The organism is Alloalcanivorax venustensis ISO4 (assembly GCF_015356855.1).
Classification (GTDB): domain Bacteria; phylum Pseudomonadota; class Gammaproteobacteria; order Pseudomonadales; family Alcanivoracaceae; genus Alloalcanivorax; species Alloalcanivorax venustensis.
Window position 1 is genome coordinate 56693 of the sequence record NZ_ARXR01000002.1, and the last position, 57387, is coordinate 114079.

The 57387-nt window shown below is 65.6% G+C and carries 49 protein-coding genes and 1 other RNA gene (2 of these 50 only partly in view); 19 read left to right on the plus strand and 31 right to left on the minus strand.

All coding sequences use genetic code 11. The features are described 5' to 3' along the window. From carB to hrcA, 7 genes are all read right to left on the minus strand, one after another. Nucleotides 1–633 carry the start of a carbamoyl-phosphate synthase large subunit gene (gene carB, locus ISO4_RS01510; protein ID WP_194854907.1) on the minus strand. Its footprint begins 2586 nt before the window's first position, so 633 of the gene's 3219 nt are visible here — the first part of the coding sequence; its start codon is at nucleotides 631–633; the stop codon falls past the left edge of the window. Nucleotides 634–724: 91 nt separating this feature from the next. Then, nucleotides 725–1861 (minus strand): glutamine-hydrolyzing carbamoyl-phosphate synthase small subunit, encoded by a 1137-nt coding sequence (gene carA, locus ISO4_RS01515; protein WP_067612405.1) that lies wholly within the window; start codon nucleotides 1859–1861, stop codon nucleotides 725–727. A gap of 209 nt (nucleotides 1862–2070) precedes the next feature. Beyond that, nucleotides 2071–2898 carry a 4-hydroxy-tetrahydrodipicolinate reductase gene (gene dapB, locus ISO4_RS01520; RefSeq protein ID WP_228547830.1) on the minus strand — a complete coding sequence of 276 codons (828 nt, stop codon included), beginning with the start codon at nucleotides 2896–2898 and terminating at the stop codon, nucleotides 2071–2073. 40 nt (nucleotides 2899–2938) lie between these two features. After that, entirely contained in the window at nucleotides 2939–4066 is a 1128-nt protein-coding gene (gene dnaJ, locus ISO4_RS01525; protein WP_194854909.1) for a molecular chaperone DnaJ, read from the minus strand. A gap of 99 nt (nucleotides 4067–4165) precedes the next feature. After that, a complete protein-coding gene (gene dnaK / locus ISO4_RS01530) occupies nucleotides 4166–6088 on the minus strand; it encodes a molecular chaperone DnaK (protein WP_194854910.1) in 1923 nt (640 codons plus the stop codon). Between the two features lie 122 nt (nucleotides 6089–6210). Next, nucleotides 6211–6840 (minus strand): nucleotide exchange factor GrpE, encoded by a 630-nt coding sequence (gene grpE, locus ISO4_RS01535; RefSeq protein WP_194854911.1) that lies wholly within the window; start codon nucleotides 6838–6840, stop codon nucleotides 6211–6213. 252 nt (nucleotides 6841–7092) lie between these two features. Continuing rightward, nucleotides 7093–8142, minus strand: a complete 1050-nt coding sequence (gene hrcA / locus ISO4_RS01540) for a heat-inducible transcriptional repressor HrcA (RefSeq protein WP_194854912.1) — start codon at nucleotides 8140–8142, stop codon at nucleotides 7093–7095. A gap of 144 nt (nucleotides 8143–8286) precedes the next feature. On the opposite strand from hrcA, the gene recN reads away from it, so the two are divergent. Continuing rightward, on the plus strand, nucleotides 8287–9957 hold the full coding sequence (gene recN, locus ISO4_RS01545; RefSeq protein WP_194854913.1) for a DNA repair protein RecN: 1671 nt from the start codon (nucleotides 8287–8289) through the stop codon (nucleotides 9955–9957). A 21-nt stretch (nucleotides 9958–9978) separates the two neighbouring features. Here the strand turns inward: recN and fur are convergent, their stop codons facing one another. After that, a complete protein-coding gene (gene fur / locus ISO4_RS01550; RefSeq protein WP_194854914.1) occupies nucleotides 9979–10389 on the minus strand; it encodes a ferric iron uptake transcriptional regulator in 411 nt (136 codons plus the stop codon). A 109-nt stretch (nucleotides 10390–10498) separates the two neighbouring features. On the opposite strand from fur, the gene ISO4_RS01555 reads away from it, so the two are divergent. Beyond that, the gene (locus ISO4_RS01555) at nucleotides 10499–10990 is read left to right on the plus strand and encodes an outer membrane protein assembly factor BamE (RefSeq protein WP_142948293.1); all 492 of its coding nucleotides are present in this window, start codon (nucleotides 10499–10501) and stop codon (nucleotides 10988–10990) included. On the opposite strand, the gene ISO4_RS01560 is transcribed toward ISO4_RS01555, so the two are convergent. Further along, entirely contained in the window at nucleotides 10987–11286 is a 300-nt protein-coding gene (locus ISO4_RS01560; protein ID WP_194854915.1) for an RnfH family protein, read from the minus strand. The genes ISO4_RS01555 and ISO4_RS01560 overlap by 4 nt on opposite strands. Next, on the minus strand, nucleotides 11286–12758 hold the full coding sequence (locus ISO4_RS01565) for a sodium-dependent transporter (protein ID WP_194854916.1): 1473 nt from the start codon (nucleotides 12756–12758) through the stop codon (nucleotides 11286–11288). Before ISO4_RS01565 ends, ISO4_RS01560 begins: the two co-directional genes overlap by 1 nt. Before the next feature lie 151 nt (nucleotides 12759–12909). Here ISO4_RS01565 and smpB point away from each other — a divergent pair, with 151 nt between their 5' ends. Then, nucleotides 12910–13383: an SsrA-binding protein SmpB gene (gene smpB / locus ISO4_RS01570; RefSeq protein WP_067606157.1), complete on the plus strand. Its 474-nt coding sequence runs from the start codon at nucleotides 12910–12912 to the stop codon at nucleotides 13381–13383. A 28-nt stretch (nucleotides 13384–13411) separates the two neighbouring features. Here the strand turns inward: smpB and ISO4_RS01575 are convergent, their stop codons facing one another. After that, nucleotides 13412–13678, minus strand: a complete 267-nt coding sequence (locus tag ISO4_RS01575; RefSeq protein ID WP_194854917.1) for a hypothetical protein — start codon at nucleotides 13676–13678, stop codon at nucleotides 13412–13414. A 196-nt stretch (nucleotides 13679–13874) separates the two neighbouring features. Here ISO4_RS01575 and ssrA point away from each other — a divergent pair. The 5 genes from ssrA (at nucleotide 13875) to ISO4_RS01600 (ending at nucleotide 18725) form a co-directional block, all read left to right on the plus strand. After that, nucleotides 13875–14232, plus strand: a transfer-messenger RNA (tmRNA) gene (gene ssrA / locus ISO4_RS01580). Nucleotides 14233–14388: 156 nt separating this feature from the next. Beyond that, nucleotides 14389–16107, plus strand: coding sequence for a SulP family inorganic anion transporter (locus tag ISO4_RS01585; RefSeq protein ID WP_194854918.1), 1719 nt, complete (start codon nucleotides 14389–14391; stop codon nucleotides 16105–16107). A gap of 66 nt (nucleotides 16108–16173) precedes the next feature. Beyond that, nucleotides 16174–16845: a monofunctional biosynthetic peptidoglycan transglycosylase gene (gene mtgA / locus ISO4_RS01590; protein WP_142948288.1), complete on the plus strand. Its 672-nt coding sequence runs from the start codon at nucleotides 16174–16176 to the stop codon at nucleotides 16843–16845. 111 nt (nucleotides 16846–16956) lie between these two features. Beyond that, entirely contained in the window at nucleotides 16957–18033 is a 1077-nt protein-coding gene (locus ISO4_RS01595) for an META domain-containing protein (protein ID WP_194854919.1), read from the plus strand. Next, the gene (locus tag ISO4_RS01600; RefSeq protein ID WP_194854920.1) at nucleotides 18033–18725 is read left to right on the plus strand and encodes a type 1 glutamine amidotransferase; all 693 of its coding nucleotides are present in this window, start codon (nucleotides 18033–18035) and stop codon (nucleotides 18723–18725) included. Before ISO4_RS01595 ends, ISO4_RS01600 begins: the two co-directional genes overlap by 1 nt. 12 nt (nucleotides 18726–18737) lie before the next feature. Here the strand turns inward: ISO4_RS01600 and ISO4_RS01605 are convergent, their stop codons facing one another. Beyond that, entirely contained in the window at nucleotides 18738–20423 is a 1686-nt protein-coding gene (locus ISO4_RS01605) for a 2-isopropylmalate synthase (protein ID WP_142948285.1), read from the minus strand. 274 nt (nucleotides 20424–20697) lie between these two features. On the opposite strand from ISO4_RS01605, the gene ISO4_RS01610 reads away from it, so the two are divergent. From ISO4_RS01610 to ISO4_RS01620, 3 genes are all read left to right on the plus strand, one after another. Next, a complete protein-coding gene (locus ISO4_RS01610; protein WP_142948284.1) occupies nucleotides 20698–21189 on the plus strand; it encodes an Lrp/AsnC family transcriptional regulator in 492 nt (163 codons plus the stop codon). Nucleotides 21190–21220: 31 nt separating this feature from the next. Continuing rightward, nucleotides 21221–21682 carry a flavodoxin family protein gene (locus ISO4_RS01615; RefSeq protein WP_194854921.1) on the plus strand — a complete coding sequence of 154 codons (462 nt, stop codon included), beginning with the start codon at nucleotides 21221–21223 and terminating at the stop codon, nucleotides 21680–21682. Between the two features lie 101 nt (nucleotides 21683–21783). After that, the gene (locus ISO4_RS01620; RefSeq protein ID WP_228547831.1) at nucleotides 21784–22923 is read left to right on the plus strand and encodes an alpha/beta fold hydrolase; all 1140 of its coding nucleotides are present in this window, start codon (nucleotides 21784–21786) and stop codon (nucleotides 22921–22923) included. 9 nt (nucleotides 22924–22932) lie between these two features. Here the strand turns inward: ISO4_RS01620 and ISO4_RS01625 are convergent, their stop codons facing one another. Together ISO4_RS01625 and ISO4_RS01630 are read right to left on the minus strand one after the other, a co-directional pair. Beyond that, entirely contained in the window at nucleotides 22933–24999 is a 2067-nt protein-coding gene (locus ISO4_RS01625) for a metallophosphoesterase (RefSeq protein ID WP_194854922.1), read from the minus strand. Beyond that, nucleotides 24996–26744 (minus strand): alkaline phosphatase D family protein, encoded by a 1749-nt coding sequence (locus ISO4_RS01630; RefSeq protein ID WP_194854923.1) that lies wholly within the window; start codon nucleotides 26742–26744, stop codon nucleotides 24996–24998. Before ISO4_RS01630 ends, ISO4_RS01625 begins: the two co-directional genes overlap by 4 nt. A gap of 527 nt (nucleotides 26745–27271) precedes the next feature. Here ISO4_RS01630 and ISO4_RS01635 point away from each other — a divergent pair. Next, entirely contained in the window at nucleotides 27272–27892 is a 621-nt protein-coding gene (locus tag ISO4_RS01635; protein ID WP_194854924.1) for a YbhB/YbcL family Raf kinase inhibitor-like protein, read from the plus strand. A 272-nt stretch (nucleotides 27893–28164) separates the two neighbouring features. On the opposite strand, the gene bioD is transcribed toward ISO4_RS01635, so the two are convergent. The 6 genes from bioD to ISO4_RS01665 form a co-directional block, all read right to left on the minus strand. After that, on the minus strand, nucleotides 28165–28821 hold the full coding sequence (bioD, locus tag ISO4_RS01640) for a dethiobiotin synthase (protein WP_194854925.1): 657 nt from the start codon (nucleotides 28819–28821) through the stop codon (nucleotides 28165–28167). After that, nucleotides 28814–29632, minus strand: a complete 819-nt coding sequence (locus tag ISO4_RS01645; protein WP_228547832.1) for a methyltransferase domain-containing protein — start codon at nucleotides 29630–29632, stop codon at nucleotides 28814–28816. Before ISO4_RS01645 ends, bioD begins: the two co-directional genes overlap by 8 nt. After that, on the minus strand, nucleotides 29595–30413 hold the full coding sequence (bioH, locus tag ISO4_RS01650; protein ID WP_194854927.1) for a pimeloyl-ACP methyl ester esterase BioH: 819 nt from the start codon (nucleotides 30411–30413) through the stop codon (nucleotides 29595–29597). The genes ISO4_RS01645 and bioH overlap by 38 nt, the downstream gene beginning before the upstream one ends. Next, complete coding sequence (gene bioF / locus ISO4_RS01655) at nucleotides 30401–31558, minus strand: 8-amino-7-oxononanoate synthase (protein WP_194854928.1); 1158 nt, start codon at nucleotides 31556–31558, stop codon at nucleotides 30401–30403. The genes bioH and bioF overlap by 13 nt, the downstream gene beginning before the upstream one ends. A gap of 19 nt (nucleotides 31559–31577) precedes the next feature. Next, nucleotides 31578–32747, minus strand: a complete 1170-nt coding sequence (bioB, locus tag ISO4_RS01660; RefSeq protein WP_194854929.1) for a biotin synthase BioB — start codon at nucleotides 32745–32747, stop codon at nucleotides 31578–31580. Between the two features lie 109 nt (nucleotides 32748–32856). Next, nucleotides 32857–35049, minus strand: a complete 2193-nt coding sequence (locus ISO4_RS01665) for a TonB-dependent siderophore receptor (RefSeq protein ID WP_194854930.1) — start codon at nucleotides 35047–35049, stop codon at nucleotides 32857–32859. A 234-nt stretch (nucleotides 35050–35283) separates the two neighbouring features. On the opposite strand from ISO4_RS01665, the gene ISO4_RS01670 reads away from it, so the two are divergent. The 6 genes from ISO4_RS01670 to ISO4_RS01695 all read left to right on the plus strand — a co-directional run bounded on the left by ISO4_RS01670 (nucleotide 35284) and on the right by ISO4_RS01695 (nucleotide 39781). Next, nucleotides 35284–35961: a ComF family protein gene (locus ISO4_RS01670; protein WP_194854931.1), complete on the plus strand. Its 678-nt coding sequence runs from the start codon at nucleotides 35284–35286 to the stop codon at nucleotides 35959–35961. 157 nt (nucleotides 35962–36118) lie between these two features. Continuing rightward, on the plus strand, nucleotides 36119–36802 hold the full coding sequence (locus ISO4_RS01675) for a 2-phosphosulfolactate phosphatase (protein WP_194854932.1): 684 nt from the start codon (nucleotides 36119–36121) through the stop codon (nucleotides 36800–36802). Nucleotides 36803–36898: 96 nt separating this feature from the next. After that, a complete protein-coding gene (locus ISO4_RS01680) occupies nucleotides 36899–38143 on the plus strand; it encodes an acyl-CoA dehydrogenase family protein (RefSeq protein WP_194854933.1) in 1245 nt (414 codons plus the stop codon). Between the two features lie 78 nt (nucleotides 38144–38221). Then, nucleotides 38222–38566 (plus strand): 4a-hydroxytetrahydrobiopterin dehydratase, encoded by a 345-nt coding sequence (locus ISO4_RS01685; protein ID WP_194854934.1) that lies wholly within the window; start codon nucleotides 38222–38224, stop codon nucleotides 38564–38566. A gap of 6 nt (nucleotides 38567–38572) precedes the next feature. Then, a complete protein-coding gene (locus ISO4_RS01690; RefSeq protein WP_194854935.1) occupies nucleotides 38573–39223 on the plus strand; it encodes a hypothetical protein in 651 nt (216 codons plus the stop codon). A gap of 99 nt (nucleotides 39224–39322) precedes the next feature. Next, complete coding sequence (locus ISO4_RS01695) at nucleotides 39323–39781, plus strand: PaaI family thioesterase (RefSeq protein WP_194854936.1); 459 nt, start codon at nucleotides 39323–39325, stop codon at nucleotides 39779–39781. Nucleotides 39782–39962: 181 nt separating this feature from the next. Here ISO4_RS01695 and hemE read toward each other — a convergent pair whose 3' ends face one another. The 11 genes from hemE to ISO4_RS01750 form a co-directional block, all read right to left on the minus strand. Then, on the minus strand, nucleotides 39963–41027 hold the full coding sequence (gene hemE / locus ISO4_RS01700; protein ID WP_142948267.1) for a uroporphyrinogen decarboxylase: 1065 nt from the start codon (nucleotides 41025–41027) through the stop codon (nucleotides 39963–39965). A gap of 5 nt (nucleotides 41028–41032) precedes the next feature. Continuing rightward, entirely contained in the window at nucleotides 41033–42454 is a 1422-nt protein-coding gene (locus tag ISO4_RS01705) for an FAD-dependent oxidoreductase (protein ID WP_194854937.1), read from the minus strand. An 11-nt stretch (nucleotides 42455–42465) separates the two neighbouring features. Further along, nucleotides 42466–46929 (minus strand): glutamate synthase large subunit, encoded by a 4464-nt coding sequence (gene gltB, locus ISO4_RS01710; protein WP_142948265.1) that lies wholly within the window; start codon nucleotides 46927–46929, stop codon nucleotides 42466–42468. 172 nt (nucleotides 46930–47101) lie between these two features. Then, nucleotides 47102–48514, minus strand: a complete 1413-nt coding sequence (locus ISO4_RS17220; protein WP_194854938.1) for an SPOR domain-containing protein — start codon at nucleotides 48512–48514, stop codon at nucleotides 47102–47104. Next, nucleotides 48504–49583, minus strand: a complete 1080-nt coding sequence (gene aroB / locus ISO4_RS01720) for a 3-dehydroquinate synthase (RefSeq protein WP_142948263.1) — start codon at nucleotides 49581–49583, stop codon at nucleotides 48504–48506. The genes ISO4_RS17220 and aroB overlap by 11 nt, the downstream gene beginning before the upstream one ends. Before the next feature lie 33 nt (nucleotides 49584–49616). Further along, the gene (aroK, locus tag ISO4_RS01725) at nucleotides 49617–50150 is read right to left on the minus strand and encodes a shikimate kinase AroK (RefSeq protein ID WP_255442310.1); all 534 of its coding nucleotides are present in this window, start codon (nucleotides 50148–50150) and stop codon (nucleotides 49617–49619) included. Continuing rightward, nucleotides 50147–52294, minus strand: coding sequence for a type IV pilus secretin PilQ (locus ISO4_RS01730; protein WP_142948261.1), 2148 nt, complete (start codon nucleotides 52292–52294; stop codon nucleotides 50147–50149). The genes aroK and ISO4_RS01730 overlap by 4 nt, the downstream gene beginning before the upstream one ends. A gap of 21 nt (nucleotides 52295–52315) precedes the next feature. Further along, on the minus strand, nucleotides 52316–52852 hold the full coding sequence (locus tag ISO4_RS01735; RefSeq protein WP_194854939.1) for a pilus assembly protein PilP: 537 nt from the start codon (nucleotides 52850–52852) through the stop codon (nucleotides 52316–52318). Nucleotides 52853–52863: 11 nt separating this feature from the next. Further along, entirely contained in the window at nucleotides 52864–53550 is a 687-nt protein-coding gene (locus tag ISO4_RS01740; protein ID WP_142948259.1) for a type IV pilus inner membrane component PilO, read from the minus strand. After that, entirely contained in the window at nucleotides 53547–54146 is a 600-nt protein-coding gene (locus ISO4_RS01745) for a PilN domain-containing protein (RefSeq protein ID WP_142948258.1), read from the minus strand. Before ISO4_RS01745 ends, ISO4_RS01740 begins: the two co-directional genes overlap by 4 nt. Beyond that, nucleotides 54143–55210: a pilus assembly protein PilM gene (locus ISO4_RS01750; protein ID WP_142948257.1), complete on the minus strand. Its 1068-nt coding sequence runs from the start codon at nucleotides 55208–55210 to the stop codon at nucleotides 54143–54145. The genes ISO4_RS01745 and ISO4_RS01750 overlap by 4 nt, the downstream gene beginning before the upstream one ends. 197 nt (nucleotides 55211–55407) lie before the next feature. Between ISO4_RS01750 and ISO4_RS01755 the strand changes: the two genes are divergently transcribed. Beyond that, a protein-coding gene (locus ISO4_RS01755) for a penicillin-binding protein 1A (protein WP_194854940.1) crosses the window boundary here: on the plus strand, nucleotides 55408–57387 show its 5' portion. The gene runs 558 nt beyond the window's last position; only the first 1980 of its 2538 coding nucleotides appear in the window; it begins with the start codon at nucleotides 55408–55410; its stop codon lies off the right edge, out of view.

The window sequence follows — 57387 nt, forward strand, 5'->3', positions numbered from 1 at the left end:
CAGCAGCGACTCGTCGATCAGCAGTTCGTGGGTGGGCGACAGGTCGAAGCCGCGGGTACAGATTTCCTCGAACTCTTCCTTGTTGTAGGCCACCCCGCCGCCGGAGCCGCCCATCGTGAACGACGGCCGGATAATCGACGGAAAGCCCAGCTCCTGCTGGATTTCCCAGGCCTGGTCCATGGTTTTGGCGATCTTCGCCTTGGGACACTCCAGGCCGATGTTCTTCATCGCCTTGTCGAAGCGGTCGCGGTTCTCGGCCTTGTCGATGGTGTCGGCGTTGGCGCCGATCATTTCGACGTTGAACTTGGCCAGTACGCCGTGGCGCTCCAGATCCAGCGCGCAGTTCAGCGCGGTCTGGCCGCCCATGGTGGGCAGCAGCGCGTCCGGGCGCTCGCGTTCAATGATCTTGGCCACCGTTTCCCAGGTGATGGGTTCGATATAGGTGGCGTCGGCCATGGCCGGATCGGTCATGATGGTGGCCGGGTTGGAATTCACCAGAATCACCCGAAAGCCTTCCTCGCGCAGGGCCTTGCACGCCTGGGCACCGGAGTAGTCAAACTCGCAGGCCTGGCCGATCACGATCGGACCGGCGCCAATGATGAGGATGCTTTGAATATCAGTCCGTTTAGGCATGTCTGAGTAACCGTCCAGATTCGAGCGTTTCGCTTGGGTCCGACGCGCGGCCGGACGCTTCGGGCGGCCGCGCCGCCCGTGTTTCCTGTTGTCAGCCGGCGCTGCCGCGGGCCTCCATCAGTTCGATGAAATGATCGAACAGCGGCGCGCAGTCGTGCGGGCCGGGGCTGGCTTCCGGGTGACCCTGGAAGCTGAACGCCGGCACGTCGGTACGGTGAATCCCCTGCAGGGAGCCGTCGAACAACGACACATGGGTGGTCTTCACGTTGTCGGGCAGCGTGCTTTCGTCCACCGCGAAACCGTGGTTCTGGCTGGTGATCATCACGGTGCCGTCTTCCAGATTCTTAACCGGATGGTTGGCGCCGTGGTGGCCGTGCTTCATCTTCAGGGTGCGCGCGCCGCTGGCCAGGCCGAGCAGCTGATGCCCCAGGCAGATGCCGAACACCGGCAGCCCGGTCTCCACGATTTCGCGGATCGCGGTGATCGCGTAATCGCAGGGCTCCGGGTCCCCGGGGCCGTTGGCCAGGAAGACACCGTCGGGCTTCATCGCCAGCACCTCGGCGGCGGGCGTCTGCGCCGGCACCACCGTGAGCTTGCAATGACGATCCGCCAGCATGCGCAGAATATTGCGCTTGCAGCCGTAATCGTAGGCCACCACGTGGTAGCGGGTGTCACTCTGTTCACGGTGTCCTTCGACCCGGTCCCAGGTGCCCTCTTTCCACTGGTACGGCGCTTTCACGCTGACTTCCTTGGCCAGGTCCATGCCTTTGAGGCCGGGGAAGTCGCGGGCGGCGGCCAGCGCGCGGGCTTCGTCCACATCGTCGCCGGCCAGAATGCAGCCGTTCTGGGCGCCCTTGTCGCGCAGAATGCGCGTCAGCCGGCGCGTGTCGATGTCGGCGATGGCGACGATGCCCCGGGCCTTGAGGTACTCAGGCAGGGACTCCTGGGCGCGCCAGTTGCTCACGGTGAGCGTGAGATCGCGTATCACCAGGCCAGCGGCCCAGACGCGATCGGATTCATCGTCTTCCGGGTTCACCCCGGTATTGCCGATGTGTGGATAGGTCAGGGTCACGATCTGCTTGGCATAAGACGGATCGGTGAGAATTTCCTGATAGCCGGTCATGGCGGTGTTGAACACCACTTCACCCACGGTTTCACCCGTGGCGCCAATGGCGACACCCCGAAAGAGGCTTCCATCTTCCAGAGCTAGAATGGCGGGTACCGTCAACGCAACCTCCTGGCGGATAGGGACTTGGGAGATCGGTGGCGGGGGCCGTGCATTACCGCAACCGTTCGGCAGGGTTCGCAAAAAAGCGAGATGGATTGCTCCACCTCGCTTTTCAGGAAATACACATCTTCACTCGGCCACCCGCTCGCCCATCTTGGGCAGGGCCGTATTTTAGGACGTTCACGGCACGCTGTCACGCCGAGACTGCCCTAACGTTTGCCCCAACCGGCACTTTCGCCGGCCAGACCCAGTACATCCTGCATATCAAACAGGCCTTTGGGCTGCTCGGCCAGCCATACCGCGGCCCTTACGGCGCCGCGTGCGAACGACATCCGGCTGGACGCCTTATGGGTGATTTCCACCCGTTCGCCGTCGGCGGCGAACAGCACCGTGTGCTCGCCGACGATGTCACCGGCGCGGATGGTCTCGAAACCGATGGTCTGGCGGTCGCGTTCGCCGGTGCGGCCTTCGCGGCCGTAGACCGCGCACTGGTCCAGATCGCGGCCCAGCGTCTGCGCGACCACCTCGCCCATGCGCAGCGCGGTGCCCGAGGGTGCATCGATCTTGTGGCGGTGATGGGCCTCGATCACCTCAATGTCGACATCGTCGCCGAGCACTTGGGCGGCGGTCTCCAGCAGCTTGAAGCACAGGTTCACGCCGATCGAGTAATTGGGCGCGAAGCAGATGGCGATCTCCTCGGCGGCGTCGCGCAGGGCCGCTTGCTGGTCCGCGCTCAGCCCGGTGGTGCCGATCACCAGCCGGGTACCGGCGGCGCGGCAGATTTCCACGTTGCGCGCGGTGGCCTCGGGGACGGTGAAATCAATGAACACGTCGGCGTCGCCGGCGACCTGTTCCAGGTTGTCCGCCAGGGTCACGCCCAGGCGCCCCTGCCCCATCAACTCACCGGCGTCGACGCCGATCAGGCTGGAGCCGGGCACGTCCACGGCGGCGGCCAGCTCGGTGTCGGGGTTGGCCAGGGTGGCCTCCATCAGGATCCGGCCCATGCGCCCGGCGGCGCCGATAATGCCTACTTTCATCACGTTTGCCCGCTGTTCAGTTTCATCACAAGGTAGCGCCTCAGAGGCCTTCAAAGAAGCGCTTCACGCCCTCGAACCAGCTGGTGCGGCGGGGGTTGTGCCGTTCGCCGCCCTTATCCATGGAGTCCTGGAACTGGCGCAGCAGATCCTTCTGCTCGCTGGAGAGCTTGACCGGAGTCTCCACCACCACTTTGCACAGCAGGTCGCCGGGCGGGCCCCCGCGCACCGGGGTCACGCCCTTGCCGCGCAGACGGAACAGCTTGCCGGTCTGCGTTTCCGGCGGCACCTTCAATTTCACCTGGCCGTTGAGGGTCGGCACTTCCAGCTCACCGCCCAGGCTCGCGTCGACGAAGCTGACCGGCACTTCCACATGCAGGTTTTCGCCCTCGCGGGTGAAGATATTGTGCGGCCGCACCGCCACCTGCACGTACAGATCTCCGGGCGGCGCGCCCTGCATGCCCGCCTCGCCTTTGCCGGCCAGACGGATACGGTCGCCAGTATCGACACCGGCGGGGATCTTCACCGACAGGGTCTTGGTGCTCTGCACCCGGCCCTGGCCGCCGCAGTGGTCGCAGGGGTTTTCGATCACGCGGCCTTCGCCGTGACAGGTGGGGCAGGCCTGCTGGACCGTGAAGAAGCCCTGCTGCATGCGCACCTGACCCATGCCCGCGCAGGTCGGGCAGGTCACCGGCTGCTCGCCGGCCTTGGCGCCGGAGCCGTCACAGACCTCGCAGGGGTCCCAGCTGGGCACGCGGATCTTCTCCTCGCAACCGTGCACCGCCTGCTCCAGGCTCAGCTCCAGGGTGTAGCGCAGGTCCGCGCCGCGGGCCGGACCGCGACGGCCCCCACCGCCGCCGAAGATATCGCCGAAGATGTCTCCGAAGATATCGCCGAAGCCGCCACCGCCGAAGCCACCGGCCCCGGCGCCGCCACCGGCTTGGCCGTTGACGCCGGCGTGGCCGAACTGGTCGTAGGCGGCCCGCTTCTGCTCGTCGGAGAGCACTTCGTAGGCCTCTTTGGCCTCCTTGAACTTGGCCACCGCTTCCTGGTCATCCGGGTTGCGGTCCGGATGGTATTTCATCGCCAGGCGGCGGTAGGCTTTTTTCAGATCCTGCTGACTGGCGTCCTTGGAGGCCCCCAGCACTTCGTAATAATCTCGTTTGGACATAATGGGTCCGCTTTATTCAACGTCGACTTTAAGCTAAGACGCCGGACCCTGGGGCCCGGCGCTGCTGGTCCGACATCGGACGCCTGGCGTCCGACGCCCTCACTTCTTCTTATCGTCGTCCACTTCCTCGAACTCAGCGTCGACCACATCATCGCCGGACTTCTGCTGCTCGCCGGCGCCGGCCTCACCGCCTTCGGCTTGCTGCGCTTCGGCGTACATCTTCTGAGCCAGGTTGCCGGACGCTTCGGTGAGCGCCTTGGTCTTGGCGTCGATGTCGTCCTTGTCACTGCCTTTCAGCGCTTCCTCGAGCTCGCCGATGGCTTTGTTGATGGCCTCTTTTTCCTCGTCGGACGCCTTGTCACCGGCCTCTTCGAGGGTCTTGCGGGTGGCGTGCACCAGGTGGTCGCCCTGGTTACGCGCCTGCACCAGCTCCTCGAACTTCTTGTCCTCGTCGGCGTGCGCCTCGGCGTCCTTGACCATCTGATCCACTTCGTCGTCGGACAGGCCGGAAGACGCCTTGATCTGAATGGTCTGTTCCTTGCCGGTGGCCTTGTCCTTGGCGCCCACGTGCAGAATGCCGTTGGCGTCGATGTCGAAGGTCACTTCAATCTGCGGCACGCCGCGCGGGGCCGGCGGAATGTCTTCCAGGTTGAACTGGCCCAGGGACTTGTTCTGGTTGGCCTGCTTGCGCTCGCCCTGAAGCACGTGCACGGTCACCGCGGTCTGGTTGTCGTCGGCGGTGGAGAACACCTGCGACGCATTGGTCGGGATGGTGGTGTTCTTCTCGATCAGCGGCGTCATCACGCCGCCCATGGTTTCGATACCCAGGGTCAGCGGGGTCACGTCCAGCAGCAGCACGTCGGTCACGTCGCCGGCCAGTACCGCGCCCTGGATGGCGGCGCCGATGGCCACGGCTTCGTCCGGGTTAACGTCCTTACGGGCGTCCTTGCCGAAGAAGTCGGCCACTTTCTTCTGCACCATGGGCATGCGGGTCTGGCCGCCCACCAGGATCACGTCGGTGATGTCGGAGGTTTTCACGCCAGCATCCTTGATCGCGGTCTTGCACGGCTCCAGGGAGCGGGACACCAGCTGCTCCACCAGGGATTCCAGCTTCGCCCGGGTCAGTTTCACCACCAGGTGCTTGGGACCGCTCTGGTCGGCGGTGATGTAGGGCAGATTGACCTCGGTCTGCTCGGCGGAGGACAGCTCGATCTTGGCTTTCTCGGCCGCTTCCTTCAGGCGCTGCATGGCCAGGGCGTCGCCGCCCAGGTCGATGCCGGAGTCCTTCTTGAACTGGTCGGCCAGGAAATTAATGATCGCCAGGTCGAAATCCTCGCCACCCAGGAAGGTGTCACCGTTGGTGGCCAGCACTTCGAACTGGTGCTCACCGTCCACTTCCGCGATCTCGATGATGGAGATATCGAAGGTACCGCCACCCAGGTCGTAGACCGCGATGGTGCGGTCACCGCCTTTCTTGTCCAGGCCATAGGCCAGGGCCGCGGCGGTGGGCTCGTTGATGATGCGCTTGACCTCGAGACCGGCGATGCGGCCGGCGTCCTTGGTGGCCTGGCGCTGGGAATCGTTGAAGTAGGCCGGCACGGTGATCACCGCCTCAGTGACTTCTTCACCGAGATAGTCTTCCGCGGTCTTCTTCATTTTCTTGAGGACCTGCGCGGAGATCTGCGGCGGCGCCATCTTCTCGCCTTTCACTTCCACCCAGGCGTCGCCGTTGTCGGCCTTGGTGATCGTGTAGGGCACCATCTTGATGTCCTTCTGGACCACTTCGTCCTCGAAACGACGGCCGATCAGACGCTTCACCGCGTACAGGGTGTTGGTCGGGTTGGTGACCGCCTGACGCTTGGCCGCCTGGCCGACGAGGACCTCGTTGTCCTCGGTGTAGGCGATGATGGACGGCGTCGTGCGCGCGCCCTCGGCGTTCTCGATAACCTTGGTTTTGTCCCCTTCCATAACAGCGACACAGCTGTTGGTGGTACCCAGGTCAATACCGATAATCTTACCCATAACGATTCCTTCTCCTTCACACGGTCCGGGCCTCGAATGACCGCCCGGACGGCTGAAACTGTTTGACTTGCCAGCTATATGGCGGCTGGCGTGTTCTTTTCAAGAGCCCTTGGCAGGCGCTCTCAGGCCTTGCTGACCACCACCCGGGCCGGACGGATCAGACGGCCGTTGAGTTGGTAGCCTTTTTCCAGCACCTCGACCACGGAGTTGGGCTCCACATCGGGGGCCGGAATCATGGTCATGGCTTCGTGGTGCTCCGGATTGAACGGCTCGCCCTGCGGGTCGATCTGTTCCAGGTTGTACTTGGCGAACACATCGAGCAGCACCTTCAGGGTGAGCTCCAGCCCTTCGCGGGCGGGTTTCAGTGCGTCGTCCTGCGGGTCCAGGGTCGCCAGACCCCGTTCCAGGCTGTCCGCCACGGTGAGGATGTCACCGGCGAACTTTTCCAGCGCGAACTTGTGGGCGCTTTCCACGTCCCGCTCGGCGCGGCGGCGCACGTTCTGCATCTCGGCCTGGGCCCGGATATCGGCCTCGGCCAGCGCCTTCTCCACCTTGGCGAGCCGTTCCTGCGTTTGCACCAGCTCTTCCTCCACGGACGGCTGTTCCGGCTCCGAAGCCTGCTCCGCCGCGGACTCCACGTCCCCGGCCACGGGCTCCGCCTCGGGCGCGTCCTGGTGCTCCTCGCGGGCAACCTGCTCGTCCCGGGCCTCGGCCTGTTGTTCGTTCTGTTGTTGCTTGTCCTGTTCGCTCATATCCACTCCACACGTCCCGAATTCTGGGAAAGCGGGCAAAGATATGGGAACGGCAGCGCCGGATTCAAGGGAAGAAGGGGAGGCGGCGAACAGTTAACAGTGAATAGTTAATAGTGCGCGGGCGAGCGTGGTGCCTCGTAAAGGCCGTGCCCGCGCCGGCTTTTCGAGGGCACTCGGCCCTCCGACAGGCCCGCAGCCGGCGGCCCGCGGGGTTTTCGCTATTAACTGTTCACTGTTCACTCTTAACTGTTCTCAGAGTTGGGTAAGCGCGGCGGAGAGGATGCGGGCGGTGATGTCCACGGTGGGAATCACCTTCTCGTAGTCCATGCGGGTGGGGCCGACCACCGCCAGGACGCCCACCGGGCCGTTGTCGACCTTGTAGGGGGCGGAGACCAGGGAGTACTCCTCGAACGGCTGGTAGCCGGACTCGCGGCCGATGAAGATCTGCACGCCGTCCGCTTTCATGCTGCGCTCCAGCAAATGCAGGATGTCGCGCTTGCGGTTGAAGGCGTCGAACAGATCGCGGACCTTCTCGATGCTGTCCATCTGGCCGCCTTCCAGCAGGTTGGATTCCCCGGACACCACGTAATCGGAGTCCTTGCGGTCCTGACGCAGCGCCTTGCCGGCGATGTCCATGGTCGCCTGCATGAGCACGTCCATCTGCGCGCGGTCCGCGTCCATGGTGCTCAGCAGCCCCTCGCAGATATTGTCCAGGTCGCAGCCGGCGTAGGTCTTGTTGATGTAGTTGGCGGCCTGGCGCAGCTCCACCTCGTTGTAGTCCCGGCTGGTCTGGATAATGCGGTTCTGCACCTCGGAGCGGTTGACCACCAGCACCACCAGCACCCGCTGGCCGGAGAGGGGCAGAAACTCCACCTGCCGCAGGGTGGTCACATCGCGGCGCGGCACCGCCACCAGGCCCGCCATGCGGGTCAGTTCCGCCAGGCTGCGCGAGGCCTGGGAGACCAGCGCCTCGGGCGACTGGTCCGGTGCCAGCATCTGGCGCAGCTCGTCGCGCAGGCGGGCGTTATCCGGGCGCTCCATGGTGCTGGACGCCAACAGGGTGTCCACGTAAAGCCGGTAGCCGCGTTCGGTGGGCACCCGGCCGGCGGAGGTATGGGGGCTGGCCAGCAACCCCATGTCTTCCAGTTCCGCCATCAGATTACGGATGGTGGCCGGGCTGACCGCCAGGCCGCTGCCGGTGGCCAGGGTCTTGGAGCCCACCGGCTGGCCGTGGCGGATGTGCCGCTCCACCAGCGCCATCAGCAACCGTTGTTTGCGTTCGTTCAATTCCAACTTGGCCATACTTCTATTACCCGTGATGAAGCCTCAGTATAACCACGGAAGGGCCATTCTCCGCACACCGACGCACCGCCGTCCAGAAACGGGGCTTACACTGGCCGTCGGAATCGCCTAATATCGACTCACTACTGGCCAAAAGGACAGTCCATGTTCACGCACCTCAGCGTTCGCCACTTCGCCACCGTCGACCAGCTCGAGCTGGAGCCCGAGCCCGGCCTTACCGTGATCAGCGGCGAGACCGGCGCCGGCAAGTCGGTGATCATCGACGCCCTGTCGTTGACCCTGGGTGAACGGGCCGACAGCGCCGTGGTCCGCCCCGGCTGCGACCGCGCGGAAGTGCTCACCACCTTCGACGTGGCGGACAACCCGGCGGCCCGGGCCTGGCTGGGCGAGCGGGAACTGGACAACGGCAACGAGTGCCTGCTGCGCCGCACCGTGCGGGCGGACGGCCGCTCGCGGGCTTACATCAACGGCACCCCCACGCCGCTCACCGAGGTCCGCGAACTGGGCGAGATGCTGATCAGCATCCACAGCCAGCATGAGCACCAGGCCCTGCTGCGCAAGGAGACCCACCGCCAGTTACTGGACAACTTCGCCGAGGCCGGCGCCCAGGCGGAGCAGGTGCGCGACCACTGGCGCGCCTGGCAGAAGGCCCGCCGCGCTCACGACCAGGCACTGGCCGGCGCCCGCGAGCAAACCGAACGGCAGGAACTGCTGCGCTTTCAGCTCGAGGAGCTGGACGCCCTGGCGCTCACCGAAGGGGAGCTGCCGGAACTGGAACAGGAGCAGCAGCGCCTGGGCAACGCGGAAGCGCTGATACGGCTCTGCCAGCAGGCGGTCACCGCGCTTTACGACGGCGACGAAGGCACCTGCAACGACCAGCTCGGCCAGGTCAGCCACTGGGTGGAGGAGGCGCGCCGCAGCGACGACGCCCTGGCCACGGTTTTCGACACGGTGGAATCCGCCCGCCTGCAGGTGGAGGCCGCCGCCGACGACCTGCGCCATTATCTGGAAAAGCTGGATCTGGACCCGCAGCGTCTCAGCCAGGTGGAAGAACGGCTCGACCAGACCTACACGCTGGCGCGCAAACACCGCCTGCGCCCCGAGGAACTGATTGAGCACCACCGCAAGCTGGCCGAGGAAGCGAACACCCTGGAGCATTTCGACGAGCATCTGGAAGCGCTCGCCGCCGCCGAGCAGACGGCCCGCGAAACCTATATGGAAAGCGCCCGCGCCCTGGGCCGGCGCCGCCGGGAGGCCGGCACCCGCCTGACCCAGCAAATCCAGAAGCAGCTCAAGGCGCTGGGCATGAAGGCGGCGCGCCTGGAAACCGTGCTGGAAGAGAGCAAACCCGGGCCGGACGGCCTGGAAGAGGTGGAATTCCGCTTTTCCGCCAACCCGGGGCAGCCGCTACGGGCCCTGGCCAAGGTGGCCTCCGGCGGCGAGTTGTCGCGGGTGAGCCTGGCGATTCAGGTGATCTGCGCGCGCAACCTGACCGTGCCCAGCCTGGTCTTCGACGAGGTGGACGTGGGCGTCGGCGGTGGCGTGGCGGAGATCGTCGGCCGCCTGCTGCGCGAACTGGGCGAGCACGCCCAGGTGCTGTGTATCACCCACCAGCCGCAGGTCGCCGCCCAGGGCCACCAGCACTGGCAGGTGCACAAGATTCAGGGGAAAGACACCACCCACACCCGCATCCAGAGCCTGGATACCGGGGCCCGGGTGGAGGAAGTCGCCCGCATGCTGGGGGGCGTGGAGATTACGGAGTCCACCCTCACCCATGCCCGCGAGATGCTGGACAAGGGTCAGCGGGTGGCCTAGGGAGAGGCCCCGGCGCGTGCGTTAGCGCTTTTTGGCCTTCGGTTTGACGTAGAGAACCAGGGAGTGATCGACGATCTCGTAGCCGTGCTTCTCGGCGATCATGTGCTGGCGGTTCTCGATCTCTTCGTCCATGAACTCCACCACTTCGCCGGTCTCCATGCACACCATATGATCGTGGTGCTCTTCATCGGCCAGCTCGAACACGGCGGAGCCGCCTTCGAAATTATGGCGCAGCACGATACCGGCCTGCTCGAACTGGGTCAGCACCCGGTAAACGGTGGCCAGGCCCACGTCCTCGCCGGTATCCATTAAAGCCTTATAGATGTCCTCGGCGCTGAGATGGCGTTCTTCGGAGGATTCCAGCTGCTGCAGAATTTTCATCCGCGGCAGGGTCACCTTCAGACCCGCTTTTCTAAGATCCTGATTATCCAATGTCTTTGCTCCGTATGCCGCCGTGGAGGATGTCCGGTTCTCTCGGGAACCTTGTCCCCTGTTGCCAAGTCTGTATTATCGCCCGAACATTATGCCAAGTCGAAACACCATGCCAAGGTTCATTGCACTATCGCTGTTATTGACCGTCCTGCTGGCCGGTTGCAGTTCCCTGCGCTTCCCGGGGGTATATCGTATTGATATTCCTCAGGGCAACGTGGTTACCGGGGAGATGCTCGCCGACCTGGAGCCGGGAATGACGCCGGAACAGGTGCGTTTCGTGCTCGGTCCGCCAACGCTGACCGACCCGTTCACGCCGGACACCTGGTTCTATTTGCTGCATTACCAGACCGGTAACGCGGAAACCGTGGAACAGCAGATCGTGGTGTTCTTCGAAGGGGGCCAGTACAGCCACTACGACGGCGAGCCGGTGGAAAACGTGCGTGAGCGCACCTCCGGCCGGCGCGACCGGGAGCTGGAGCAGCGCGCCCGCGACCGCAAGGAAGACAACGTGGTCGACCCCGAGCCGCTCAACGATCCGGCCCCGGACCCGGGCACCCAGACCACCCCGGACGCCACCTCGGTACCGATCCCGCGCAGCTAGTCCTTGCCGGCCCGCTGCGCGCGGGCCTTGCGCGCCGCCTTGGGGTCGATCTTCAGCGGCCGGTAGATTTCCACACGCTCACCGTCCATCAGCACCCGCTGCGCCGGCGCCGGCTCCGCCTTGCCGAACACGCCCATGGCGGCCCGCTCCAGATCCAGCCCCTCGAAATGCTCGGCGATGCCCGACTCACGGGCCGCCTCCAGCATGGTGGTCCCGGCGGGCACGTCCAGCGCGATCAGCCGCTGCTTCTCGGGCAGCGCGTAGACCACCTCCACATGCAGCCGGTCCGCGGCCATCAGCGTGTCTCCTGGTCAGCGGGCGCGGTTTGCTCCACCGGGTCGCCGTCGGCCCCGGCCTCGGCGCTGCCGTCGTCCGCCGCCAGCACCGACCAGAGGGAGTAGATAAACAGGGCGATCACCGCCGTCGGCGATACCACCCGCACCAGCGCCCGCCAGATCAGATAGAGCGGGAAGCTCTTCATCGCCAGCTCTTTGCGGGCATGGGTCTCCTTCATCACCCAGCCGGCGAAGATGGCGATCAACAGCCCGCCCAGCGGCAGCATGACGCTGGTGGACAGGAACTCGATATTGTCGAAGAAGGTGCCGACCAGGAATTCATGCTCCTTCCAGACGTTGAAGGAAAGCACCGAACCGACGCCCAGCAGCCAGGCCGCCAGACCCACCGCCAGCGCCGCCGTGCCGCGCCCCAGACCGCGCTCCACCAGCCAGGCGGCCATCGGCTCGCCCAGGGAAATCGAGGAGCTCCAGGCCGCGCACACCACCAGCACGAAGAACAGGGTGCCGAACAGCAGCCCGCCGGGCATCTGCCCGAACGCCAGCGGCAGGGTCACGAACATCATGCCCGGCCCCTGGCCGACTTCCAGACCGCCGGTGAACAGCAGCGGGAACATGGCCAGACCGGCGCCCAGCGCCACCAGAGTGTCCAGCACGGCGATGGTGATCACCGAGGAGACAATGGACACCGGCCGAGAGCGGCCGCTCTTGTCCTTGATCTCGCGGGGCATGTAAGCGCCGTAGGCCATGATCGCGCCCATCCCCAGGCTCAAGGTGAAAAACGCCTGGCCCAGCGCCACGATCACCGCCTCGCCGGACAGCTTGGAGAAATCGAACGCGAACAGGAAACCCACGCCCTCGGCGAAACCCGGCGTGGTGGAGGCATAGCCGATCAGCACCACCAGCAGCGCGAACAGCACCGGCATCAGCACGCGCACGGCGCGCTCCAGGCCCTGTTTCACGCCCAGCGCCACCACGCCCATGGTGATCACCATGAACAGGGTGTGTGAGCCCAGCAGCAGCCAGGGATTGGCCAGCATGTCCTCGTAGTGCGCCTTGGACTGCACCGCCGTGATGCCCTGGAACACGCCTTGGGCCGCTTCCCAGACATAGATCAGCGCCCAGCTGGCCACCGCGGAATAGAAAGACAGGATCAAAAAGCCCGACAACGCGCCCAGGTAACCGATGCCCGCCCAGCGGCGCGTCACCTTGCTCTGCTCCGCCAGCTTCGACATGGTGTGGATCGGGCTCAGGCCGCCACGGCGGCCGAGCATCACTTCCGCCACCATGATCGGAATCCCCATCAGGGCGATGCAGAGCAGATAAAGCACCACGAAGGCGCCACCGCCGTACTCCCCGGTGATGTAGGGAAACCGCCAGATATTACCCAATCCCACGGCGGAGCCCGTGGCGGCGAGAATAAAGACCCACCGGCTGGTCCACATACCGTGGACCGGCTTGTATTCCTTCTTCATCGGCAACTTACCCCTCGACGCAATCGGGCCATTGTCTTGATTTTCGCCAGGCCGCTCAAGCGCGGGTACGTAACCGCTTACCCGCCCGGGCGCAGAAACAAGTGCCACGGCCCTCGCCAGGGCCGCGGCCACTCTCTATAATCGCCGCCCCATGGGCAAACCGAAAAAACAATCGTCTCCGAACGCCATTGCGCAAAACCGCAAAGCGCGCTTCGACTATCACCTGGAACAATTCTTCGAGGCCGGCCTGTCGTTGCAAGGCTGGGAGGTGAAGGCGCTGCGTGAGGGCAAGGGCAACCTGACCGAATCCTACGTGATGCTCAAGGAGGGCGAGGCGTTCCTGTTCGGCGCCCGGATAGAGCCCCTGCCCACCGCCAGCACCCACTCCGTGCCGGACCCCCAGCGCACCCGCAAGCTGCTGCTGCACCGCAAGGAGCTGGCGCGGCTGTTCAGTGGCGTGCAAAAGGACGGCTTCACCTGCGTGCCGGTGAACCTGCACTGGAAGCGCGGCCTGGTGAAACTGGACATCGCCCTGGCCAAGGGCAAACAGAAGTTCGACAAGCGCGCCACCGAACGCGAGCGCGACTGGAAACGGCAGAAACAGCGCATCCTCCGCCAGCGCTGAGCCGGCGGAAGCGTCCGTTCGAGGCGCCCTAGAGCGCCTTGTTGGTCTTGCCGCGGTGTCCGCCCAGCGACTTCACGCCATCACGCAGGCGCCAGTAGAACTGCAACCAGGACCGCAGCACCGCGGGCAGGAAGTACACCGCGTACAGCACCAGCGGGATGCGCGCGTCGCCGCTCACCAGAGCGACCGCGTAAGCACCGCCGGCGTACAGGGCCAGAGTCAGCACCAGTTGCAGGGTCCGGGCCAGCAGCGGGTGCGCCGCCACCGGCGCCCAAAGATGGTTGATCGTCTTCATCGTTTCCACTCCTCAATGAATGGCTCATTGCGGTCGCATCCACTGCGACACAGCCCCGATGATGCACCCTCAATGTGACAAGCCCATATCAGCCGGTTTGATTGTCGGACAATATTTGTAAAGCACTGTTATAGCGAAAAACACCACCCTCTTGTCTTCGACTTCCGCGTCCCCATCTCCTACAATGACCGCAACAGGGGGCGACATGGATTCGACGCCGGTAAAGAAACCTGTGGTGCATGTCGAGTAGCGTCGCAATGCTCGTAAATACCTTGTGGCACATTAAAGTAATCGCAAACGACGATACTTACGCACTAGCAGCTTAAACCCTGCTTATCGCCAAACGACCCAGCCTGTGGGGAAGTGAGGCGAGCATCGCTACACAGGCTCGCAGCAAAGTCCGTCCCGGATGGCGCTGTTAAAACCTTTAGGGACTCGGTGACTGCGCCCTGTCTGTCGGGCCGCAGCCACTTAAATCAATAGACACGACTAAGCATGTAGATCTACAGGCGGATTGCTGGCGGACGGGGGTTCGATCCCCCCCGCCTCCACCAACACCGAAAAACCCGGGCCCCGCCCGGGTTTTTTTGTTTCCGGACCCGGCGCGCGCTTCAAGCGGCAAAAATAATTTAGTACCATTAAATTTTCCTGCCGCGCCGACGCTCACCGCGTCCAGGCGCCCCGGCGAGCGGCCTGCGGAGCTTTTTTTAATGACGTCCTGGATCCAAGCTGTGTTGCCCTTCCTGCAATGGCCCCGTCCCACCGGGCCGGCGCTGCGCAAGGACGCGGTCGCGGGTATCACCGTGGGTCTGGTGCTGATTCCGCAGGCGATCGCCTACGCCACCCTCGCCGGGATGCCGCCGATCACCGGTCTCTATGCCGCCCTGCTGCCCGGCATCATCGGCATTCTCTGGGGGTCGTCTTCACTGCTGGCGGTGGGTCCGGTGGCGCTGACCAGCCTGCTCACCTACGCGGCCCTGGCGCCGATGGCGGAGCCGGAAAGCCCGCACTGGGTGACCCTGGCGATCTGGCTCGCCCTCTACGCCGGCGTTATCCAGTTCCTGCTCGGCGCGCTGCGGCTCGGCGTGATCGCCAACTTCGTCTCCAACGCGGTGATCACCGGCTTTCTGAACGCCGCCGCGCTGATCATTCTGGTGTCGCAGCTGCCCGCCCTGCTGGGCCTCTCCGGTGAGGGACTGCTCCCGGCGCTCAGACAACTGGCCGACCACGGCCTGCACCCCGACGCCGCCTGGTTATGGACTTTGCTGTTCGGCCCCGGCGCCTTACTGCTGTTATGGCTGCAGAAGCGTACCCTGCCGCGCTTTCCCGGCGTTCTTCTGGTGTGCGTGCTGGGCATCGCGCTCAGCGCCTGGCTGGGCTTTCAGGCGCTGGGCGGCGACGTGGTGGGGACCGTCCCCTCGGGCCTGCCGGTGCTGCAGTGGCCCGACGCCCTGACCATGGAGCAGCATCGCTCGCTGTTGCCGGCGGCGGTGATCATCGCGCTGATCAGCTTCACCGAGGCGATGTCCAGCGCACGGTCGCTGCCGTCGCCGGACGGGCGGCTGTGGAATCAGAACCAGGAGCTGGTCGGCCAGGGGCTGGCCAAGGTGGCCAGCGGCCTGAGCGGCGCCTTCCCGGTAAGCGGCTCGTTTTCCCGTACCGCGCTGAATCGCTATGTGGGCGCCACCAGCGGTTGGTCGGCGCTGTTCGCGGCCCTCTGCACCCTGCTGTGTTTGCTGTTTTTCACCGGCTACCTGCAACACCTGCCCCGGGCGATCCTGGCGGCGATCATTATCGTGCCGGTATTCGGGCTGCTCGACCCGATGGCCTTCGTCCGCCTGTGGCGGGCCTCGGTGGACGACGGCCTGGTCGGCCTCGCCACCTTCCTGGTCACGCTGGCCTCGGTGCCCTACCTGCATTGGGGGGTGCTCACCGGTTTCCTGCTGTCGATCCTGTTCTTCCTGTACCGCCGCTCGCACCCGCGCCTGATCGAGCTGGGCCTGCACGCCGCCGGCACCCTGCGCGACCGGGCCCTGCACGGCCTGCCGCCGGTGGCGCCGGGGGTGCTGGCGCTGCGCATGGACGCCTCGCTGACCTACATCACCGCGCCACTGCTGGACCGCTTTATCCGCGAGCGGCTGCGCGCCGAACCGGAGATCCGGGTGGTGCTGATCTGCGCCTCGGCGATGAACGCCATGGACGCCACCGGCGCCGACACCCTGGCCACCCTGCACCGTGACCTGGGCCTGCGCGGCGTGCGGCTGACGCTCTCCGGCGTCAAGAAACAGGTTCGCGACGTGCTCGACCACACCGGCCTGATGGCGGAACTGGGCGAGGACAATCTGTTCGTCAACAATCGGGAGGCGGTCGCCGCGCTGAGCGCCACCGGCGACCAGGCAGCGGGCGAAAATCGTCGAAGCGGGGACTGAGTACCTGACAACGCCCGCCGTTTTGGCGAAGATAAGCCTCTTGCGGAGCAGGATGCCGATTCCCGTATGAAACGATTCTTTCTCATCGCGCTGACGCTGGTGATCGCCGTCGGTGTGGCCTCTCAGTTGCGCTATCTGATCCCGGTGCTGGAACTGCGCGACCACAACCCGGACGACACCGCGTTCATGGAGCGCGCCCGGGAGCACGGCGCGGTGCGCTACGAGTGGCGGGACTACGAGCAGATCGCCGACGACCTCAAGCGCGCGGTGCTGATTTCCGAGGACGCCCGCTTCATGGAGCACATCGGCTTCGACTGGCGCGGCATCCGCCATGCCATCGAGCGCAACGAGGAAGCGGGCCGCCCGGTGGCCGGTGGCTCCACGGTGACCCAGCAGCTGGCCAAGAACCTGTTTCTGAGCAGTGAAAAGTCCTATGCCCGCAAGATCCAGGAAGCCTTGATCGCGCTGATGCTGGAAGCAACCCTGTCCAAGAAGCGCATCCTGGAGCTGTATCTGAACACCGCCCAGTGGGGCAACCGCCTGTTCGGCGCCCAGGCCGCCGCCCGGCACTATTTCGACGTCGACGCGCAAACCCTGAGCCCGGCCCAGGCGGCGCAATTGGCGGTACTGCTGCCCCGCCCCAGCTATTACGATGTGCGCGGCACCACCGTGTACGTCGAACAGCGCACACTGTGGATTCAGAAGCAGCTGCCGCTGGTCAGGATTCCACCACCCTGACCACGGCGCGGCGAACTTATCCGCCGCCGGGGGACTCTGAACCCCATCCGCCGCCCCGCGGCCGCAAGTACAATCCGACCGTCCGCTTTCCCGTAGTCCGGAGACCGCCCTATGAGACCTGTTTGGTTCGCCTTGCCGTTGTTGTTCGCCCTCGCGGCCTGTGACAACACGGACACGCCGTCGCCCGTGGAGCCCGTTTCGGCCCCGTCGCCCGAGGACGCCAGCGAGGCCCGCGACGGCCTGGCCGGCATCTGGCGGCCCGAGGGCGAGAACCCGCTGCACGCGCTGGTGCTGGAGAACGACGGCCAGCTCTATCTGGTCGGCGACCACGGCCACCGCGGCGTGCGCTGGGAAAAGCAGGACGACGACACCCTTTTGCTCAGCTACCTGAACACCCGCGACGACGACCCTCTGAACCAGGACCCGCTCACCATCACCCTGGAGAACCCGTCCCTGACGCTGGCCGGCGACGGCCCCTTCGCCGGTGACTACCGGCGCGACGCGTCCGGCGTGGGCACCCTGGAAGGCCAGGTGGTGCTGCCCGACGACGCCGACATACCGGACACCAGCGTGCTGGTGCTGACCCTCCGGGACCAGGGAGCGGCGGACGCCACGCCGGTGGTTCAACGGCTGACACGCCTGGTGGTTGAAGACGGCAAGATGCCGTTCCGGCTCTACTACAACGGCGACATGATCGACGACACCCACCGTTATGTGGTGGACGCCCGCGTGATCCTGGACGGCGCCGTGCAGTTCACCACCACGGCGCCGCACCGGGTACTCAATGGCGCCTCGGACGGCCCGACCAGCCTGTCGCTGCACGCCGCCACCGCCGAGCCGCCGTTCGCCGACACCTACTGGAAACTGATCCAGGTGGGCGACGAGCAGACCCCGCCGCCCCAGGACCAGAACACCCAGGCGCACCTGGTGTTTCACAGCGAGGGGCAGCAGGTGAAGGGCAGCACCGGCTGCAACAGCCTCTCCGGCGGCTACCAAAACGACGACGGCCGTCTTACCCTCGAAGCACTGGCCACCACCAAGCGCGCCTGCAGCGGCCCGGATCAGGCACAGGCCTTCACCGACGCCCTGGAGCGCACGCAACGGTTCGAGATCCAGGGGCAGCGCCTGACGCTGTACGGCGAGGGCGAGCAAGCGCTGGCGATTCTGCAAGCGGAGTATCTGTTCTGATGCGCGTTCACTATTTGTCCCATGTGCCGTTCGAAAAGCTCGGCACCATGGAAACCTGGCTGGCGCAGCGCGGCGCGCGACTGTCCGCCACCCGCTTTTACCAGGGCGAACCGCTTCCCGAACCGGAGCAGCTGGACACCCTGATCGTGATGGGCGGCCCCATGGGCGCCGACGACGAAGCCCGCTACCCGTGGATGGCGGCGGAAAAGCGTTTTATCGAACAGTGCATCGCGGCGGACAAAAAAGTGCTGGGCGTATGTCTCGGGGCGCAACTGATCGCCCGCGTGCTGGGCGCGCCGGTGACCGCCAACCCGGAGCCGGAGATCGGCTGGTTCCCGGTGCAGAGCACCGACGCCGGGCGGCGCGATCCGATCGGCGCCCTGTTCAATGACGGGGCGCCGGTACTGCATTGGCACGGCGATACCTTCGCGATTCCGGACGGCGCCGTGCATCTGGCGCGCAGCTGGGGCTGCGAAAACCAGGCGTTCCGGTTCGGCGACCGGGTGTTGGCGCTGCAGTTTCATCTGGAGCTGGGTGAGCACGAGGCGCGCGCGCTGTGTCGCGAATGCGCCGACGAACTCAAGGACGGGCCCTGGATTCAGGGCGAAGCGGAGATGCTCGCGGACCCGGCCCGCTTCAGCGCCGCGCAGCGACGCCTGGGCCGGGTTCTGGAGACGTTTCTGGAGATCTGAACCGGCGGCGGCTCAAGCCTGGGCCCGGGCCGGCGCCTCCACGTCGGCGGTTTCCGCCACCCGACCGGCGGCGCACAGGATCGCCTGCAGCGCCGCGGCGGTGGTGTCGGCGGCCAGCGCCACCGCGCTCTGCACCCGCTCACCGACACGTACCCGCACACAGGCCATGGCGTTGGCTTCGGTGTCATCGCCCAGGGACGACTCGTCGAAGGCCTCCACGCGGATCTGCCAGCCGTGGCGGCGGTTGAGCGCGTCCACCAGGGCGCCCACGGCCCCTTCACCCTGACCGTTGAGATCCACGGTGTCGCCTTTTTCGCCGACACTGATGCTTGCTTTGACGCCGGCATCGGTGCGGTGCAGATCGTAAGACCGCAGCGTCCAGCCCGCCGGCACATTCAGATAATCGCCGTTAAAGCGACGGTGAATGCGCTCACCGGTGATCTCGCCGCCGTCTTCCTCGGCGTCCTGCTGCACCACCAGCGCCAGCTCCTGCTGCAACCAGCGTGGCAGCGTCAGGCCGAAGTCCCGCTCCAGCACATGGGCCACGCCGCCCTTGCCGGACTGGGAGTTGATGCGCACCACTTCCTCGTAGCGGCGGCCCAGATCGTGGGGATCGATGGGCAGGTACGCCACGCGCCAGGTGTCGCCCGGCTTGTACTGCGCCAGACACTTGCGGATCGCATCCTGGTGGCTGCCGGAGAAGGCGGTGAACACCAGATCGCCGGCGTACGGGTGACGCGGGTGGGTCTGGATCTCGGTGATCTCCTCCACCAGCGCGATGATCTCCTTCATCCGCGAGAAGTCGATCTCCGGATCGATGCCCTGGGCATAGAGGTTCATGCCCGCGGTCACCAGGTCCATGTTGCCGGTGCGCTCGCCGTTGCCCAGCAGGGTGCCTTCCACCCGGTCGGCGCCGGCCATCACCGCCAGCTCCGCCGCCGCCACGCCGCAGCCACGGTCGTCGTGGGTGTGGACGCTGATCAGCACGTGCTCGCGGTACCGGATGTTATCGTTGACGGTCTCCACCTGGTCGGCGAACACATTGGGCGTGCTCACTTCCACGGTGGCCGGCAGGTTGATGATCACCCGCTGGCCCTGGTCCGGGCGCCACACGTCGTTGACCGCATCGATCACCTCAATGGCGAAATCGGTCTCCGTGGCACTGAAGGTTTCCGGTGAATACTGGAAGCTCCAGTCGGTGTCCGGCTGGGCGGCGGCGCAATCCCGCACCCACTGGGCGGCCTGGGCGGCGATCTTCTTGCAGCCCTCTTTGTCCACATTGAACACCTGCTGACGGAACGTCGGCGAGGTGGCGTTGTAGATGTGGACGATCGCCTTCTTCGCACCCTGCAGCGATTCGAAGGTGCGCTCGATCAGTTCCTGGCGCGCCTGGGTCAGCACCTGGATGCTGACGTCGTCGGGCACCAGGTCATCCTCGATCAGGGCCCGGCAGAAATCGTAGTCAATCTGACTGGCGGACGGGAAACCCACCTCGATTTCCTTATAGCCGAGCTCCACCAGCAATTGAAAGAAGCGCTTCTTCTGAGCCACGTTCATCGGCTTGATCAACGCCTGGTTGCCGTCGCGCAGGTCCACCGCCGCCCATAGAGGGGCTTTCTCGATGCGGCGGGACGGCCAGCGGCGGTCCGGCTTATCGACGACGGGGAAAGGCGCGTATTTGCGATGATCAAAACTCATGACGGACTCCTTGAATTCGGTATGCCTGGGCCGGGTCCGGGATCGCCGGTGTGTTGGCCGCGCGGCTGATCAAGCCGTGGCGTTGGGTTCGGTACCGACCCCCGCCCGGTAAGGCGGAGGCCCGTGACCGACTGCGGTCCGGCTTATGGCCTTCCCGCAGCGACAGGACACAGTCTAGGCGCCTGGCCCGGCAATGTGCTTGCTTTTTACCGGAATATTCGCCACTTTTAGCAATGAAAGAGCCAGAAACCACCGAAACGCGAGGGTTTATTGCGTGGCCAAGGAAAAACCGGCAAATCTCGACCGTACCGACGTGCGTATCCTGCGCGCCTTGCAGCAGGACGGCGGCCTCACCAACCAGCAGCTGGCGGAACAGGTCGGCCTGTCCCCCTCACCCTGCTCGCGGCGTGTGCAGAAGCTGGAACAGGCGGGCGTGATCCTGCGCCGGGAAACCGTGCTCGACCCGCGCAAGCTGGGGCTCGACCTCACCGTGATGATCCAGATCAGCATGGACCGCCACACCCCGGAGCGCTTCGCCAATTTCGAAGCCACCGTGGGCGAGTACCCGGAAGTGCAGCAGTGCTATCTGGTCACCGGCCAGGAAGCGGACTACCTGCTTAAGGTGGTGGTGCCGGATATCGACCACTACCAGCAGTTCCTGCTCAACAAGATCACCCGCATCGAGGGCGTCAGCGGCGTCCACTCCAGCTTCGTGATGCGCCGGGTGATCGACACTTCCGCCCTGCCGCTGGATTACATCGATTAAGTCGCGACGCGCATCCTGTTACCCTGACACCATGAAACAGCTACTGATCGTCGCGCACGCGCCGTCGCCGAACACCCGCCGGCTGGTGGACGCGGCCCTGAAGGGGGCCGGCCACACGGACATCGAGCAGGTGTCGGTGACCTGGAAGCCGCCCCTGGAGGCGGGTCCGGAGGACGTGCTGGCCTGCGACGCCATTCTGCTCGGTACCACCGAGAATCTGGGCTATATGAGCGGCGCGCTGAAGGACTTCTTTGACCGCACCTACTACGCGGTGATCGACGACAAGCAGGGGCTGCCCTGCGCGCTTTATATCCGCGCCGGCCTGGACGGCACCGGCACCCGACGGGCGGTGGAATCGATCGTCACCGGCCTGCGCTGGAACTGGGTGCAGGACCCGCTGGTGTGCAAGGGCGAGTGGCAGGACGCCTTCGCCGACCAGGTGGAAGAGCTGGGCATGTACATGGCCGCCGGGCTGGATTCCGGCATCTTCTAGTTTTACCCCGGCGCCAGGCGCCCATGTCGCTTCGGCGACGGCCAGGTTCGATCCTCCCCGCTACACTTCGCGGCCCCGAAAACGGCTCGCAGGATTGAATCATGGCCATGTTGTCGGCGCCCTCGGTGCCGTCTCTGAAACCCGCCCGCCGCTGGCTCGGCAACGCCGGCCAGCGTCTGTTCCGCAGCGATGCCCTGGTGCAGGCCGACGCCACGCCGTTTCAGGTGATCAGCGATGACGGCCTGGTGCAGTTGCGCTACTACCCGCCGCTGCGGGACACCGAGATCGAACTGGACAACGGCGACGTGGTGCCGGTCAGTACCCGCCCCCAGCGTACGCCGCTGGTGCTGGTGCCGCCGCTGGCGGTGAACATGCTGATCTATGATCTGTTCCCAAGGCGCAGCCTGGTGCGCTACCTGCGCGCACGCGGCTTCGAGCTCTACCTGGTGGACTGGGGGCGGCCCGGGCGGGCGGAGAACCATCACAGCCTGGCGACCTACTTCGCGGAAAAGCTGCCGGCGCTGCTGGAACGGGTGCGCGAGCACAGCGGTGAGCGCCGCCTGAGCCTGCACGGCTGGAGCTTCGGCGGCCTGTTCAGTCTGTGCTACGCGGGGCTCGGACAGGACCCGGACCTCGCCAATCTGGTGCTGGTGGGCACGCCCACGGACTATCACCGCAACGGCGCCCTGGGCAAACAGTACCGGCGCCTGAGCCGCAACCTGAAGTGGCTGCGCCGGCGTACCGGGCTGCGCGCCCATGACCTCAATCCGGCCTGGCTGCGGTCACCGGGGTGGGCCAACAGCCTGGCGTTCAAGCTGACCAACCCGGTGGCCAGCGTGCAGGGCTATTGGAACCTGGTGAAGAACCTGCACGACCGGGATTTCGTCAGCGCCCACGCCACCAACGGCGCCTTCCTGAACGACATGGTCGCCTACCCCGGCGGCGTGATTCAGGACATCATTCACTATCTGTGGGTGGATAACGTGGTGGCCCGGGGCCAGCTGCCGATGCCCGGCGGCGGCGGTCAGCTGAGCCGCGTGCAGGCCAGCATCCTCAATATCACCGGTGCCGGGGACCCCATCGTCACCCGGGATTGCAGCCACGCCATGGACACCCTGGTGGGCAGCCGGGACAAGAGCTACGTCACCATCCCCGGCGGCCACATGGGCATCCTCGGCGGCGCCACCGCCCAGCAGGAGAGCTGGGCGATGATCGCCGACTGGCTGTGCCAGCGGGACTAGCCGGACCGGCTAGAGAAAGCCGAGCAATCCGGAGAGCAGGTTGGTCACCGGCGAGAGCAGGTCCAGCAGGCCGCTGAGCGGGCTCAAACCGCGATCCAGTTGCTCGGTGACTTCCCGGGTGAGAAACGCCAGCGCGGTGGACACCAGGTTGCCGGGCAAGGTGGCCTGGTCGACGCTCTCCAACCACAGCACGTCGTTGACCACCTGCTCCAGGACCAGCTGGATGGTGCCCACCAACTGCTCGCCGGTGGCGCTGGTGTCGAGCAGCACCAACTGCTCCAGGGTGTTGGCCAGACCCAGCGACACGCTGGACAGCACCTTAGTGAGACCGGACAACACCGGCACGTCCGGGGTCTGCTCGTCGACGCCGTCGACGATGTTGTCCAGGTTACGGGCCAGCTGCACCAGCGGGCCGGCCAGGAACGCCACATCCTGCAGAGTGCCGGAGGACTCGCCCTCAAAATCGGCGCTGTTGCCGAACCCTTCACTGAGCGCCTGGAAGGCACCGCCGAGCTGGTCAAACGGCGCCGGCAACACACTGGTGTCGATCGCTTCCAACTGCTGGGACGCCGCCAACGCGCCCTGGAACGCCTGGCTCATATCCGCGTCGTCGCCGCCGGAGATCGCCGCCGCGGCGCCGTCCAGGGCGCTGAACAGCGTGTCCAGCCCGGCCAGAATCTGCGCCGCCACTTCCTGCTGCGGCCCCTCCGGCAGGCCCGCCATGGCCTGGTTGAACCCGGAGATCAGCTGATCGCGGAACGCCTGCAACGGGCCGCTGAAGTCCGCGTCGAAGCCGTCCGGCAGCGGCAGCGGGAAGGCCTCGCCGCTGGTGAAGATGTCGCTGGAGAAATCGTTGCTGGCCGGGATGCCGGCGGCGGGCTGCTTGTCATAGCAACGCTGATAGGCCGGGGTGGCCTGGCCGGCGTCCAGCACGCCCAGCCCGTCGACGCCGGGCTCCACCACATAGGCTTCCAGGCACAGCCGCGCCGGCGTGCCGGCCTGGCTGTCCGCTTCCACCGCTTCCATCCAGAAGAAACCGTACACATCGCCGATCTGGAACGGCGCCTGGTTGCGCTCCGGGTCGTCCAGGCTGCGCGTCTTGCTGGCGGCGCCGCTGACCACGAACTCGGTGCGGCCGCACTCGGGGACCGCGTCGAGCACCTGCAGATCGTGGTCGTGGCCGGCGAAGAAGAAATCGGTCTTGTCGCACACCGCTTCTTCCATGAACGCCCGCCAGCGGTCGCCCGCCAGCACCGGCAGGATCTCGCTGGGCACGCCGTCGTAGTTGCCGGCGTTGCCGTGGGTGCCGTTGGACAGATAGGGATGGTGCGCCAGGCCGATCTTGAACTCCGCCTGGGAGCCGCCGATGGCGCTCACCGCCCAGTTCAGCTGGTTGATGCCGTAGGTGTGGTAGGCGTAATCCAGGTCCGCGTCGGCGAAACCGCCGGCGATCGGGTTGGAGTCGAGGGCGAACAGCGACACCAGCGGCGCGCCGCTCTCGGTTTCACCGGCGTCCTGCTGGAAATAGCGGTCCGGCATGATCCAGCGGTCCGACAGGCGGCCGTCGAAGTAGGTGTAGTCCACCTGGAATTCACCGCGCGCGTTGCCGGCGCCGTCGCCGCCCACGTAGGCGGTGTTGTCGTGGTTGCCCAGCACCAGATAGAACGGCAGGTCCACCGGCTCGAACGGCAGCTCGAATTTCTCTTCGAACTGCGGGTCGTCGACGCTGGTGACACCGGACTCATAGATGTTGTCACCGAGGCCGACCACGAAATCACAGCCGGCCCGCTCGGGGTCGTTTTCCGCGCCCAGTTTCACGGCACAGATGTCCGCCATCGCCTGGCCGACCGCGTAGGCGCCGTCCGAGCCGCTGCCGGAATCGCCGATGGTCAGGAAGCGAACCCGCTCCAGCACCGTGGGTTCCGGTTCCGGCTCCGGGTCCACCGGGGTTTCCGGCTCCTCGGGCTCATTGGGCTGCGGCGTGGCGCCGCCGTCGCTGCCGCTGTCGCCGCCGCAGGCGGCCAGGGTCAGGCCCAGGGCGGCGGCCAGCGCCAGTCGTTTGATTGTCCAGTTCATGCCATCTCCTCCGTGGATGCGCTCGCCGGTGCCGGCGGGTGGAACAGTGCGGTGCGCAGGGTGCGCGGGCGCGAGGGCCGCAGGCCTTCTTCGCGCAACCGGCTGTCACCGCTGTACACCGCCACCAATTTGGTTTTGCTTTCGTCGATCTGCCCGCGCAGGTCGAAGGACTCGATGTCGCGGGCGTAATAGAACTCCGCCTGGGCACGCTGGTGGTTCACGTCCATCAGAATGAAACCGCGCGATTTGGCTTCCACATAGCGGATGTGCGGGTTGACCACCGGCACGGCGACGCCGGCCAGCTCCGCCGCGCCTTCCGGAAAGCCCGGGCTGGTCACCGCCGGGGTGACGAATTCCGCGGCCAGGGGCGCGTCAAACAGGTCGCCGAGCAAGGTGCCCGGGTTGCGATAGATTTCGCTGGCCCAGGAGGTATGGATATCGCCGGTGAGGATCACCACGTTGTCGATGTTGTTGTCGTCCAGGTGGTTGAGAATCTTCAAGCGGTCCGCGGCGTAGCCGTCCCACTGATCCATGTTGATCGCCGACAGATTGCCGCGCAGTTGCGGCGCGTGCTCGTTGAGCGAAGGAATCTCGGCGATGTTGAGTTGGGCGAACATCACCTGCTGGCCGATGAACCGCCAGCGGGCGGTGGACGCGCTCAGGCCGTCCAGCAGCCACTGCATCTGGGTGTCGCTGATCAGACGCCGCTCCGGGTCGTTGCGGGCCGGGTCGAAGGGCAACGACAGGGGCTCGTCGCGGCCCTCCAGGCGGGTGTCCAGCATGCTCAGGTCGATCAGGTCGCCGAACTGGAAGCGCCGGTAAATGGTGGCGAAATCCCCCGGGTTCTGTTCGCGGATCGGCATCCATTCGAAATACACCCGGCGGGCGATGTTCTTGCGCGTCTCCCAGTCGCCTTCGGTGAGCGGCTGATGGTTCTCGGCGCCGTCCTGGTAGCTGTCGTTGGTGCTTTCGTGGTCGTCCCAGATCACGATCATCGGGTATTGCTGGTGCACCGCCTGCAGGTCCGCGTCGCCCTTGTACTGGGCGTGGCGCTGACGGTAATCCTCCAGGGTCACCATTTCGTGGGGCGGCACCGGGTCCCGGTCCGGCACGTCGCCGTATTCGCCGATGCCGTATTCATACAGGTAGTCGCCCAGGTGCAGCACGAAATCCAGATCGCCGTGCTCGGCCAGGGTCTTGTAGACGGAAAAGTAGCCGTGGGAAATATTGGCGCAGGACACCACCGCGAACCGGGCCCGGTCCACGTAGCGGTCCGCCGCCGGCAAGGTGCGGGTCCGGCCGATGGGCGAGCGCTGATCCGCCACGCTGAACCGGTAGTAATACCAGCGCCCCGCTTCCAGCCCGGTGGCGTCCTGTTTGACGCAGAAATCGTGCTGGGCGTCGGCCCGGGTCTCGAAGCGCGCCACCGGATCCAGCAGCGCCGCGTCCCGGGCCACCGTGACGGTCACCGGTATCGGGCCCGACGTCTCCTCCCGAGGGGTAACGCGGGTCCACAGCATCACCCGGTCGGCGAGCGGATCACCGGACGCCACCCCGTGGGAAAAGTCCACCCGCGGAACCCGGGGCTCCGAGGGCGCCGGGGTCTCCGGCGTTTCCGGTTGATTGGGCGCCGCCAAGGACGGCGGCGGCGAATCGGATGAACTCCCCCCACCACAACCGGCTACCCAGGTGGCGGCACTGCCCACGGCCATGGCCTGTACCAGACGACGACGCTTGCGATCCATACCCCGATCTCCCTAGGGCCTGTTCACACTACTTGCATCGCGCCTGCTGGATGCCCTTTTTGCTTCCAGCTAGGCGGAGGGAGCGCCGTTTGGTCATTCCAAATAAGCGACCGACAACGACGCTGGGAGCAAAAAGGGCTCCAGCCCTTCGGGTTGCGGCTAAAAAGCCACCCCTCCGCGTTGCTCGTCGTTCATTTGGAGTCACCAAACTTCTCTTCTCGCGCCTTGATGGGTGGCTTTTTAGCCGCAACAGGCGTGATGCAAGTAGTGTGAACAGGCCCTCAATAAAGAATGAAGGCAAAGCGTAAGCAGGAAGTTGCACTTAAACAGTTGCACGGCCGTACTAAACTGTTGCGCTCTGTAAAACCCTGTAAACGCCCAGCGAAGATTGACAAGGCGATGACAGGCGCGCGGCCGTTGCGTGAAATCGAAGGCGCACGGGGCTTGAATTACCGGTGCCGGAGACGCAATGCTGGGGGTAGGCCGTATTGTAGAGACGGCACTTTTAAGCCAATCAGGAGGAGAGCATGCGCATTACTGTGGAAGGCGTGAACGAAGGCCAGCCGATTCCCGGCCCGTTCGCATTCGCGGTACCCGATCCCAAAGAACACATGAGCCTGAGCGACAACCGCAACCCCAAGGTGGTGTGGGACGGTGTACCGGAAGGCACCCGTGGCTTCGCCCTGCTGGTGGTGGACCCGGACGCGCCCACCGATGCCTCCGACGTGAACCAGGACGGCAAAACCGTGCCCGCGGATCTGCCCCGGGCGGATTTCTACCACTGGGTTCTGGTGGATATCCCCGCCGACGTGCGGCAGATCGATGAAGGCGAGGACGCCGACGGCGTGGTGCCGCGCGGCAAGGAGATCGGGCAAACCGCGAAAGGCATTCGCGGCGCCAACGACTACACCGACTTCCTGGCCGGCGACCCGGACATGAAAGGCGTCTACGGCGGCTATGACGGCCCCTGCCCGCCCTGGAACGACGAGCGGCTGCACCACTACACCTTCACCGTCTACGCGCTGGACGTGACCTCCCTGGGCCTGAGCGGTGAAAGTCGCGGCCCCCAGGTGGTGGAAGCCATGCAGGGCCACATTCTCGACCAGGCCAGCGTGACCGGCACCTACACCCTGAACCCCAACGTCTAGCCGCAAGCCAGGGCATGGCAAGAGCCCGTGGGAGCGGGCCTTGCCCGCGAAAGGGGCGAAGCCCCGGCAGGATTCCAGAGACCTCGTTAACGATGGCGCCGACAATACGCCTCTGGTATCCCGCCGGGTGGCCAGGGCCACCCTTTCGCGGGCAAGGCCCGCTCCCACAAGGGGCACCGACCCCGCCTCTGCTGCACCCTGAATCCTGCATCGCCCCGCTAGCGGCAAGGCCTTTGCTCTAGCACGGCTTGCTTGCGGCTTGAAGCGTGCATCTATACGACCGTGAACGCCCCTGGCAAATGCTGCCGCAGGGTGATCAGGTTTTCTTCCCGCACGTCCATATCCCCGAAGCAATTGGCCACCGTGCCCGTATAGCGCAGCCCGTCCGCCTGGATCGCCTCGGCGGTGAGCAGCGCATGGCTGATGCAGCCGAGCTTCATGCCCACCACCTGGATCACCGGCAGATTCAGCTCCACCGCCAAGGCAGACAGCATTTCCCGGTCGTTGAGCGGCACCCGCCAGCCGCCGGCGCCCTCCACCAGCACCAGATCCGCCGGATGGCTGCTCAGGGCCCCGCGCACATAGCCGGCCAGTTGCGACAGGCTGATCCGACGCCCCTCCTGCCGGGCGGCGATGTGCGGCGCGATGGCCGCTTTCAGCGCCACCGGGTTGACCACGTCATAGGGCAGCGCCACGGACGAGGACGCCATCAGATTCACGGCGTCCTCGTTGCGCAACCCGTCGGCGGTCTCCTCGCAGCCGGCGGCAATCGGCTTCAGCCCATAGCAACTCAGGCCCGCCTCCCGGGCCCGTTCCAGCAGCCGGCAGCTGACCCAGGTTTTGCCCACCTCGGTGTCGGTGCCGGTGATAAAGAACACGCCCTTGAGAACGGGCAGCGGGGGACGTTCGGGGGAAGGGGTATCAGCCATGGGGTTCCTTGATTGCTTCTACGAACAGCACGTCCCAGGTGAGCGGCAGCCCGGCCGGCTGGCGGCGTGCTTCGTAGGCGTCGCACAGGGCCCGCCAGGCCGCTTTGCCGGTGAGGCCGGTAGCGCCGCCCTGCACATGGTCGACGCCGGTGGCCTTGAAGGCCCGGACCAGGGTTCTCACGTCCGGATAGTGCTCGGTGAACGCCATCCGCCGCCATTGCTGGGGGAACAGGCCGGCGCCCTCGAGCGCCCGGCGCCAGTCGGTCTCCGCCGGCAGACGGTTCAGGCGCGGGCGGCGGGTGCCGTCGGCAGCGGCCCAGCTGTCGCGCAATTCGTGCAGCGAGCCGGCCAGCGGCACCGCCAGCAACAGGTGGCCGCTGGGCACCAGCACGCGGGCCGCTTCCGCCATGGCCCGCGCCGGCAGGCACCATTGCAACGCGAAGCTGGAATACACCAGCCCCAGGCCGGCGTCGGCCAGCGGCAGTCTTTCCGCGTCCGCGCACAGCGGCTGGAAGCGCTCGCCGGTGCGCCCACGCGCCCGGGCCTCCGCCAGCATCGACGGCGACAGGTCCACCGCCAGCCAGCGGCTGTCCGGCCAGCGACTCTGCTGACGCCGGGCCAGGGGCGCGGTGGCGCAGCCCAGCTCCAGGGCGCGGCTGTCGGGCAGCTCCGCCGGCGCCATGTCCAGCAGGCTGAGCGCGCAGGCCAGCTGCAGGCCGGCGTGGGCGTCGTAGCTGGGCGCGGCGCGACCGAAACGGTCGCTCACCGCCGCCTTATCCATCAATGAGCTGGTGTCGGCGATAGAAGTCATAAACGGCCCGGGTAAAGGTATCGGGGGCGGACAGGAACGGCACATGGGCGACCTGCTCGATCAGCGCGGTGTCGCCGCGCTCGTTCAGCAGCGGCTCGACCGCGGCCATGGCCGCCGCCGGCACGATGTTGTCGCGCGCGCCGAAGATCATACGCAGCGGCACTTCCAGCGCCGCCAGGTCGCCGCGCAGGTCGGTGTCGCGCAGAATCGCGAGCCCTTCGCGCAGCGCCCGGTGGGCGGGCAGCCCGCAGAAGTAGAGAATCTCCTTAAGCCGCGCCACGTCCTGGCGCATGCTCTCGGCACCCTTGCAGTTGAGCGCCAGGAAGCGCACCAGGGTGCCTTCGTAATCCTCGCGGCACATCTGCTCGAAGGCGTTGAAGATGTCCGGCTTCATCGCCGCCGGCCAGTCGTCGGCGGCGGTGAAGCGCGGCGTGGTGGCCACCGTGACCACCGATTGCACCCGGTCCGGGTGATCCAGCGCCAGCCGCAACGCCACCAGCCCGCCCAGGGACCAACCCAGCAGATGGGCGCGCGCCGGCATCACCGCGGCCACCTGGTCGGCCAGAAAGTCCAGGGTGTAGGGGTCATTGGGCAGCGGGCTCTGCCCCATCCCCGGCAGGTCCACCACCGTGACCCGGAAGCGTTCCAGCAGCGCCGGCACGATGTCGTCGAAGACGATGGCGTGCAGGCCCCAGCCGTGGATCAGCACGATGTCCCGGGCCTGGTCGTCGCTGACGCCAGTGGCCTTGTAGGTGTTGTGGAAAGGAATCAGACGCGGCATGCATTGTCCTCCAGGGCGCCCAGCAGACGGTCCACGTCCGCCTCCCGGTGCGCGGCGGAAAGGGTGACGCGCAGGCGAGCCTGGCCCTCCGGCACGGTGGGCGGGCGGATCGCGGACACCAGCACGCCGTGCGCCGCCAGGGCGCGGCTCAGCGCCAGCGCGGCGCCGTCGTCGCCGATCAGGATCGGCTGAATGGGGGTGTCGGAATCCATCAACGTATAGCCCAGCTCGGCGGCGCCACGGCGGAACCGCTGGATCAGGGCGTTCAGATGCGCCCGGCGCTGCGGTTCACGGCGCGCCTTGTCCAGGCTCACCAGGGTGGCGGCGGCCACGGCGGCGGGCATGGCGGTGGTGTAGACATAGGTGCGGGCGAACTGGATCAGGGTTTCGATCAGTTCGTTGGAGCCGGCCACAAAGGCGCCGGCGGTGCCCAGCGCCTTGCCGAGGGTGCCCATGTAGACCGGCACCCGCCCATTGACCCCCTGCGCGAACGCGGTGCCCCGGCCCTGGCCGTCCAGCACGCCCAGGCCGTGGGCGTCGTCCACCATCAACCAGGCATCGTCCGCTTCGCAGGCGTCCAGATAGGCGGCCAGCGGCGCCTGGTCGCCGTCCATGCTAAACACACCGTCGGTGACCACCAGCTTGCGCCCGGCGTCGCTGCGCGCCAGCTGTCCGGCCAGGGCGGCGGCATCGTTGTGGGCGAAGCGCCGGAAGCGGGCGCCGCTGAGCAGGCCCGCGTCCAGCAGGGAGGCGTGGTTAAGGCGGTCCTGAAAAAGAGCGTCGCCCTTGCCGACCAGGGCGGTGATGGCGCCGATATTGGCCATGTAGCCGGTGGAGAACAGCAGCGCCCGCTCGCGACCGGTGTGCGCCGCCAGGGCCTCTTCCAGCTGCTGGTGCGGACGCTGGTGGCCGCACACCAGGTGGGAGGCGCCGCTGCCCACGCCCCAGCGGTCGGCGGCGTCGCGGAACGCCGCCACCACCTCCGGGTCGCCGGCCAGGCCCAGGTAGTCGTTGGCGCAGAAGTTCAGATGTTCGCGGCCGTCCACCACCGCGGTGCGGCCACAGGGGCCGTCCATCAGCGTCGGCTGGCGGAAGCGCTGCCGGGCGCGCCGTTCGTCCAGGCGCGCCGTGAGATCGAAAGCCAAGGGAGTGACTCCGCGCGGTTCAGGCGTCCAGCTTCCGGTGGGCAGGGCGGCCGGTGTCCTTGTCCAGCACGTGCTTGGCGCCGCGCCGGCTCTGCCCGCTGTACGCCAGCGCATCGTGGTACAAGCCGCTCTGCGCCGCTTCGTTCTCCGCCACTTGCTGGCGCAGCGCTTCCTCGTGGGCCTCGTCGGAGGCTTCGTGGCGCGGGTCCAGGGAATGGATGCCCAGGCGCTGGAACAGCTGATGGTCGTGGGTGGCTTCCGGGTTGTCGGTGGTCAGCAGACGCTCGCCGTAGAACATGGAGTTGGCGCCGGCCATGAAGCACAGGGCCTGGGCCTCGTCGTTCATCTCCTGGCGCCCGGCGGCCAGCCGCACATAGGACTTGGGCATCAGAATCCGCGCCACCGCCACGGTGCGCACGAACTCGAACGGGTCCAGATCGTCCACGTCGGACAGCGGCGTGCCTTCGATCTTCACCAGCATGTTGATCGGCACCGACTCCGGATGCTCCGGCAGGTTGGCCAGCTGCTGCAGCAGGCCGACCCGGTCGTTGCGGTTCTCACCCATGCCGACGATGCCGCCGCAGCACACCTTCATGCCGGCGTCGCGCACATTGGCCAGGGTGGTCAGGCGGTCGCTGTAGGTACGGGTGGTGATCACCTGGCCGTAGTATTCCGGCGAGGTGTCCAGGTTATGGTTGTAGTAGTCCAGGCCGGCCTCGGCCAGGCTCTGTGCCTGCCCCTCGTCGAGCATGCCCAGGGTCATGCATGTTTCCAGCCCCAGGGATTTCACCTGGCGCACCATGTCCAGCACATAGGGCATGTCCTTGGCGCGCGGGCTGCGCCAGGCGGCCCCCATGCAGAAGCGCGAAGCGCCTTTTTCCTTGGCGGCGCGCGCCTCTTCCAGCACCCGCTCCACTTCCAACAGCTTCTCTTTTTCCAGCTCGGTGTTGTAGTGGCCGGACTGGGAGCAGTACTTGCAGTCTTCCGGGCAGGCGCCGGTCTTGATCGACAGCAGCGTGCTGACCTGCACCGCGTTGGGATCGAAGTGCTGGCGGTGCACGGAGGCGGCCCGGAACAGCAGGTCGTTGAACGGCAGGGTGAATAGCGCCTCGATCTCACCGCGGTGCCAATCGTGGCGTACGGCGTTCGGGGCGGCGTCGGACAGGGGCGTGGCGGCGGCTACAGTCATGATGAAATCTCTCTGAACAGTCCGCATCAGACTAGCAGCACGCCGGCCCCTGTCAACTTCCAAGAAGCAACAAGGTTAACCAATGATCATTTATTAACCAATTATGCTCCTAAAAGTTGTAGTTGAGCTTGAGGCTGTACTGACGGGCGTCGCCGTAGTAGCCGCCGTTATAGAAGCCCAGGTTGTTGTAGTACTTCTCGTCGGTGAGGTTGCTGACATTGGCGGTCACCGCCAGGGCCGGGCTGAAGCGGTAGCGGGCCATCAGGTCCACCAGGGTGTAGCTGTCCTGGACGAATTTGTATTGACCACTCTGGCCCGGGCGGTCGACGAAGGCGTAGATCTGGTTCTGCCAGGCCACGCCGGCGCCGACCGTCAGGCCGTCAAACCGGCCGCTCAACCGGTAGCGGGTGGACAGGCGCACCATCTCTTCCGGGGAGGTGGTGTTCAGCTCGTCGCCGTCCGGGTCCTCGGTGACCCGGTGGGTGTAGCCGGCCAGCATCTGCCAGCGCGGCAGGATCTCGCCGGAGGCGGTCAGCTCGAAGCCGTTGGTCTGGGCGCCGTCCACGGCCCGGTAGGCCTCGGAATTGGGCGGTCCGCCGGGGATCGGCTGGCCGGTGCCCTCGGCCAGGTTGTCCTGATCGACGCGGAACACCGCGACGCTGGTGTTCAAGCGGCCGTCGCGGAACTCGCTCTTCAGACCCGCCTCGTAACTGTTGCCCTCTTCCGGATCGAGTATCCGGTTGTTCAGGTCCCGCTGGGTTTGTGGCTGGAAGATGCTGGTGTAGCTGGCGTAGACGGAGTGCCGGTCGGTGAGGTCGTACACCACGCCGGCGAAGGGCACCACTTCCCCGTTTTCCTGGTAGCGCTCGGCGAAGTCTCCGCTCCAGTTGAAGCCGCCCCGGTCGACGCGCCAATCCACCACGCGGGCGCCGGTGATCACCGCCAGATCGTCGGTGGGTTTAAAGCGGGCGGTGGCGTACAGGCCGGTCTGTGAGGCGCGCTCGTTTTCGTCGGTGTTGATATCCCCCCACAGCGGCTTGGCCCGGTCGCCGTCCCAGGTAAAGAGATTGTCCAGAGTGCTGTCGAAGTTCACCGAGGGCTGCCCGATGTAGTCGACCTTGCTGCGCGAATAGCTGGCGCCGACGATCAGCTCGTGGTGCCGGCCGAACAATTCGAAAGGCCCGTTGGCGTAGGCGTCGAAGGTATGCTGCTTCTTGTCCTCCAGGTAGCGGCCGGACCAGAACGTGAGCCCGCTGCCGTCGCGGTTCAGGGTGCCGCCGCCGGCGGAGGCCAGCTGGGCGTCGTAGTTGTTTTCCTGGTAAGTGTAGGCCAGCTTGCCGTACCAGCCGCTGCTGAACTGGTGCTCCAGATTGACGAAGGCGGTGCGGGCTTCCTGGGCCCAGCTGCTCCAGTCGGTGGCCGGGTTGGTGTCCCGGTCCAGATCGGCGATGCCGCCGTCGCTGTAGAACAGCGGCACGCCGCCCCAGGTGGAGCCTTCCGGGTCGTAGTCCATGGAATCCACGCCCAGGGTGATCATGGTGTCCTCGGACAGGTCCGCCTCGATAACGCCGTAGAACACCTGCTTTTCATTCTCGTAATGATCGAGAAAAGACTCGCCCTGCTGGTAAGCGGTGACGAAGCGGCCGCGTACCCGGCCGTCTTCGGTCAGCGGGCCGCCCAGGTCCAGCTCGCCCCGGTAGCCGTCCCAGCTGTTGGCTGAAAGGCCCGCCTGGCCGGCGAATTCCCGGGTGGGTTTCTTGCGCACCAGGTTGATGGTGGCGGACGGGTTGCCGATGCCGTGCAGCAGGCCGCTGGCGCCGCGCAGCACTTCGATGCGGTCGTAGATAAAGGTGTCCGCGTGGGCGCTCTGCTTGCCCAGGGTGCTGCTGCGCATGGACGGCATGCCGTCATAGAGAAAATTGGTGATCTCGAAGCCGCGGGCGCTGAAGGTGAGCCGTTCGGTGTCCTGGGCGTTGACGGTGACGCCGGGGGTCCGCTGCATCACCTCGGCGACGCTGTTGAGGTCGAAGTCCTCCATCTGCTCACGGGTGATCACGGTCACCGACTGGGGCGTTTCCCGGGGCGAGAGCACCATGCGGGTGGCGGTGTTGCTGGCGCCGCTGGTGTAGCTGCCGGACCCTTCCGTGATCATGCCGGCGTCATAACCGTCCACCGAAGTGCCGACCACGTCGACGGCGTCCAGCTCGTGGGTGTCATCGGTATCGTCGTCGGCGGCGTACAGGTTGGCGCTACCGGCCAGGATCAGACAGATGGAGAGGCGGGTAAAACGTAACGCAGACATAGCAGTCCCCCAGTTGGTGTTTTCGACGATGGCTGGGGTGGACCTGGCTACGTCACTGGGCGGCAATGATAACCATTCTTATCTTCATGTCAAAAATACGTGAACCCGCTGCTACTTGGCTTACCGGATTTCCAGCCATGACCTACACGGCTTTGGGCCGATGTCGGCTGGGCAGGGCCCGGCCGCCGCGCCGATGATGATGGCACCCGACACCAAGGAAGACGGAGGACACGGATGTTGTTCGACCTTGCCGAACCCTGCCTGCTGTGCGGCCGGCGCAGCCCGCAGGGCCTTTGCCGGTTGTGCGCCGGCGAGCTGCGTGACGGCGGCGCCCTGTACGACCCGCTCTGCCGCTGCGGGCTGCCAGGCACCGAGCAAGGGGGGCTGTGCGGACGCTGCCTGCGGCGGCCGCCGCCGTTCACCAGTACCTACTGCCACTGGGTCTATCAGTTTCCGCTGGACCGGCTGATCAACGCCTACAAGCACAGGGGCTGCCTGCCGGCGGAACGGGCCCTGGAACCCTTGCTGCGCGAGCAGCCGCTGCCCTGGCCGGACGCCGAGGTGCTCTGCCCCCTGCCCGCCCACTGGCGGCGCCGGCTGGCCAGGGGCTTCGACCAGGCGGAGCGGCTGGCGCTGATACTGGCCCGCCACTGGCAGCGTCCGGTGGCGCCGCTGCTGCTGCGCCACCGGCCCACCGGCCATCAGCAGGGGCTGGGCCGCGCGGAACGGGTGCGCAACCTGCGCCACGCCTTCCTGGCGCGGCCCGGCGCCCAATACCGCCGGATTCTGCTGATCGACGATGTGATGACCACCGGCACCTCCGCCCGCGCCGCCAGCCGTGCCCTGCTGGAAGGCGGCGCCAAGGAAGTGCGCGTCTGGGCCCTGGCGAGAACCCTGCAGCAAGAGCGCTAACGCCATCTACAAAGTACGGTTTGTGGGAGCGAGCCCGGCTCGCGAAAGGCCGCCAAAGGCGGCCGGCAGGATCCCAGAGACGTTATTTTCGCCTGTCTGGCATCAGACACCACGGGTCCGTCATAATGCACGCTTCGTTCCGCAAACGGTCGCGCCCATGAAAATCAGCATCGCCCAAGGGCATAACCCGCCGCACAACATCAACGGCATCACCGTGATCATCGATGTGATCCGTGCCTTCACCACCAGCCACGAAGCGTTTCTGGGCGGTGCCAGCCATATCTACCCGGTGTCCAGCGCCGACGACGCTTTCCGGCTGCGCGAAGACTACCGGGAAGGCCTGCTGGTGGGCGAGGTGCAGGCGCTGCCCATCGACGGCTTCGACCACGGCAACTCGCCCTGGGAAATACGCCACACCGACGTGCGCGGCCGCTATCTGATCATGCGCACCACCAACGGCGTGGCCGCCACCCTGCGCGCCCGCGACAGCCGCCAGGTGCTGGTCGGCGCGCTGATCAATGCCGAAGCCACCGCCAACTACATCCGCGAACAGAACCCGGACACCGTGGTGCTGGTGGCGTCCCACCCCACCGGCGACGAGGATGTGGCCTGCGCGGAATACATCCGTGGCCTGCTGGGCGGCGAGGGCATCAGCCTGGAGCAGGCCCGCGAGCGCACCCGCAATGCCTTCGCGGCGAAGAAATTCCTGGACGGCAGCCACCCGCGCCTGCGCCCCCAGGACATCGACATGGCCGCCTCCAGCGCCGGCCCGGACGCCCTGATCATGGGCGTGACCTACGAGCCGGTGCCGCGCATCGACGTGATCCGACGCGCCTCCTGACCTTTTCCATCAACTCCGCCGCTCCCCTTGATCAATGACGGCCCGGCGGGCGCCTGATAGCGTCCCAGGGCATTAACTCATTGCCTGGGAAGCCTCATGATCGAGTGGAACGAACAACAGCAGATGATCCAGAAGATGGTGCGCGACTTCGTGGCCAAGGAAGTGGTGCCCAACCTGGACGATATCGAATACAACGGCGTGCCGCCCTACGACATCCTGCGCAAGATGATCAAAACCTTCGGCATGGACGTGATGGCGACGCAGAACTACGAGAAGCAGATCGCCCGCGAGAAAGCCGCCGCCGAAAACGGCGAGGACGCCCCCACCAAGAAGAAGGACGGCCCCTCCGAGGGCGCCGGCGATCAGGCGGCGATGACCGTGATCCCGATCATCGAGCTGAGCCGCCACGCCCAGGGGCTGGTCACCGCCATGGGCGTGTCCATGGGGCTCACCGGCGGCGCCATCATGAGCAAGGGCACCATCGAACAAAAAGAGCGCTGGGCGCTGCCGCTGCTGACCCTGGAGAAAGTGGGCGCCTGGGCGATCTCCGAGCCCAATTCCGGCTCCGACGCCTTCGGCCAGATGAAGACCCTGGCGAAGCGCGACGGCAACGGCGGCTACATCATCAACGGCAGCAAGACCTGGATCACCAACGGCCCCTACGCCGACACCATCGTGCTGATCTGCAAGCTGGATGAGGAAGGCGTGGAACCCAAGGACCGCAAGATCGTGTCCTTTATTCTCGACGCCGGCATGGAAGGCCTGGAGCAGTCCAAGTCGTTCAAGAAGATGGGCATCGGCTCGTCACCCACCGGCGAGCTGTTCTTCAGTGACCTGAAGGTGGGCGCCGACCGCCTGCTCGGCGGCAGCGAGACCAGCTACGGCCGCTCCGGCGCCAAGGCCACCTTCATGCAGGAACGCGCCGGCGTGGCCGCCATGGCCCTGGGGATGGTGGAGCGCGCGCTGGAACTGTCCACCGCCTACGCCCGTGACCGCGCCCAGTTCGGCCGCCCGATCGGCGACAACCAGTTGATTCAGCTGAAGCTGGCGAAGATGGAAGTGGCGCGCGCCAACCTGCAGAACATGGTGTTCCGCTATATCGAGATGACCGCCGCCGGCAAGCAGATGAGCCTGGCGGAGGCCTCGGCGATGAAGCTGTACGCCGCCCAGACCGCCATGGAGGTGTCCACCGAGGCGGTCCAGGTGCACGGTGGCTACGGCTACATGCGCGAATCCCGCGTGGAGCAGCTGATGCGCGACGCCAAGATCCTGCAGATCTACGCAGGCACCGACGAGATGCAGATCATCGCCATCGCCCGGGACCTGCTGGGCAGAGGCTGAGCGGCGCAAGCGGCAGGCTTGGAGCTTGCCGCTGGAAGCTTGTAGCCTTGAAGCTGCCAGCAACAAGGAGGATTCCCCATGGCACTACAGCAACAGCATTGCGAAGCCTGCCGCGCCGACGCGCCCCGTATCAGCGATGAGGAGGCGGGCAAGCTGCGCGGCGAGATTCCGGACTGGAAACAGGTGGAGGAAGACGGCGAAGAGAAACTGCAGCGCCAGTTCAAGTTCAAGGACTTCGCCCAGGCTCTCGCGTTCACCAACCAGGTCGGCGACCTGGCCGAAGAGGAGGGGCACCACCCTGCCCTGCTCACCGAATACGGCAAGGTCACGGTGACCTGGTGGACCCATAAGATCGGCGGTCTGCACCGTAACGACTTCATCTGCGCGGCGAAGACCGACGCGCTGTTCGACGAAAGGACCTGAGGTCGAATGGACGCACCCGCTCCCTGGACGCTGAGAGGGCACGCCTACGTGTGCGCCCTGGCGATGCCCGATGCCCTGCGTCGGCCGCAAGGCGGCACCGCCGAAGCACTCGGCCCGGCGACCGGCCGCCTCGGGGTGGTCATGTTCGTGGATTACCAGCGTTCAGAGGTGGGGCCGTACCGGGAGTTGTTGTTCATGCCCGGGCCCTGTCGCTTTCCGGACGGTCACCGGCGCTGGTCGATCGGCCGCATCTATGTGTCCAGCGAAGACAGCGCCCGCAACGGCAACCGCAACTGGGGCCTGGACAAGCGCGTGGCCTCCTTCCGGGTCGAGCGAACCCGCTACGGTGAGAGCGTGACCGTGCGCTACCAGGACCGGGACATCGCCGGTCTGACCCTGAAGCGGCGCGGTCCCGCCCTACCCGTACTCGGACCCTGGCTGCCCGAGCGCTGGCGCCGGCTGGGCCAGGTGCGCGACAACCAGCAATTCGTCTTCGCGCCCTCGGTGCGGGGCCGCCTGGGCGTTGCCAGCCTGAGCGATGCCTGGGGCAACGGGAAGGATTTCCCGCAGTTGCAGTACGGACGCGGACGCGGCTCTCTGTACCTGCCGGACTTCCACCTCGACTTCCCCGAAGCGGATATCCGACCCCTGTCCTGAACCTTACGGTGACCGGAAGCATCACCCGGCTGTCGCTTCGCGACAGCCGCCCCGCCCACGCCCTTTGCTAGCATGGGTCACGGCAATCAGGAGAGACCCATGGCTTTAAGCGAAGAGCAAAAAGAACAAATCAAAGCGGCGTCCGATAAAACCTTTCCGTTCGTGGAACGCTGCGGCGCCCGAACCCTGGACGTGGACCGCGGCTACTGCAAGATGATGATGCCGCTGGCGCCCAACCTGAACCACGTCGGCATCATGTACGCCGGCGCCCTGTACACCATCGCGGAGCTGCCCGGCGGCGTGATCTATATGTCGTCGTTCGACACGCGGCGCTTCTACCCGATCGTCAAGGACATGCGGATCCGTTTCCGTCGCCCGGCCGCCACCGATGTGACCGTGGAAGTGCGCATCACCGATCAGGAAATCGAACGCATCCAGTCCGAGGCGGACGCCAACGGCAAATGCGATTTTGAATGGGATACCGAGATCAAGGACGAAAAAGGGGAAGTGGTGGCGCTCACCCACAACGTCTATCAGCTGCGCAAAATCGGCAGCTGAAGCGGTACAGGTGAAGGGTCAAAGCGACATCCGCAATTCGTTGCCGCTTTCGCAAAGGCGTATTGACAGGCTTTGTTCGTCGGGGCTAGCCTGAAATCGCACTCCGATGAGGCACGGAGCCCGGGGGTGCGTTTCCGACATGAGAGTCTGGAAATCTCGCGCGGCCTTCGGGCCGCGCTTTTCATTTACGCTCGCCCAGCTCCACCACCGCTTCGATAAACACCTTGGCGTGCTCCGGGTCCACTTCCGGCGTGATGCCGTGCCCCAGATTGAAGATGTGCCCCGGGTGATCGCCGAAGTCATCGAGGATGCGCGCCACCTCGGCGCGAATCGCCGCCGGTGAAGCGTACAGCACCGCCGGATCCATATTGCCCTGCAACGCCACCCGGTCGCCGACGCGGCGGCGCGCCTCGCCGATGTTGATGGTCCAGTCCAGGCCCAGGGCGTCACAGCCGGTATCCGCCATGGATTCCAGCCACAAGCCGCCGTTCTTGGTGAACAGGATCACCGGCACCTTGCGGCCCTCGGCGTCCGGCTCCAACCCGTCGACGATGCGCTGCATATAGCGCAGCGAAAACGTCTGGTAGGCCTCCGCGGACAGGGCGCCGCCCCAGGTATCGAAGATCTGCACCACCTGGGCGCCGTGGCGGATCTGGGCGTTCAGATAATCGGTCACCGCCAGAGCCAGCTTGTCGAGCAGCGCGTGGGCCAGTTCCGGCCGGTTGTAGACCATCCCCTTGAGATGGCGGAAATCCTTGCTGGGCCCGCCTTCCACCATATAGGTGGCGAGCGTCCAGGGGCTGCCGGAGAAGCCGATCAACGGCACCCGTCCGTTCAACGCGCGGCGGATGGTGCTCACCGCGCGCATCACGTAATCCAGGTCCGCTTCCGCGTCCGGTACCGGTAGCGCGGCGATCTCCTGCTCGGTGCGCACCGTCTTGCGGAATTTGGGGCCCTCGCCGGGCTCGAAGTACAAACCCAGCCCCATGGCATCGGGAATGGTGAGAATGTCGGAAAACAGAATCGCCGCGTCCAGCGGGTAACGCTCCAGCGGCTGCAGCGTCACCTCGCAGGCCAGTTCCGCGTTGCGGCACAGGTCCATGAAGGACCCGGCCTGCTCCCGGGTGGCCCGGTACTCCGGCAGATAACGACCGGCCTGGCGCATCATCCAGATCGGCGTACGGTCCACCGGCTGGCGGGCCAGGGCTTTCAACAAGCGGTCATTCTTCAGCGGCGCGTGCACCATAAAATTCAAACGTCCAGGTAATCGAGGATGCCTTTGGCGGCTTCGCGGCCTTCCCAGATGGCGGTCACCACCAGGTCGGAGCCGCGCACCATGTCGCCGCCGGCGAAGATCTTCTCGTTACTGGTCTGGAACGGGAAGGTCTGCTTCTCCACGGCGGTGACGCGGCCGGCGTCGTCGGTGACCACGTTCTTGGCGTCGAACCAGTCGGACGGACTGGGACGGAAACCGAACGCCACGATCACCGCGTCGGCGGGCAGCACTTCCTCACTGTCGGGAATCGGCTCCGGACGACGACGGCCGTTGTTATCGGGCTCGCCGAGTTTGGTTTCCACCACTTTGACGCCCACCACCTTGCCGTTTTCACCGACCACCTCGATGGGCTGGCGGTTGAACAGGAACTGCACGCCCTCTTCCTTGGCGTTGGCCACTTCGCGGCGGGAGCCGGGCATGTTTTCCTCGTCGCGGCGGTAGGCGCAGACCACGCTGTCGGCGCCCTGGCGGATGGAGGTGCGGTTGCAGTCCATGGCGGTGTCGCCGCCACCCAGCACCACCACGCGCTTGTTGCTCACGTCGATGAAGTCCGCCGGATCCTTTTCAAAACCCAGGTTGCGGTTGGCGTTGGCGACCAGGAACGGCAGCGCTTCGTGCACGCCGTCCAGATCCTCACCGGGGAAACCGCCTTTCATGTAGGTGTAGGTGCCCATGCCCATGAACACCGCGTCGAACTCTTCCAGCAGTTCATCGATGGTCACGTCGGTGCCGACATCGGTGTTGAGGCGGAACTCGATGCCCATGCCCTCGAACACTTCGCGGCGCTTGGTCATCACCGGCTTTTCCAGCTTGAACTCGGGGATGCCGAAGGTCAGCAGGCCGCCGATTTCCGGATAACGGTCGAACACCACCGGCTTGACGCCGTTGCGCACCAGCACATCGGCGCAGCCGATGCCGGCCGGGCCGGCGCCGATCACCGCCACCCGCTTGTCGGTCCACACCACCTTGGACATGTCCGGGCGCCAGCCCATGGCCAGCGCCGTATCGGCGATGTACTTCTCGGTGGCGCCGATGGTCACCGCGCCGAAGCCGTCGTTGAGCGTGCAGGCGCCTTCACAGAGACGGTCCTGCGGGCAAACGCGGCCGCACACTTCCGGCAGGGAGTTGGTCTGGTGCGCCAGCTCCACCGCTTCCATCAGGTTGCCTTCGCTGATCAGCTTCAACCAGTTGGGGATGTAGTTGTGCACCGGGCACTTCCACTCGCAGTACGGGTTGCCGCAGTGCAGACAGCGATGCGCCTGGTGTTCCACTTCCCGGGTTTCATACGGGTAGTAGATTTCCTCGTAGCGGTCCTTGCGCTGCTCGATGTCCTTCTTCTTCGGGTCCACCCGGGGGACATCAAGAAACTGGAAATGGTTGTTTAAACGTTCAGCCATGTTGTTCCCCGTTATGCCGGATTCGCACGCGTGCTTTTGAGCAGATCTTCCAGGCTGGCCGCCTTGGGCTTAACCAGCCAGAATTTACGGCTCATGGCATCGAAATTATCAAGAATGTACTGGCCCCATTCGCTGCCGGTCTCTTCCACGAATTCATGGATCACGTGGCGCAGATGGCTGCGGTGGGATTCGGTGGCCTCGGAGCTGATGCGGTGCAGCTCGATCAGTTCCGGGTTCACCCGGTCGAAGAAATCGTTGTCTTCGTCCAGCACATAGGCGAAGCCGCCGGTCATGCCGGCACCGAAGTTATGCCCGGTGCGGCCCAGAACGGTGACGCAGCCGCCGGTCATGTACTCACAGCAGTGATCGCCGGAGCCTTCCACCACGGCGTGCACGCCGGAGTTACGCACCCCGAAACGCTCGCCGGCGGTGCCGGAGGCGAACAGCTTGCCGCCGGTGGCGCCGTACAGGCAGGTGTTACCGATGATCGCGGTGTCCTGGGTCTTGAACGGGCTGCCCTTGGGCGGACGGATCACCACCTTGCCCCCGGCCATGCCCTTGCCGACGTAATCGTTGGCGTCGCCTTCCAGGTACAGGTGCAGACCGCCGGCGTTGAACACCCCGAAGCTCTGCCCGGCGGTGCCGGTGAAGCGCGCCCGGATCGGCGCGTGGTCCATGCCCAGGTTGCCGTGGTGCTTGGCGATTTCGCCGGACACGGTGGCGCCCACGGAGCGGTCGCAGTTGGTGATGGTGTAGTGGAACGAGCCGCCGGACTTGTTCTCCACGGCGGTGCGCATTTCCTCCACCATCTTGCGGTTGAGCGTGCCCTTGTCGAACGGCTCGTTGCGCTCCACCTGGCAATGGGTCGGCTTGTCCGCGGCGATGTGGTCGTTGCGCAGCATGGGCGTCAGATCCAGACGCTTCTGCTTGTCGGTGTTGCCTTCGATGCGCTCGAGCAGATCGGTGCGGCCGATCAGGTCCGGCAGGCTCTTCACACCCAGCGCCGCGAGCAGTTCACGCACTTCCCGCGCCACGAAGGTGAAGTAGTTGATCAGCAGTTCCGGGGCGCCGATAAAGTGCTCCTGACGCAGATCCTCACGCTGGGTGGCCACGCCGGTGGCGCAGTTGTTCAGGTGACAGATACGCAGGTACTTACAGCCCAGCACCACCATCGGCACGGTGCCGAAGCCGAACGACTCGGCGCCGAGAATGGCCGCCTTGATCACGTCCAGGCCGGTCTTCAGGCCGCCGTCGGTCTGCAGCCGGATCTTGTCGCGCAGGTCGTTGGCGCGCAGCGCCTGGTGCGCCTCGGACAGCCCCAGCTCCCAGGGGGAACCGGCGTAGCGGATCGAGGTGAGCGGGCTGGCCGCGGTGCCGCCGTCGTAGCCGGAGATGGTGATCAGGTCGGCGTAAGCCTTGGCCACGCCGGACGCCACCGTGCCGACACCGGGCTCGGACACCAGCTTCACCGACACCTGGGCCGCCGGGTTGACCTGCTTGAGGTCGAAGATCAGCTGCGCCAGGTCCTCGATGGAGTAGATGTCGTGGTGCGGCGGCGGTGAAATCAGCGTCACGCCGGGCACCGAATGGCGCAGGCGGGCGATCAGCGCGTTCACCTTGCCGCCGGGCAGCTGGCCGCCCTCGCCGGGCTTGGCGCCCTGGGCCACCTTGATCTGCAGCACTTCGGCGTTGACCAGGTAATGCGGGGTCACACCGAAACGGCCGGAGGCGATCTGCTTGATCTTGGACACCCGCTCGGTACCGAAGCGGGCCGGGTCTTCGCCGCCCTCACCGGAGTTGGAGCGGCCACCGAGGCGGTTCATCGCCGTGGCGATGGCCTCATGGGCCTCCGGGCTGAGCGCGCCCAGGGACATGCCGGCGGAGTCGAAGCGCGGCAGGATGTTCTCGATCGGCTCGACCTCGTCCAGGTCGATGGCGGGCACATCCTGGCGCACGTGCAGCAGGTCACGCAGGGTGGCGATGGGGCGGTCGTTGACCAGCGCCGCGTACTCCTTGTACGCGTCGTAGTCGCCGTCCTGGGTGGCCCGGTGCAACGCATGGATCACGTCCGGGTTGAAGGCGTGGTATTCCTTGCCGTGGATGTACTTGAGCACACCGCCCGGGTCGATCGGCTTGCGCTGCTTCCAGGCGTCCTTGGCGATGATCTTCTGGTCGTTCTCGAAGTCCTCGAAACCGGCGCCTTCGATGCGGCTCTGCACGCCGCGGAAACACAGGTCCACCACGTCGCTGGCGACACCCACGGCTTCGAACAGCTGGGCGCCACGGTAGGAGGTGATGGTGGAGATCCCCATCTTGGAGAGGATCTTCATCAGGCCTTTGTTGATGCCCTTGCGGAAATTCTTCTGCAGTTCCACCGGGTCACCGATCAGCTCCCCGCTTTTCACCATGTCCGCGATCACGTCGTAGGTGAGGTAGGGGTAGACGGCGGTGGCGCCGAAGCCGAACAGCACCGCGAAGTGGTGCGCGTCGCGGGCGGTGGCGGTCTCCACCACGATGTTGGCGTCACTGCGCAGGCCGCAGGCGGTCAGGTGGTGGTGCACGGCGCCGGTGGCCATCAGCGCGTGGATGGTGAGCTGGTCCTGCTGAATGCCGTGGTCGGACAGCACCAGGATGATCTTGCCGTCGCGCACCGCCTGGGCGGCCTGTTCGCACAGGGCCTTGACCGCGCTTTCCAGGCCCTGGTCGGGCTGGTAGTGCAGCGACAGACGGGCGTGGGCGTAGCCGGGCCGGTCGATCTTGAGCAGGTTGGTGAACTTGGAATGCGACAGCACCGGCGTGGACAGAATCGCCCGGTCGGCATGGTCGGAGGTTTCCTCGAACACGTTCCGTTCGGAACCGACGCAGGTTTCCAGGCTCATCACGATCGCTTCGCGGAGCGGGTCGATGGGCGGGTTGGTGACCTGCGCGAACTGCTGCCGGAAATAATCGTACAGCGGACGCTGGCGTTCGCTGAGCACCGCCATGGGGGTGTCGTCGCCCATGGAACCGGTGGCTTCCTGGCCGGCTTCCGCCAGCGGACGGATCACCTGATCGCGCTCTTCGAAGCTGATCTGGAAGAACTTCTGGTAGCTCAGCAGATCCTGCGGATCGATGTCGTCGGTACGCTCCACTTCGTGGTCGTAGTTGGCTTCAATGCGCAGCGCGCTTTCCTTGAGCCACTGACGATAGGGGTGACGCACCTTGAGACGGTTGTCGATATCGCTGGTGTGCAGCAGCTCGCCCTTCTCGATGTCCACAGCGAGAATCTGGCCGGGGCCGACACGGCCCTTGGCGACCACGTCTTCCGGCTGATAGCTGTACACGCCGATCTCGGAGGACAGGGTGATAAAGCCGTTCTTGGTGATCACCCAGCGGGCCGGACGCAGACCGTTACGGTCGAGCATGCAGACCGCGTGGCGGCCGTCGGTCATCACCAGACCGGCGGGGCCGTCCCACGGCTCCATGTGCATGGAGTTATATTCGTAGAAGGCGCGCAGATCCGCGTCCATGGTTTCCACGTTCTGCCAGGCCGGCGGCACCATCATGCGCACCGCGCGGAACAGGTCCATGCCGCCGGAAACCAGCACTTCCAGCATGTTGTCCATGCTCGAGGAGTCGGACCCTTCGCGGTTGACCAGCGGGCTCAGGTCGCTGAGGTTGGGCAGCAGTTCGTTCTCGAACTTGTTCTCCCGCGCCAGCGCCCAGTTGCGGTTGCCCTGGATGGTGTTGATCTCGCCATTGTGGGCCAGATACCGGAACGGCTGGGCCAGCGGCCACTGCGGCGAGGTGTTGGTGGAGAACCGCTGGTGGAAGACCACGATGGCGGTTTCCATGGTCTCGTCGCTGAGATCCGGATAGAACGCCGGCAGGTCCACCGGCATCATCAGGCCTTTATAGGAGACCACCGCCGAGGACAGGGAGCAGACGTAGAAGTAGCCGTCCGCTTCGATGCGCTTTTCCGCGTGCCGGCGGGCGAAGAACAGACGCCGGTTGAGCTGGTCGTCGGTGTCGCCCTCGGCGGCCACCAGCACCTGGTGGAAACCGGGCAGCGACTGCTTGGCCAGATCGCCCAGGCAGGACGGGTCCGTGGGCACTTCCCGCCAGCCCAGCACGTTGACGCCCTGGGCTTCCATCTGCTCCTGGAGCACCGCTTTCTGGGCGCGGGCGCGCTCGGCGTCCGGGTGGGTGAAGACCATCCCCACGGCATAGGTGTCGGGCAGGTCGATACCCTGCTCGCCGGCCACCTTGCGGAAGAAGGAGTCGGGCTTTTTCAGCAACAGACCGCAGCCGTCACCGGTTTTTCCATCGGCATTAATGCCGCCCCGGTGGGTCATGCAGGTGAGTGCTTCGATCGCGGTTTGCAGGAGCTCGTGGCTGGCCTTGCCCTCCATATGGGAGATCAGGCCGAAACCACAGTTGTCCCGGAATTCTCCGGGCTCATAGAGCCCACGCACCAGCTTGGAATTCTGCTGCATCAAAACCTTTCCTCTTGAAATTCAGAGACTTACAGAAGGCGGAACAGGCGTCGAAAAGACGGCGACGGCAAAAAAGGGATGTGCATTCTACACTTTGCGCCGATCAGCCACAAACGGGAAGACGGCACCGTCCAAACCGCACAGTGCCGGGTGGACCGCGCCGCGGGCAACTCTAGCGCAATTCGTTGCGTATCGAGCCCATATCCCGCGGGAAGGGGCCGCCGCGCCGCAGCGCCTCGGGCAGTTCGTCCCGGGCCGCCAAAGCCGCGTCACGGCTGGGATAGGGGCCCGCCAGCACCAGGTAGACCCGTTCATCGCCCCGTTCCGCCCGGTAGTAGGCGCCGTTACGGTCGATCTGGTCAAGTACCCCGCGCGCTCCGTCTTCCCGGCCGGTGGCCACCAGCTGCAGAAACCACTCCCCATCGTCGCGGGTGGCCAGCCAGTCTTCCTGCTGGTAACCGAGGCGGGCGTCCAGCCCGGACAATTGCGGCTCGCCGCTGGAAACGGTGTCCGGCGTTTCTTCCTGCGCCGTTTCGGCGGGTTCGGCCTCGGCGGGCTCAGCGTCGGCCGTGGCGGCCTGCTCACCGGCGGGCTCCGGGGCTTCCGGCGCCGGCGGCGTGCGCGCGTCTTCCGCTGCCGGCTCGGCGGCCACCTGCTCCGGCACGTTTTCCGCCTCTTCGAAGGTGCGGGCGGAATCGTGGTATTCGGCCAGGGCGCGGCGGGTGGTTTCCGGGTCGCCGCGTTCGCCGCTGCGTGCCGAACTCTCGCTTTGCGTGGCTTGCGGGGCCGGCTCCGCCGGATCTTGTGCCTCGGCCACCGGCTCCTTGGGCAGGTCCAGGCTCACCACCTGATCCTGCTCGGCTTCGTCGTCACCGCCGCTGGCCAGCCACAGCACCAGCACCACCAGCACCAGCGCGCCCACCGCCAGGCCGTGCCGCCAGGGCACCGGCTTGTTGGCCAGCAGGCCGCCACCGCCGCCGGCTCTTGCCTCCAGCATCGGCAACAGCGCCGCGATGCGGCCGTCGCTCTCTTCGCTCAGATCGCGGGCCTCCTGGTCGTCCAGCGCCAGGGCGAAGCCCTGATCGGCGAATACGGCCACGTCGTCCGCGTCCAGCGGCGGCAGCACCAGCACGTCCTCCACGTTCAGTCCGGCGTCACGCAGGTGCTCGGCGCTGCCCGGCTCGCCGCCGAACACATAGGTGAGGCGCTGCCCCAGCTTGGTCTTCAGCGACGCCATGGTGGCCAGGGCCTCGGAGGGGGCCAGGTGGGCGTTGTCCACCACGATCACCAGGCTGGTGTCGGCCAGCGTCTGTTTGAGGGTGTCGGCCAGGTCGGCGCGCTCGATATCGAAGTGCACCAGCATGGCGTCCACCACCGCGTTGGCGCCCAGCTCCTCGGCGCCGTCCAGGCGGATCAGTTCGAAGTCCCCCACCAGGGACATGGAGAGCATGCCCAGCAGGGTGGAGACGCCGCTGCCGGCCTCGCCTTCCAGCACCGTGGTGGCGCCGTCGTGGGCGTGGCCGTTCAGGGCGTCGAGAAGGTCGCCGCGCTCGGCGCCCTCGTAGAAAAAATCCTCATCTCTCACAAAAGGCCTCGAGCGTTCGCGTCAATGCGTTCGGGTCGTATTCGCCTGTGACCAGGGCATCACCGATTTGGTTCAGCAACACCAGCCGCAGGCGGCCGTTCTGTACCTTTTTATCCAGCGCCATCAGCTCGCTGAAATCCGCCCGCGCCATCCCTTCCGGCGCGGTCACCGGCAGCTTCCAGGCGGCCAGACTGTCGCTCACCCGGTCCAGGTCGGCCTGCTTCAGCCAGCCCAGTTCCAGGGACATGCGCGCCGCCATCACCATGCCGGCGGACACCGCCTCACCATGCAGCCAGTCCCGGTAGCCGGTAAAGGTCTCCATGGCATGGCCGAAGGTGTGGCCCAGATTAAGCAGCGCGCGGTTGCCCTGCTCGGTTTCATCGGCGGCCACCACCTCGGCCTTGTTGCGGCAGCTGCGCAGGATCGCTTCCGCCACCGGCGCCGTGTCGCGGGCGGCCAGCGCCGCCTGATTGTCCAGCAGCCACTGGAAGAATTCCGGGTCGCGGATCAAGCCGTACTTGATCACCTCCGCCATGCCGGCGGCGAATTCCCGCTCCGGCAGGGTGTCGAGCACGGCGGTGTCGATCACCACCGCGCGCGGCTGATGGAAGGCGCCGATCATGTTCTTGCCGCGCGGGTGGTTGACGGCGGTCTTGCCGCCCACCGAGGAATCCACCTGCGCCAGCAGCGTGGTGGGCACCTGGATGAAGTCCACGCCGCGCTGGTAGCAGGCGGCGGCGAACCCCACCATATCGCCGATCACGCCGCCGCCCAACGCCACCAGCGTGGTGGTACGCGAATGCCGGTGGGCCATCAGGGCGTCGAAAATACGCTCCAGCGTGGCCAGGGTTTTATGCTGCTCACCGTCCGGCAGGATCAGGGTGTCGCACTGCAGGTCGCCCAGACCGCGGGTGACCGCGTCCAGGTAAAGCGGGGCGATGGTCTCGTTGGTGACCACCATCACCTGATTGCCGCGCACATGGCCGCGGATCAGGTCCTGCCCGAGCAGGCCGCGATCGATATAAATGGGGTAGCTGCGTTCGGCCAGCGACACATCAAGCTTCTGCATACGGCCTCGTAAAGCGGAGTGGGAGTGCGGGCATTATCGGCTGGCGTGGTCGGCCAGACAACCGAGTACCTGATCGGTCACTTTCTTGAGGTTACCGGAAGCGGTGGAGACCACGCCGTGCGCCACTTCCCGGTAGAGCGGATCACGTTCCTGGAACAGCGCCTGAAGACGGGCCTCCGGATCGCTGGTCTGCAGCAGCGGCCGGTTGCGGTCGTTGCGGGTGCGGGCCAGTTGCACCTCCACCGGCGTCCACAGATAGACCACGCAGCCACGCTCATGGAGGTGGCGGCGGTTCTCCTCCTGGGTGACCACGCCGCCGCCGGTGGCCAGGACGATGCCCGCCATGCCGGTCAGTTCGTCGATCACGTCGCGCTCGCGGCGTCGAAACCCCTCCTCGCCTTCCATATCGAAGATCCAGGGGATGTCGGCACCGGTTTTCTCTTCGATCACGCGGTCGGAATCGTAAAACGGGCGGCCCAGAACCTGGGCGAGGTGTCGGCCCAGGGTGCTTTTACCCGCACCCATGGGCCCGACTAAATACAGAGACGTGGAATCCTTTGGGTTCACCGACTAGCCATTGCGTCTTTCACCAGGCGAGGCGTGATAAAGATCAGCAGTTCCTGCTTGTTATCACGGTTCACCTTCTTGCGGAACAGGGCGCCCAACCAGGGGATATCACCCAGGAAGGGGGTTTTGACCGTGGATTCTATCTTTTCCTGCTGGAAAATGCCGCCCAAAACCACGGTTTCGCCGTCATTGACCAGAACCGTGGTTTCCACCCGGTTGGTGTTGACGGTCGGCGCGCTGGTGTCGGTGCCCAGGGAGTCGTTGTTGACCTTGAGCTGCATGATCACGTCGCCTTCCGGGGTCACCTGCGGGGTCACTTCGAGGCGCAGTTCCGCCTCGATGAACTCCACCGCGGTGGCGCCGGACGCGGTGGCCACGTTGAAGGGCACCTGCTGACCGGAGGCGATCACCGCCGGCTGCTGATCGGCGGTCAGAACCTTGGGCGTGGCGACCAGCTCGCCGTGGCCTTCCGCTTCCAGGGCGGACAGCTCCAGCTCGATCAGGCCGGAATCCAGGGAGGTGAAACCGATCGCGAAGCGGGTGGCTTCCTGGGAGGCCACGCCCATGTCGACGATCAGGTCGTTGTTCTGCTCTTCGTCGAACTCCTCGAACTCACCCAGGGAGCCGTCGTCTTCCCGGTCGATGTTGGCGTAGTGCAGTTCACGCAGGGAGGTATGGCGACCGGAGATCGCCACGCTCTTGCCCTCGTTGACCAGGCTGTCGCCGTCGTAAGCGAGGCCGCCCCAGCGCACGCCGAATTCGTCGGCCACGTCGGTGCTGGCGATCACCACCCGGGCTTCGATCAGCACCTGCTGAACCGGGATGTCGAGCTGCTGAATCAGGCCGCGGATTTCCTGCAGCTTGGCCACGGTGTCCTGCACGATCAGCGTGTTGGTGCGCTGATCCACGGTCACCGAGCCGCGTCCGCTGACCAGGGCGGAGCCTTCACCGCCCTGGGAGGTGATCAGTGTCTTGAGCTCCTCGGCGCGGGCGTAGTTGATGCTGATGTACTCGGTGCGCAGCGGCGCCAGGGAGGCCAGCTGTTTCTGGCTCTCCAGCTCCTGCTTTTCGCGCGCGGCGATCTCATCCGCCGGCGCCACCAGCAGCACGTTGCCGACCTTGCGCTTATCCAGGCCCTTGGTCTTGAGGATCAGATCCAGCGCCTGGTCCCAGGGCACGCTCTGCAGCCGCAGGGTGATCTTGCCGCTGACGGTGTCGGAGGCCACCAGGTTGAGGTCGGTGAAGTCGGCGATCAGCTGCAGCACCGAGCGCACTTCGATGTCCTGGAAATTCAGCGACAGTTTCTCGCCGGTGTATTTGAAGGCATCGCGGCGCTGGCGGTCCTTCTCGGCCTCGGTGAGCGGCTTGACGTTGATGCTGAACTGGTTGTCCGCCTGGTAGGCCAGGTAGTCCCAGCTGCCTTCCGGCTCAATCGTGATCACGGTGCTGCCGTCCACTTCCTTGGTGTCGACGAACTGCACCGGGGTGGCGAAGTCGCTGACGTCCAGCCGGCGCAGCAGGTCCTCTTCCACATCGGCGCCGACGAAACGGGCGACGATACGGCCGCCCTCTTCGCGCACGTCCACCGGCATGGCGTCGTCCGCCAGCTCCACCAGCACCCGGCCCTCGCCGTCGTCGCCGCGGCGGAAATCAATATCACGCACGCCGGCGCTGCTGGGCGCCACCTTGCGCTGCACGGTCTCGCTGGCCGGGTCCATGGACGGGGTGGCGTTGTCCGCGCCCAGGGTGATCACCAGCTCCTGGCCTTCGATCCGCGTTTTATAGCCGGTCAGCTGATCCAGGTTGAAGATCAGGCGGGTGCGTTCCTTGGCGCCGAGCACCATCAGGCTGCGCACATTGCCGGAGCCCAGGTTGTGCTCTTTCACCTCGATCTGGTTACGGGTGTCGAGCAGATCCAGCGCCACCCGCGCCGGTTGCTCGATGCTGTAGCCCTTGACCTCCGGGGCGTCGCCCTCGAAGGACACGCGCACTTCCACGCCGTCGCCGGGCAGGGTATTGGCGCGCAGGTCGGTTACCGTCGCCGCTCGCCCCAGGGTGGCCGCGCTCAACCCCACCAGCATCAGCAGCAATGCCGCCCAACGCCGGGACGCAGCCCTTGTTTTTGTTGATGTGAAGATAATCATAACTGGCATCCCCAGCAGCGGTTATTCAGCAAGCGAAATGTTTCGGGAGCGTTCCACCCAGCCGTCCTGTCCATCCGGGACGATCTCGACCAGCGCGATCTGGTCGCTGGACACTTCCACGACGCGTCCGAAGTTCCTACCCATGTAGCTTCCCACTCGTACCCGGGTCACCGAGCCGGTAGGGTCTTCGATCAGGGCTTCCAGCGGATTGCTGGGCTTGGTCATGGTGCCCACCATGGCCAGCGCGTCCAGGCTGAAGCCCTCCAGGTATTGCTTGGGCCGGCTCAGATCCGGCTCCACCGGGCGCCCTTCCGGCACCTCCAGCAGCTTCTCGTCCACCGGCCGCGAAAACGGCGCCCGCAGTTTATGCGCCGCGTAGGCGTAGGTGGCGATCGGCTTGAATTCCGGCGGTGGCTCGATCCGGCCCCTCGGACGCGCCTTGATCTCCGTCATCCGCGCGTCCAGTTCATTGATGCCGGCACCGGAACCGCAGCCCTGCAGCAGCGCGGCGGCCGCCACCAGCACCAATCCGTACGCAATGGATTTACGTCCATTCATGTTCGTTCCCCTCAGGACCGGCCGCCTTTGGCCCGGTTATTCTTCTCCGTACCCTGATCGCCACCGTCGTCGTCGCCCCCGGCGTAACGGTAGGTCTTGGCGGTGATCGACATGTCCAGCATGCCCCGCGACCCGGCTTCCTCCTTGACCGGCACGATCTTGAAATCATGCAGGGTAACGATGCGCGGCAGCGCCGCCACCCCGGACACGAAAGCACCGAAACCGTGGTAGTCGCCGCTCACCTGGATATCAATGGGCAACTCCGCGTAGAACTCCTTCTCGATTTCGTCCTTCAGGGCGATGGTTTCGAACTCCAGGCCACTGCCGAGACCGGTATGGGTGATGTCCTCGAGCAGCCCGGGCACCTCGGTATCCTTGGGCAGCTGGCTTTTGAGGGTTTCAAAGCTGGCTTCCAGCTCCACCAGCTGCTGGCGGTACTGGTCCAGGTTATGGGCGCGGAACGCCTTCTGCTCGAAGCTTTCCAGCAGCGTGACTTCCTCGCGCTGCAGCTGCTCGTGGCGGGTATTGAGATCCTTGATGCTCAGGAAATAGCCCAGGCCGAGAACGAAGCCGAACACCAGCACCGCGGCGCCGATCTTCACCGGCATCGGCCAGCCGCCGACGTTCTCGAAATCCAGGCTGTTGAGCTCGTCGATCAGCTCGCGCACATCCAGGTTCTTCAGTTCGGATGCTTTCATTGCCCGGCCTCCTCGTCATCGCTGCGCGGCGAGCCCTGCTTTACCGTCAGCGCAAAGGTGTTGGCCTGGGCGCTGTCCGCGCCGTCGGCGCCGCCGCGCTCGCTCTCGTCCAGAGCGTTCACGTTGAGCAGGTTGGGCTCCACGAACCAGTCCGAAGCGGCCAGGTTACGCATCAGCCGCGAAATCCGGTTGTTGGACTCCGCCACCCCCTCGATCCGGTAGCTGTCACCGGTCCGCTCCACCAGCGTGTAGTACACGCCTTCGGGCAGGGTGCGCACCAATTGGTCGAACACATAGACGATGGTCGGGCGGTTGCCCTGCAGCTCCTGAATCACCTTCATGCGCGCCACCAGCTGGTCACGGCGGCGCTGCAACTCGTTGATTTCCTTGATCTGGGTGTCGAGTTTGGCGATCTCGCTCTGGATATGGTTATTGCGGGTCTGCTGGTCGGCGATCTGGCCTTCCACCATGCCCTTCCAGAGCCAGAAAATAAGACCCGCCAGCAGCGCGGCGAACGCCAGCATGGCGATGAACTCATGCTGGCGCTGCTTGCGTCGCTCTTCGCGCCAGGGGAGCAGGTTAATCATGGTTGTCATTGCTCGAAGCTCCTCAGGGCCAGGCCACAGGCGATCATCATCGCTGACGCGTCGTTCTCGAGCGCCTTGGCGTTAACCTTGTTGGCCAATGCCATATCGGCGAAGGGATTGGCCAGGGAGCATCCGGTGCCCACCTTTTGCTGGATCAGGTCGGGCAGTCCGTCGATCGAGGCGGAACCGCCGGCGAGCAGGATGTAGTTCACTTCGTTGAACTGGGTGGAGCCGTAGAAGAACTGCAGGGAGCGGTTGATCTGCTGGACGATGGCGTCCTTGAACGGCTGCAGAACCTCGTTTTCGTAGTCCTCCGGCAGCTCGCCGGTCTTCTTGGCCAGCCCGGCCTCCTCCATGGAGATGCCGTAGCGGCGCTGGATTTCCTCGGTGAGCTGCTTGCCGCCGAACAACTGCTCGCGGGTGTAGACGCTGCGCCCCTGGTGGAACACATTGAGCGTGGTCATGGTGGCGCCGATATCGAACACCGCCACGGTATCCAGCTCCTCGGCGTTGGGCAGGCCGGGCAGGATCAGCTGAAAGGCCCGCTCCATGGCGTAGGCCTCCACATCCACCACCTTGGGCTGCAGCCCGCCGATCTCCAGGGCGTCGGCGCGCATTTCCACGTTCTCGGTGCGCGACGCCACCACCAGCACTTCCACCCGCTCCGGGTTGTCCTCCACCGGACCGACCACCTGGAAATCCATGCGGACCTCGTCCAGCGGAAACGGAATATACTGATCGGCTTCCACCCGGAGCTGATTTTCCATGTCGTCCTCGCTCAGCGAGGCGTCCATTTCAATCACCTTGGTGATGGTCGCCGAGCCGGGCACGGCCACCGCGGACGTCTTGATCCCCGGACGGGCACGGCCCACCAGACGGGCGACCACATCCCCGACCCCCTCAACGTCATTGATGTTCTTTTCCACCACGGCGTTTGGCGTTAGCGGTTCGACGCCGTAACTTTCGACCTTGTAGCGGTTCCCCGTTCTGGACAATTCCAGCAACTTAACCGCGGTGGAACTGATATCGATCCCCAGCAGTGTCTGGGCCTTTTTTCTGAGAAAAGGCAGCACAGTCGTCGTCCCGTGTGATTGTTTTAGAGATGTTTTTACTTCAAAAATATATACTTACGTGATTCTTATGCCTAATCACTTTAGGAGTAAGTAATAACAGAACAGATATTAGATCACAACAACCTTTCCACCGTATAATGACCTGCTTCACGGGTCTGCTAGCCCTTTCTTCTGATCGCCACAGCAGTTGCCACTTTATGCGCTCTACCGTCGTCTGGATCCGCTCCCTCGTTCTCCTCGCCCTGGCCGGTGCCGGCGGCGCTCTTCTGGTCCTCGCCGCCTGCTACTTATACCTCGCGCCTCAGTTGCCCGCCGCCGGAGCGATCCGCGAGGTGGAGTATCAGATCCCGCTGCGTATCTACACCAGCGATCACAAACTGATCGCCGAGTACGGTGAGAAACGCCGCGAGCCGATCACCTATGAGGAGGTGCCCGAGCCGTTCATCCAGGCGGTGCTGGCCGCCGAGGACGAGCGCTTCTTCGAGCACCCCGGGGTCGACCCCAAGGGCCTGCTGCGCGCCGCCGTGGAGCTGTTGCGCTACCAGGAGATACGCTCCGGCGGCTCGACCATCACCATGCAGGTGGCGCGCAACTTCTTCCTCGACCGGGAGCAGCGCTTCCTGCGCAAGTTCAACGAGATCGTGCTGGCGATCCAGATCGAACGGATCCTCGAGAAGGAGGAAATTCTCGAGCTGTATCTGAACAAGATTTACCTGGGCCACCGGGCCTACGGCGCGGAAGCCGCCGCCCAGGTCTATTACGGCGAATCGATCAAGGACCTGTCGCTGCCCCAGTGGGCGATGATCGCCGGCCTGCCCAAGGCGCCCTCGGCCTATAACCCGATCACCAACCCGGAGCGGGCCCGCCAGCGCCGCAACTGGATCCTGTTCCGCATGGAAGAGACCGGCGCCATCGACAGCGAGCAACGGAAGCAGGCCCAGGCCGCGCCCGTCACCGCCCGCTACCACGCCGCCCGGCCGGAGGTGGAAGGCGCCTACATGGGCGAAGTCGCCCGGGTGCTGGCGGAGGATCTGGTGGAGCCGGACCTGTACACCGAGGGCCTGCGCATCATCACCACCCTCAACAGCAAACGCCAGAACGCCGCCGTCACCGCCCTGCGCCAGGGTCTGCACGCCTACGACGAACGGCACGGCTGGCGCGGCCCGCTGGCGCGCATCGACGCCGGCGAGCTGCCGGAGCTGGGCTGGCCCGCCGAGCGGGACACCGAGGCCGCCCCCGACACCGATCAGCCGGAGCCGGAAATGGCCCAGGAGAAGGAGCCGGACCTGCTCGACGAACTCGACGAGGACCTGGCCGCCTGGGTGGAACGGTTCAAGGACCAGGCCGATTTCGGCCCGCTGCGCACCGCCGCGGTGACCGCCGTGCGGGATCGCCAGGCGGCGGCACTGCTGCGCGACGGCAAGCAGGTGGTGCTGGACTGGGACGCCATCCGCTGGGCGCGGCCGGCCCTCAATAAAGGCTACGTGGGCGAAGCGCCGCAAACCGCCGCCGACGTGCTGGCCCCCGGCGACGTGGTCTACGTGCGCCCGGACGGCGGCGGCGAGGACGACCCCAGCTGGCGTCTGGCGCAGTTGCCGGTGGCGCAGTCCGCGCTGATCTCGCTGAACCCGGACACCGGCGCCGTGGAAGCAATGCAGGGCGGCTACAGCTTCTATGCGTCCAAGTTCAACCGCGCGCTGCAGGCCCGCCGCCAGGCCGGCTCGGTGTTCAAACCCTTCATCTACACCGCCGCCCTGGAAAGCGGCTTCACCCCGGCCACCATTATTAATGACGCGCCGCTGGTGTTCGACGACGACAAACTCAAGGACGCCTGGCGCCCGACCGGCGCCAGCGACCGCTTCTACGGCCCGACCCGGCTGCGCGAAGCGCTCTACCGCTCGCTCAACCTGGTGTCGATCCGCATCCTGCGCCAGGTCGGCATCAGCCAGGCCATGAACACCCTGGACCGGTTCGGGCTGCCCACCAAACGCTTCCAGCGCGACCTGTCGCTGGCGCTGGGCAGCGCCTCGGTGACACCGCTGGAGATCGCCCGCGCCTACTCGGTGTTCGCCAACGGCGGCTACCGGGTGGACCCCTGGTTCATCGAGCGCATCGAGGACAAGGACGGCAAGGTGCTCTGGAAGGCCCCGCGGGTGGAGCGCTGTGAAGCCCCCTGC

What these genes read in the sequence shown, in the direction of transcription:
- dapB (WP_228547830.1), bottom strand. Translation starts at nt 2,898, where the DNA reads ATGAAAGTAGGCATTATCGGCGCCGCCGGGCGCATGGGCCGGATCCTG.
- dnaJ (WP_194854909.1), bottom strand. Translation starts at nt 4,066, where the DNA reads ATGTCCAAACGAGATTATTACGAAGTGCTGGGGGCCTCCAAGGACGCC.
- dnaK (WP_194854910.1), bottom strand. Translation starts at nt 6,088, where the DNA reads ATGGGTAAGATTATCGGTATTGACCTGGGTACCACCAACAGCTGTGTC.
- grpE (WP_194854911.1), bottom strand. Translation starts at nt 6,840, where the DNA reads ATGAGCGAACAGGACAAGCAACAACAGAACGAACAACAGGCCGAGGCC.
- hrcA (WP_194854912.1), bottom strand. Translation starts at nt 8,142, where the DNA reads ATGGCCAAGTTGGAATTGAACGAACGCAAACAACGGTTGCTGATGGCG.
- recN (WP_194854913.1), top strand. Translation starts at nt 8,287, where the DNA reads ATGTTCACGCACCTCAGCGTTCGCCACTTCGCCACCGTCGACCAGCTC.
- ISO4_RS01555 (WP_142948293.1), top strand. Translation starts at nt 10,499, where the DNA reads ATGCCAAGGTTCATTGCACTATCGCTGTTATTGACCGTCCTGCTGGCC.
- ISO4_RS01560 (WP_194854915.1), bottom strand. Translation starts at nt 11,286, where the DNA reads ATGGCCGCGGACCGGCTGCATGTGGAGGTGGTCTACGCGCTGCCCGAG.
- ISO4_RS01565 (WP_194854916.1), bottom strand. Translation starts at nt 12,758, where the DNA reads ATGAAGAAGGAATACAAGCCGGTCCACGGTATGTGGACCAGCCGGTGG.
- smpB (WP_067606157.1), top strand. Translation starts at nt 12,910, where the DNA reads ATGGGCAAACCGAAAAAACAATCGTCTCCGAACGCCATTGCGCAAAAC.
- ISO4_RS01575 (WP_194854917.1), bottom strand. Translation starts at nt 13,678, where the DNA reads ATGAAGACGATCAACCATCTTTGGGCGCCGGTGGCGGCGCACCCGCTG.
- ISO4_RS01585 (WP_194854918.1), top strand. Translation starts at nt 14,389, where the DNA reads ATGACGTCCTGGATCCAAGCTGTGTTGCCCTTCCTGCAATGGCCCCGT.
- mtgA (WP_142948288.1), top strand. Translation starts at nt 16,174, where the DNA reads ATGAAACGATTCTTTCTCATCGCGCTGACGCTGGTGATCGCCGTCGGT.
- ISO4_RS01595 (WP_194854919.1), top strand. Translation starts at nt 16,957, where the DNA reads ATGAGACCTGTTTGGTTCGCCTTGCCGTTGTTGTTCGCCCTCGCGGCC.
- ISO4_RS01600 (WP_194854920.1), top strand. Translation starts at nt 18,033, where the DNA reads ATGCGCGTTCACTATTTGTCCCATGTGCCGTTCGAAAAGCTCGGCACC.
- ISO4_RS01605 (WP_142948285.1), bottom strand. Translation starts at nt 20,423, where the DNA reads ATGAGTTTTGATCATCGCAAATACGCGCCTTTCCCCGTCGTCGATAAG.
- ISO4_RS01615 (WP_194854921.1), top strand. Translation starts at nt 21,221, where the DNA reads ATGAAACAGCTACTGATCGTCGCGCACGCGCCGTCGCCGAACACCCGC.
- ISO4_RS01620 (WP_228547831.1), top strand. Translation starts at nt 21,784, where the DNA reads ATGGCCATGTTGTCGGCGCCCTCGGTGCCGTCTCTGAAACCCGCCCGC.
- ISO4_RS01625 (WP_194854922.1), bottom strand. Translation starts at nt 24,999, where the DNA reads ATGAACTGGACAATCAAACGACTGGCGCTGGCCGCCGCCCTGGGCCTG.
- ISO4_RS01630 (WP_194854923.1), bottom strand. Translation starts at nt 26,744, where the DNA reads ATGGATCGCAAGCGTCGTCGTCTGGTACAGGCCATGGCCGTGGGCAGT.
- ISO4_RS01635 (WP_194854924.1), top strand. Translation starts at nt 27,272, where the DNA reads ATGCGCATTACTGTGGAAGGCGTGAACGAAGGCCAGCCGATTCCCGGC.
- bioD (WP_194854925.1), bottom strand. Translation starts at nt 28,821, where the DNA reads ATGGCTGATACCCCTTCCCCCGAACGTCCCCCGCTGCCCGTTCTCAAG.
- ISO4_RS01645 (WP_228547832.1), bottom strand. Translation starts at nt 29,632, where the DNA reads ATGACTTCTATCGCCGACACCAGCTCATTGATGGATAAGGCGGCGGTG.
- bioH (WP_194854927.1), bottom strand. Translation starts at nt 30,413, where the DNA reads ATGCCGCGTCTGATTCCTTTCCACAACACCTACAAGGCCACTGGCGTC.
- bioB (WP_194854929.1), bottom strand. Translation starts at nt 32,747, where the DNA reads ATGACTGTAGCCGCCGCCACGCCCCTGTCCGACGCCGCCCCGAACGCC.
- ISO4_RS01665 (WP_194854930.1), bottom strand. Translation starts at nt 35,049, where the DNA reads ATGTCTGCGTTACGTTTTACCCGCCTCTCCATCTGTCTGATCCTGGCC.
- ISO4_RS01670 (WP_194854931.1), top strand. Translation starts at nt 35,284, where the DNA reads ATGTTGTTCGACCTTGCCGAACCCTGCCTGCTGTGCGGCCGGCGCAGC.
- ISO4_RS01675 (WP_194854932.1), top strand. Translation starts at nt 36,119, where the DNA reads ATGAAAATCAGCATCGCCCAAGGGCATAACCCGCCGCACAACATCAAC.
- ISO4_RS01680 (WP_194854933.1), top strand. Translation starts at nt 36,899, where the DNA reads ATGATCGAGTGGAACGAACAACAGCAGATGATCCAGAAGATGGTGCGC.
- ISO4_RS01685 (WP_194854934.1), top strand. Translation starts at nt 38,222, where the DNA reads ATGGCACTACAGCAACAGCATTGCGAAGCCTGCCGCGCCGACGCGCCC.
- ISO4_RS01690 (WP_194854935.1), top strand. Translation starts at nt 38,573, where the DNA reads ATGGACGCACCCGCTCCCTGGACGCTGAGAGGGCACGCCTACGTGTGC.
- ISO4_RS01695 (WP_194854936.1), top strand. Translation starts at nt 39,323, where the DNA reads ATGGCTTTAAGCGAAGAGCAAAAAGAACAAATCAAAGCGGCGTCCGAT.
- hemE (WP_142948267.1), bottom strand. Translation starts at nt 41,027, where the DNA reads ATGGTGCACGCGCCGCTGAAGAATGACCGCTTGTTGAAAGCCCTGGCC.
- ISO4_RS01705 (WP_194854937.1), bottom strand. Translation starts at nt 42,454, where the DNA reads ATGGCTGAACGTTTAAACAACCATTTCCAGTTTCTTGATGTCCCCCGG.
- gltB (WP_142948265.1), bottom strand. Translation starts at nt 46,929, where the DNA reads ATGCAGCAGAATTCCAAGCTGGTGCGTGGGCTCTATGAGCCCGGAGAA.
- aroB (WP_142948263.1), bottom strand. Translation starts at nt 49,583, where the DNA reads ATGCAGAAGCTTGATGTGTCGCTGGCCGAACGCAGCTACCCCATTTAT.
- ISO4_RS01730 (WP_142948261.1), bottom strand. Translation starts at nt 52,294, where the DNA reads ATGATTATCTTCACATCAACAAAAACAAGGGCTGCGTCCCGGCGTTGG.
- ISO4_RS01735 (WP_194854939.1), bottom strand. Translation starts at nt 52,852, where the DNA reads ATGAATGGACGTAAATCCATTGCGTACGGATTGGTGCTGGTGGCGGCC.
- ISO4_RS01740 (WP_142948259.1), bottom strand. Translation starts at nt 53,550, where the DNA reads ATGAAAGCATCCGAACTGAAGAACCTGGATGTGCGCGAGCTGATCGAC.
- ISO4_RS01745 (WP_142948258.1), bottom strand. Translation starts at nt 54,146, where the DNA reads ATGACAACCATGATTAACCTGCTCCCCTGGCGCGAAGAGCGACGCAAG.